Source organism: Algihabitans albus, assembly GCF_003572205.1.
GTDB lineage: Bacteria > Pseudomonadota > Alphaproteobacteria > Kiloniellales > DSM-21159 > Algihabitans > Algihabitans albus.
Genome location: NZ_QXNY01000002.1, coordinates 1,025,645 through 1,083,058, shown reverse-complemented (window position 1 = coordinate 1,083,058; position 57,414 = coordinate 1,025,645). Strand labels below are relative to the sequence as shown.

Annotated in this window: 50 protein-coding genes and 1 riboswitch (2 of these 51 only partly in view); of the genes, 32 read left to right on the top strand and 18 right to left on the bottom strand. The window is 66.0% G+C overall.

What is annotated here, in order from left to right:
- From DBZ32_RS06655 to DBZ32_RS06645, 3 genes are all read right to left on the bottom strand, one after another.
- Window positions 1–2,332, bottom strand: the 5' portion of a protein-coding gene (locus DBZ32_RS06655; RefSeq protein WP_162906604.1) for a TonB-dependent siderophore receptor. The gene continues 35 nt to the left of window position 1, outside the view; 2,332 of the gene's 2,367 nt are visible here — the first part of the coding sequence; the start codon lies at window positions 2,330–2,332; the stop codon falls past the left edge of the window.
- A 236-nt stretch (window positions 2,333–2,568) separates the two neighbouring features.
- The gene (locus tag DBZ32_RS06650) at window positions 2,569–3,423 is read right to left on the bottom strand and encodes a FecR family protein (RefSeq protein WP_119166269.1); all 855 of its coding nucleotides are present in this window, start codon (window positions 3,421–3,423) and stop codon (window positions 2,569–2,571) included.
- 77 nt (window positions 3,424–3,500) lie between these two features.
- A complete protein-coding gene (locus DBZ32_RS06645) occupies window positions 3,501–4,052 on the bottom strand; it encodes an RNA polymerase sigma factor (RefSeq protein WP_162906603.1) in 552 nt (183 codons plus the stop codon).
- Between the two features lie 234 nt (window positions 4,053–4,286).
- On the opposite strand from DBZ32_RS06645, the gene DBZ32_RS06640 reads away from it, so the two are divergent.
- Window positions 4,287–4,703 (top strand): YbaN family protein, encoded by a 417-nt coding sequence (locus tag DBZ32_RS06640; RefSeq protein ID WP_235830070.1) that lies wholly within the window; start codon window positions 4,287–4,289, stop codon window positions 4,701–4,703.
- A 194-nt stretch (window positions 4,704–4,897) separates the two neighbouring features.
- Here the strand turns inward: DBZ32_RS06640 and DBZ32_RS06635 are convergent, their stop codons facing one another.
- From DBZ32_RS06635 to DBZ32_RS06615, 5 genes are all read right to left on the bottom strand, one after another.
- A complete protein-coding gene (locus DBZ32_RS06635; RefSeq protein ID WP_162906602.1) occupies window positions 4,898–7,219 on the bottom strand; it encodes a TonB-dependent siderophore receptor in 2,322 nt (773 codons plus the stop codon).
- 243 nt (window positions 7,220–7,462) lie between these two features.
- On the bottom strand, window positions 7,463–8,488 hold the full coding sequence (locus tag DBZ32_RS06630) for a FecR family protein (RefSeq protein ID WP_162906601.1): 1,026 nt from the start codon (window positions 8,486–8,488) through the stop codon (window positions 7,463–7,465).
- 43 nt (window positions 8,489–8,531) lie between these two features.
- Entirely contained in the window at window positions 8,532–9,125 is a 594-nt protein-coding gene (locus tag DBZ32_RS06625; RefSeq protein ID WP_162906600.1) for an RNA polymerase sigma factor, read from the bottom strand.
- A gap of 118 nt (window positions 9,126–9,243) precedes the next feature.
- Window positions 9,244–10,950 (bottom strand): PepSY-associated TM helix domain-containing protein, encoded by a 1,707-nt coding sequence (locus DBZ32_RS06620; protein WP_119166264.1) that lies wholly within the window; start codon window positions 10,948–10,950, stop codon window positions 9,244–9,246.
- A 141-nt stretch (window positions 10,951–11,091) separates the two neighbouring features.
- Complete coding sequence (locus tag DBZ32_RS06615) at window positions 11,092–11,958, bottom strand: LysR substrate-binding domain-containing protein (protein ID WP_119166263.1); 867 nt, start codon at window positions 11,956–11,958, stop codon at window positions 11,092–11,094.
- A 184-nt stretch (window positions 11,959–12,142) separates the two neighbouring features.
- On the opposite strand from DBZ32_RS06615, the gene DBZ32_RS06610 reads away from it, so the two are divergent.
- From DBZ32_RS06610 to DBZ32_RS06585, 6 genes are all read left to right on the top strand, one after another.
- A complete protein-coding gene (locus DBZ32_RS06610) occupies window positions 12,143–13,096 on the top strand; it encodes a tripartite tricarboxylate transporter substrate binding protein (protein WP_208539118.1) in 954 nt (317 codons plus the stop codon).
- Between the two features lie 107 nt (window positions 13,097–13,203).
- Window positions 13,204–13,653: a tripartite tricarboxylate transporter TctB family protein gene (locus DBZ32_RS06605; RefSeq protein WP_119166261.1), complete on the top strand. Its 450-nt coding sequence runs from the start codon at window positions 13,204–13,206 to the stop codon at window positions 13,651–13,653.
- Between the two features lie 25 nt (window positions 13,654–13,678).
- A complete protein-coding gene (locus DBZ32_RS06600; RefSeq protein ID WP_119166260.1) occupies window positions 13,679–15,217 on the top strand; it encodes a tripartite tricarboxylate transporter permease in 1,539 nt (512 codons plus the stop codon).
- A gap of 42 nt (window positions 15,218–15,259) precedes the next feature.
- Window positions 15,260–15,850, top strand: coding sequence for a cysteine dioxygenase family protein (locus DBZ32_RS06595; RefSeq protein WP_119166259.1), 591 nt, complete (start codon window positions 15,260–15,262; stop codon window positions 15,848–15,850).
- An 11-nt stretch (window positions 15,851–15,861) separates the two neighbouring features.
- A complete protein-coding gene (locus tag DBZ32_RS06590) occupies window positions 15,862–17,445 on the top strand; it encodes a rhodanese-like domain-containing protein (RefSeq protein ID WP_119166258.1) in 1,584 nt (527 codons plus the stop codon).
- Window positions 17,446–17,448: 3 nt separating this feature from the next.
- On the top strand, window positions 17,449–18,597 hold the full coding sequence (locus tag DBZ32_RS06585) for a trans-sulfuration enzyme family protein (protein ID WP_119166257.1): 1,149 nt from the start codon (window positions 17,449–17,451) through the stop codon (window positions 18,595–18,597).
- A gap of 7 nt (window positions 18,598–18,604) precedes the next feature.
- On the opposite strand, the gene DBZ32_RS06580 is transcribed toward DBZ32_RS06585, so the two are convergent.
- The 6 genes from DBZ32_RS06580 to gcvA form a co-directional block, all read right to left on the bottom strand.
- Window positions 18,605–19,807: an O-antigen ligase family protein gene (locus DBZ32_RS06580; RefSeq protein ID WP_119166256.1), complete on the bottom strand. Its 1,203-nt coding sequence runs from the start codon at window positions 19,805–19,807 to the stop codon at window positions 18,605–18,607.
- Between the two features lie 136 nt (window positions 19,808–19,943).
- Window positions 19,944–20,675, bottom strand: a complete 732-nt coding sequence (locus tag DBZ32_RS06575; RefSeq protein ID WP_119166255.1) for an alanyl-tRNA editing protein — start codon at window positions 20,673–20,675, stop codon at window positions 19,944–19,946.
- Window positions 20,676–20,707: 32 nt separating this feature from the next.
- Window positions 20,708–21,595: an AraC family transcriptional regulator gene (locus tag DBZ32_RS06570; protein WP_162906599.1), complete on the bottom strand. Its 888-nt coding sequence runs from the start codon at window positions 21,593–21,595 to the stop codon at window positions 20,708–20,710.
- Between the two features lie 69 nt (window positions 21,596–21,664).
- Window positions 21,665–22,465 carry an SDR family NAD(P)-dependent oxidoreductase gene (locus DBZ32_RS06565; RefSeq protein WP_119166394.1) on the bottom strand — a complete coding sequence of 267 codons (801 nt, stop codon included), beginning with the start codon at window positions 22,463–22,465 and terminating at the stop codon, window positions 21,665–21,667.
- Between the two features lie 84 nt (window positions 22,466–22,549).
- Entirely contained in the window at window positions 22,550–23,758 is a 1,209-nt protein-coding gene (locus DBZ32_RS06560; protein ID WP_119166253.1) for a winged helix-turn-helix domain-containing protein, read from the bottom strand.
- A 10-nt stretch (window positions 23,759–23,768) separates the two neighbouring features.
- Window positions 23,769–24,704 carry a transcriptional regulator GcvA gene (gene gcvA, locus DBZ32_RS06555; RefSeq protein WP_119166252.1) on the bottom strand — a complete coding sequence of 312 codons (936 nt, stop codon included), beginning with the start codon at window positions 24,702–24,704 and terminating at the stop codon, window positions 23,769–23,771.
- A gap of 246 nt (window positions 24,705–24,950) precedes the next feature.
- On the opposite strand from gcvA, the gene DBZ32_RS06550 reads away from it, so the two are divergent.
- Window positions 24,951–25,328, top strand: a complete 378-nt coding sequence (locus DBZ32_RS06550; RefSeq protein ID WP_235830069.1) for a DUF1127 domain-containing protein — start codon at window positions 24,951–24,953, stop codon at window positions 25,326–25,328.
- Between the two features lie 83 nt (window positions 25,329–25,411).
- Here the strand turns inward: DBZ32_RS06550 and DBZ32_RS22025 are convergent, their stop codons facing one another.
- Window positions 25,412–25,549, bottom strand: a complete 138-nt coding sequence (locus DBZ32_RS22025) for a hypothetical protein (protein WP_162906598.1) — start codon at window positions 25,547–25,549, stop codon at window positions 25,412–25,414.
- A 325-nt stretch (window positions 25,550–25,874) separates the two neighbouring features.
- On the opposite strand from DBZ32_RS22025, the gene DBZ32_RS06545 reads away from it, so the two are divergent.
- The 10 genes from DBZ32_RS06545 (at window position 25,875) to DBZ32_RS06500 (ending at window position 39,177) form a co-directional block, all read left to right on the top strand.
- On the top strand, window positions 25,875–26,480 hold the full coding sequence (locus DBZ32_RS06545) for a GbsR/MarR family transcriptional regulator (protein WP_119166251.1): 606 nt from the start codon (window positions 25,875–25,877) through the stop codon (window positions 26,478–26,480).
- Between the two features lie 10 nt (window positions 26,481–26,490).
- Window positions 26,491–27,852 carry a cytochrome ubiquinol oxidase subunit I gene (locus DBZ32_RS06540; protein WP_235830068.1) on the top strand — a complete coding sequence of 454 codons (1,362 nt, stop codon included), beginning with the start codon at window positions 26,491–26,493 and terminating at the stop codon, window positions 27,850–27,852.
- A 5-nt stretch (window positions 27,853–27,857) separates the two neighbouring features.
- Window positions 27,858–28,871 carry a cytochrome d ubiquinol oxidase subunit II gene (locus DBZ32_RS06535; protein WP_235830067.1) on the top strand — a complete coding sequence of 338 codons (1,014 nt, stop codon included), beginning with the start codon at window positions 27,858–27,860 and terminating at the stop codon, window positions 28,869–28,871.
- Window positions 28,872–28,935: 64 nt separating this feature from the next.
- Window positions 28,936–29,111, top strand: a riboswitch (yybP-ykoY riboswitch).
- A 16-nt stretch (window positions 29,112–29,127) separates the two neighbouring features.
- Complete coding sequence (locus tag DBZ32_RS06530; protein ID WP_119166250.1) at window positions 29,128–29,403, top strand: TMEM165/GDT1 family protein; 276 nt, start codon at window positions 29,128–29,130, stop codon at window positions 29,401–29,403.
- A 242-nt stretch (window positions 29,404–29,645) separates the two neighbouring features.
- On the top strand, window positions 29,646–30,857 hold the full coding sequence (locus DBZ32_RS06525) for an efflux RND transporter periplasmic adaptor subunit (protein WP_208539117.1): 1,212 nt from the start codon (window positions 29,646–29,648) through the stop codon (window positions 30,855–30,857).
- 9 nt (window positions 30,858–30,866) lie between these two features.
- Complete coding sequence (locus DBZ32_RS06520) at window positions 30,867–34,067, top strand: efflux RND transporter permease subunit (RefSeq protein ID WP_119166248.1); 3,201 nt, start codon at window positions 30,867–30,869, stop codon at window positions 34,065–34,067.
- Between the two features lie 57 nt (window positions 34,068–34,124).
- A complete protein-coding gene (locus DBZ32_RS06515) occupies window positions 34,125–34,616 on the top strand; it encodes a YtoQ family protein (RefSeq protein ID WP_119166247.1) in 492 nt (163 codons plus the stop codon).
- A gap of 158 nt (window positions 34,617–34,774) precedes the next feature.
- Window positions 34,775–35,668 (top strand): MBL fold metallo-hydrolase, encoded by an 894-nt coding sequence (locus tag DBZ32_RS06510; protein ID WP_119166246.1) that lies wholly within the window; start codon window positions 34,775–34,777, stop codon window positions 35,666–35,668.
- Between the two features lie 30 nt (window positions 35,669–35,698).
- A complete protein-coding gene (locus DBZ32_RS06505; protein ID WP_119166245.1) occupies window positions 35,699–37,399 on the top strand; it encodes a bifunctional protein tyrosine phosphatase family protein/NAD(P)/FAD-dependent oxidoreductase in 1,701 nt (566 codons plus the stop codon).
- Window positions 37,400–37,407: 8 nt separating this feature from the next.
- A complete protein-coding gene (locus DBZ32_RS06500; RefSeq protein ID WP_235830066.1) occupies window positions 37,408–39,177 on the top strand; it encodes a SulP family inorganic anion transporter in 1,770 nt (589 codons plus the stop codon).
- A gap of 4 nt (window positions 39,178–39,181) precedes the next feature.
- Here the strand turns inward: DBZ32_RS06500 and DBZ32_RS06495 are convergent, their stop codons facing one another.
- Window positions 39,182–40,156, bottom strand: coding sequence for a LysR family transcriptional regulator (locus DBZ32_RS06495; protein WP_119166244.1), 975 nt, complete (start codon window positions 40,154–40,156; stop codon window positions 39,182–39,184).
- 142 nt (window positions 40,157–40,298) lie between these two features.
- Between DBZ32_RS06495 and DBZ32_RS06490 the strand changes: the two genes are divergently transcribed.
- The 12 genes from DBZ32_RS06490 (at window position 40,299) to DBZ32_RS22630 (ending at window position 51,775) form a co-directional block, all read left to right on the top strand.
- Entirely contained in the window at window positions 40,299–41,549 is a 1,251-nt protein-coding gene (locus DBZ32_RS06490) for a sarcosine oxidase subunit beta family protein (protein WP_119166243.1), read from the top strand.
- 16 nt (window positions 41,550–41,565) lie between these two features.
- Entirely contained in the window at window positions 41,566–41,844 is a 279-nt protein-coding gene (locus DBZ32_RS06485) for a sarcosine oxidase subunit delta (RefSeq protein WP_119166242.1), read from the top strand.
- Complete coding sequence (locus DBZ32_RS06480; RefSeq protein WP_119166241.1) at window positions 41,841–44,813, top strand: sarcosine oxidase subunit alpha family protein; 2,973 nt, start codon at window positions 41,841–41,843, stop codon at window positions 44,811–44,813. Before DBZ32_RS06485 ends, DBZ32_RS06480 begins: the two co-directional genes overlap by 4 nt.
- Window positions 44,806–45,429 (top strand): sarcosine oxidase subunit gamma, encoded by a 624-nt coding sequence (locus DBZ32_RS06475; protein WP_119166240.1) that lies wholly within the window; start codon window positions 44,806–44,808, stop codon window positions 45,427–45,429. Before DBZ32_RS06480 ends, DBZ32_RS06475 begins: the two co-directional genes overlap by 8 nt.
- A gap of 59 nt (window positions 45,430–45,488) precedes the next feature.
- Window positions 45,489–46,352 (top strand): dimethylarginine dimethylaminohydrolase family protein, encoded by an 864-nt coding sequence (locus DBZ32_RS06470; RefSeq protein WP_119166239.1) that lies wholly within the window; start codon window positions 45,489–45,491, stop codon window positions 46,350–46,352.
- A 118-nt stretch (window positions 46,353–46,470) separates the two neighbouring features.
- Window positions 46,471–47,574, top strand: a complete 1,104-nt coding sequence (locus DBZ32_RS06465) for an ABC transporter substrate-binding protein (protein ID WP_162906597.1) — start codon at window positions 46,471–46,473, stop codon at window positions 47,572–47,574.
- A gap of 58 nt (window positions 47,575–47,632) precedes the next feature.
- Window positions 47,633–48,676 (top strand): ABC transporter ATP-binding protein, encoded by a 1,044-nt coding sequence (locus DBZ32_RS06460; RefSeq protein WP_119166238.1) that lies wholly within the window; start codon window positions 47,633–47,635, stop codon window positions 48,674–48,676.
- Window positions 48,673–49,539: an ABC transporter permease gene (locus DBZ32_RS06455; protein WP_235830065.1), complete on the top strand. Its 867-nt coding sequence runs from the start codon at window positions 48,673–48,675 to the stop codon at window positions 49,537–49,539. The genes DBZ32_RS06460 and DBZ32_RS06455 overlap by 4 nt, the downstream gene beginning before the upstream one ends.
- Entirely contained in the window at window positions 49,536–50,339 is an 804-nt protein-coding gene (locus DBZ32_RS06450) for an ABC transporter permease (RefSeq protein ID WP_119166237.1), read from the top strand. Before DBZ32_RS06455 ends, DBZ32_RS06450 begins: the two co-directional genes overlap by 4 nt.
- Window positions 50,336–51,112, top strand: a complete 777-nt coding sequence (locus DBZ32_RS06445) for a carbon-nitrogen hydrolase family protein (protein WP_119166236.1) — start codon at window positions 50,336–50,338, stop codon at window positions 51,110–51,112. The genes DBZ32_RS06450 and DBZ32_RS06445 overlap by 4 nt, the downstream gene beginning before the upstream one ends.
- Before the next feature lie 43 nt (window positions 51,113–51,155).
- Window positions 51,156–51,581, top strand: a complete 426-nt coding sequence (locus DBZ32_RS06440) for a GFA family protein (RefSeq protein WP_119166235.1) — start codon at window positions 51,156–51,158, stop codon at window positions 51,579–51,581.
- A 68-nt stretch (window positions 51,582–51,649) separates the two neighbouring features.
- Complete coding sequence (locus tag DBZ32_RS22630; RefSeq protein ID WP_268877935.1) at window positions 51,650–51,775, top strand: hypothetical protein; 126 nt, start codon at window positions 51,650–51,652, stop codon at window positions 51,773–51,775.
- A gap of 72 nt (window positions 51,776–51,847) precedes the next feature.
- On the opposite strand, the gene DBZ32_RS06435 is transcribed toward DBZ32_RS22630, so the two are convergent.
- Window positions 51,848–54,085 (bottom strand): xanthine dehydrogenase family protein molybdopterin-binding subunit, encoded by a 2,238-nt coding sequence (locus DBZ32_RS06435; RefSeq protein WP_119166234.1) that lies wholly within the window; start codon window positions 54,083–54,085, stop codon window positions 51,848–51,850.
- A 1-nt stretch (window position 54,086) separates the two neighbouring features.
- Entirely contained in the window at window positions 54,087–54,539 is a 453-nt protein-coding gene (locus DBZ32_RS06430; RefSeq protein WP_119166387.1) for a (2Fe-2S)-binding protein, read from the bottom strand.
- A 164-nt stretch (window positions 54,540–54,703) separates the two neighbouring features.
- Here DBZ32_RS06430 and DBZ32_RS06425 point away from each other — a divergent pair, with 164 nt between their 5' ends.
- Together DBZ32_RS06425 and glpK are read left to right on the top strand one after the other, a co-directional pair.
- Window positions 54,704–55,492 (top strand): AraC family transcriptional regulator, encoded by a 789-nt coding sequence (locus DBZ32_RS06425; RefSeq protein WP_162906596.1) that lies wholly within the window; start codon window positions 54,704–54,706, stop codon window positions 55,490–55,492.
- 435 nt (window positions 55,493–55,927) lie between these two features.
- Window positions 55,928–57,414 carry the 5' portion of a glycerol kinase GlpK gene (gene glpK, locus DBZ32_RS06415; RefSeq protein ID WP_119166231.1) on the top strand. Its footprint extends 16 nt past the window's final position, so the window shows 1,487 of its 1,503 coding nt (coding positions 1–1,487); the start codon lies at window positions 55,928–55,930; its stop codon lies beyond the right edge, outside the window.

Here is a 57,414-nt window from a genome sequence, read left to right as displayed (position 1 = left end):
AGGGTTGGCCGGGGACGATGTTGCGCGCCGTCGAGCCGGAGACGTAGTACTCCTTATCGGTCAGATTTTGGATCTGAAGCCGGGTCTGAATGCTTTCGGTCAGGTCGTAGGAAGCCCCCAGGTCGACGCGCAGGAAGTCTGGCAAACTGGTGTCGTCCGCTGCCGTTGTGTCGGCGGGCTTTTCCCCCTCGTAGACGACCCCCCCGAAGAGCCTGAGGCCGTCCAGTGACCCCTCGGTGAAGCGGTAGGCGGCCTGCAGGGAGGCGGCGTGGCGCGGCACGTTCCTGATGCGCGTACCTCTTGGGAAGTTGGGGTTGTCGTTACTGTCGATGCGGGCATCGGTGTAGGCGTAACTTAGGCCGAGGCTGAAGTTCTCGGTGATCTCGCCGTTCAGGTTGAGCTCCACGCCTTCGCTGCGGACGCGGCCGAGGTTCACGTTGGAGAAGGGGTCGCCCGGATCGGCTTCCAGGACGTTTTCCTTGTCGGCGCGGAAGGCGGCCAGCGTGCCGCCCAGCTTGCCGTCAAGGGCCTCCAGCTTGATCCCGACCTCCAGGCTGCGTCCCTCCTCCGGGTCCACTCTCTCGCCGTTGGCGTCGGTCAACCCGCCGACCACCGGCGGGCGGTATGTCTGGGCGTAGGAAGCATAGAGACCGATCTGCTCGATCGGCTGATAGACGATTCCGGCTCTCGGCAGCAGGGCGTTGTCGTGCAGGTCTTCGTCCAGATCGCTGACCAAGAAGGTATCGTTTGCGGCTGTGGTGAAGGACTCCTCCGTTAGCCAGACGTTGTCCCACCGCAGACCGGCTAGCAGCTTCCATTGCTCGGTCAGATCGATCTGATCCTGGATGTAGACTCCGACGGACTTTGCGGTCAGGCGCTCATTGAAGCGGTTCTCGGTACCGGCCGAAAGCTCCGGGATGTCCACGGGGAAGTCCGGGTCGAAGATATCGAAGGCCGGGCTTCGAAGGCCGAAGGGAATCCTGCTGCGGTTCCTTTGGTAGGAGGCGTCGATGCCGAACAGAAGAGTGTGCCCGATCGAGCCTGTTCCGAACTCGGCGACCAGTTCCGGCTGCGCCGTCAGGAAAAGGTCGGATCCCTCGAAGCCCAGGCGCTGCGCCGTCGCCGGCATCACGGAAGCTACCTGAAAACCTTCGCCGTCCAGCGAGCCATAGCTTCCGTAGAGACCCATCCGGCCTGTAAGGGACGCGGTAAACTCACGGTCGAGGCGGAAGGTGCCTGACAGGAAGTGCTTGTCGAGCATCTCGTCCTGACCTTCGGCGACGTTCCAGTCCGGGGACAGCTCGGGTTCGCCGTCGATGAAGGGGACGCCCCGGTCGAAGACATCCCGACGGTATTGATAGATCAGTTCGACGTTGGCGACCGTCGCTTCGTCGATTTCGAAATCCACGACCGGGGAGACGAAGAAGAGCGTTTCGTCGATATCCTGTCGAAAGGTCTTTTCCCGCTCTGCGGCGGCGTTGAGGCGGTAGCGAAGACGCCCCTCCGAGTCGATCGGGCCGCCGGCATCGACGGTGGCACGGCCCTCGCGAAAGCGGTTGCCGTCGCCGAAGAAGCCGCTGCCGAAGCTCAGATCGGTTTGATAAAATGGTTCGGCCAGAGGCTGTTTGGTCACGATGTTGATCAAACCGCCGGGATCGGCACGTCCGAAGAGAGCGGCGGTTGGGCCGCGCAAGGCCTGCACGCGCTCGACGTTGGCGGTATCGAGTGTCGCCGGCCGGCCCGTGCGGTTGCCGTTGAAAAGGATGTTGTCCGTCTCGAAACCCCTCGCCAGGTAGGCGTCTCCGAAGACGCCGCCCGCGTTGATGTCGCGCTGAATCCCGGCCAGATAGTCGTAGGCATCGGCGATATCGGTCGCGCCGGCGTCGTCCAACGCCTGGCGCGTGACCGCCTGGGTCGACTGAGGTGTGTCGATGACCGGCGTGTCGGTCCGCGTCGCGCCGAAGGAGTCGGGAGCCGCGTAGCTGTCGGTCACGATGCCGCCAAGCACGGCATCGACGGTAATGGGTTGCAGCCGCAAAGGGCCGTTCTCCGGCCGCGCCGCCGTCCGTTCCAGGGTGACCGCGCCGGTCTCGCCGATGCGGTAGTCTAGGCCTGAGCCGGCTAGCAGCTGCCGCAGGGCCTCCTCGGCGCTCATGCGGCCGGACACGGGGGGCGCAGTGAGATCTCGGGTCAGATCGCTGTCGGCGAAGAACTGCAGGCCGCTTTGCCGGCTCAGGGCCCGTAGCGCGTCGCTCAAGGACTGCGATGGAAGGTCGATCTGAAGAACATCCGTTTGGCCGGATTGGGCCGATTGAATCGCTGAGGCCGTCATCCCGCTTCGCGTCTTGCCGTTCTCCTGGGCGGTCGCCTGCTCGGTCGCTGTAAAGCAAACCGCGATCGCGAGCGCTGCCTTGAACGAACACTCCGCCCCGCGCCGTAAAACCCACATGCCAATGCCCCCTGGGATCGAAAACACACCGCCAGTTGCGATCCCTTCGCAACCGCTCTAAAGGACATGACGGATGAAAAACGGAGAACCGTAACGCTGACGGCAATACCGGCGACGATTTAGCGGAGAACGACCAGCAGCGGCCAGGTGGCGAGCAAGTCCAGACCACTGGACTCGGCGACGATTTGCAGCGCTCCATCGATGTCGTCCAACGACAGAACGCCGTCGAAGCGTTTTCTCGCCGCGTCTTCTCTCAGGAGAAGGATGCGTCCCGGACGGTAGCGGTCGAGCGTCCTGACAACCTCGGTCAGCGGCGCGTTCTTGAAGTCCAGGACGCCGTTGCGCCATGCCAGCGTTCGCTCGGCGTCGATGGCCGCGCTGCTCAATGACCCGCCTGTCCCCGCAACCGAAGCCGCCTCGCCTGGGCCGATCAGGCTGCTTGCTCCACTGTCCGGCAGGGAGACCCGGACCTGCCCGGATTCGACCAGAGCCGACCACCCGAAACCCTCCGCCGCAACCGCGAAGACCGTTCCGACAGGTCGAACCTCCAAATCGCCGACCTCGACGACGAAGGCGCGCTCCACTCTGCCGGCGGTCTCGAAAAGTGCGACGCCGCCGTGCAGCCGAACGCGGCTTTCGGCGTCGGTCTGCGACCAGGATATCGCTGCACCGCTGTCGAGCTGGACGCGCGTTCCGTTCGGCAGCGTGATGCGTTCGATCTGACCGACCGAGGCGCTGTAGTCGGCCGTGACGCTGGGATCGAACGCGACCAACAGCAGGACTGCGGTCAGCAGGCCGAGGCTGCCGCCGCGAAGAATCCGGCGGCGGCGGCGGGACCGGCGTGCGATGGCATGCGCATCGAAGCCGGGCGGAAAGGCCTTGCCGCCCCGTAGCCGCTGCAGCTCGGGCTCCTGGAGGTCGGGCAGCGGCCGGGTCTTGTCGTGCGCATCTTCCGGCGGTCGCTGATCGGCCATGTTCAACCGTTGGTCCAACAGCGTTCCTCTGTCAAAGAATTAAGACGTTCGGTGGCGCCAAAACTGTATCGTGTCGTTTACCGCCCGCCGCGACCTCCGGCCTCCAGCTCGATCTTGCAGCGCTGCAGGGCCTTCGCCACGCGCTTTTCGACCGCGCTCTTGGACAGTCCGAACAGGGCCGCGACGCCCTCGTAGTTCTGCCCCTCGATGCGCAACAGATAGATCATGGCCCGGGTTTGCTCCGGCAGCTTGGCGAGCGCCTCGTCCAGCCGGCGCAGGTGATCCCGGTCGATCGTGGTTTGCAGTGCGTCCGGCGAAGGATCGCGGCTATGCAGCTCTTCGACGGGCGGCGGCGGGGCCTCCGCCCTGCGGTAGCGGTCGGCCCTTGCCGCATCGATCGCTACGTTGGCCGCGGCGCGGAAGATATAGGCGCGCGGGTCGTCGATGCCGGCCGCGCCGGCGTTCTGGGCCATCCTGACGAACAGGTCGTGCAGCAGATCGCGGGGCTGATCTCGCGCGCCGGCCTTGCGCCCGAAAAAGGCGAGAAGTTTGTTCTGGTTGGCCAGGAAGACGTTCAGCCACGCCGGCTCTTCGCCGTCCCGCGCCCTGGACCAGTCTCGGCTCCCCACCGCCGTCCCCCGACCTCGATTGCGATCCACCGGATATCGAAGCGCCGTACGATGGCCTTTTCGGATCCATATTGCAATTGGTTATCATTCTCAAAACAAGCGAGTACGCTGCTGCTGCTGCGAAATCCGAACGGATAGGCTGCTATTTCCCGGTTATGCGTTATTTATGCAGGGCAATGGCCAAGGACCTCCCACGCATCGATACCCCGAGTCCGAACGCGGCGGCGTCGTGAGGTGAAGCTGCGCTCCCGCCTTTCGCCGTTGCGTCTGTTCTGGCTCGCCGTGGGGGTCTCGGCGCTGGCTCTGGGCGGCCTCGGTGCCGCGCTGCCGCTCCTGCCGACCACGCCCTTCATGTTGCTCGCGGCTTTCGCTTTCGCCCGCTCGTCGGAGCGGTTGCACGACTGGTTGCTCGGGCATCGCGTCTTCGGTCCGCTGATTCGCGACTGGAGGGTATACGGCGCGATCGGCCGGCGCGCCAAGATCTTCGGCCTCCTCTCCATCGCCGCCGTGCTGGGCCTGTCGCTCACGATGAACACCCCGCCCTGGGTCCTGGCGGTCCAGGTGGTCGTGCTCGGGCTCTCCGCCACCTTCATCCTCTCCCGCCCTAGCCCGCCGACGAACACCGTCCGGGATGGTGGCTCCGAATCATAGCAGGCCGTTGAAAAAGGCCGCTACGCCTGAGCATGAAGATCCTTCGACCTGTTCAGAATTGAGTTAAGGCGTTGAAAGATAATATTTCAGCCTGAGCCTATCGACGGGTTTGGGCGGTGGACAGGCCTTCTCCAACCACCTTCTAGTGGTCGTTGCCCCTGTTCCGCGACGGAACGCCGAGCCGGTCGCGCCCCTCAAAACGTCACCCTGACACCAAGCGTCGCGTTGAAGGGCTGCCCGACGGTTACCCGGTCTTGCCCATTCGCGCTGGTGTAGTACTCCGTATCGGTAAGGTTCTGAAGTTGAAGCCGCGCCTGCAGGTTCTCGTTGAACTCATAGGAGGCGCCGAGATCGAGACGGACGTAGTCGGGAAGGTCCGGCGGCGAGCCTCCTTCGGTGCTCGTCGGCTTTTCGCCCTGGTAAACGGCACCTCCGAAGATCCGCAGACCGTCCAAGGGACCCTGCGTAAAGCGATAGGCGGCTTGCAGGGAGGCGGCATGGCGCGGGACGTTCCGCAGCCTGGTCCCGCTCGGCACGCCGCCTTCGTTGTCGGTGATCTCCGCATCGGTGAAGGCGTAGGTCACGCCGAGGCTGAAGTTGTCGAAGACCTCACCCGACAGATCGAACTCCACCCCCTGGCTGCGCACCTCGCCCAGGTTGGTCACGGCAAAGGGGTCGGCCGGATCCGTGTCGATGACGTTCTCCTTTTCCGTGCGAAACACCGCTAACGTCCCAGTCAGCCGCCCTTCGAGCGCGTCCAGTTTGACGCCGACTTCGAAGCTGCGCCCCGTCTCGGCGTCGACCTGATCGCCGTTCGCGTCCCGCAGGGTACTGGTGGGCGGCGGCGCCCGATAGCTTTCGGAGTAGGAGGCATAGAGGCCGACCTGCTTGACCGGCTGGTAAACGAGCCCGGCACGCGGCAGAAAGGCGCTGTCCTTGAAATCCTCGTCTCGCGCATCCGTCACCAGCGCACCAGCGTTGAAGGTGGTTTCGATGTCGCTCGACAGCCAGACGGAATCCCAGCGCGCGCCTAGCAGCAGCTTCCACTGCTCGCTGAGATCGATCTGGTTCTGAGCGTAGACGCCGATAGATCGCGCTGTGAAACTTGAGTCGAAGCGCTGATTGCCCGGTACGGACAAGTCGAAGTCCGGCAGGTCGACTGGAAAGTCCGGTGCGAAGGCATCGATGGGGGCTCCGGGTGCTCCACGAAAGAAAAGCAGGTCGCTTTCCCGATAGGACGCGTCCAGACCGAACAGCAGTGTATGGCCGATAGATCCCGTCGAAAGCTCTGCGACCAGCTCCGGTTGAGCCGTTAGGAACAGGTCCGAGCCGTCGTTGCTCACACGTGCGGCGGAGACTTGCGAGCCAATGACGCTGCTAGGTTCTAGCCCCTCGCTCGACAGGTCGCCGTAGCTGCCGTAGAGGCCCAGTCTGGCATTGACCGCATTCGAAAGTTCGCGGTCGACCCGAAGCGCTCCCGTCACGATATGGGATGTCTGGTCGTCGTCCTGGTCTTCGCCGAGAAAGAAGTCTCGCGGCAGGTCCAGATCGCCATCCACGAAGAAATTGCCGCGGTCGAAGACGTCTTGCCGGTATTGATAGGACAGTTCCAGGTTGGCGACGGTCTTGTCGTCGAATTCCAGGTCGACCACCGGGGAGGCGAAGAAGACCGTCTTGTCGCTGTCTTGCCGGAAGCTCCGTTCCTGTTCGGCAGCGGCGTTGAACCGGTAGCGGGCGCGGCCCTGTTCGTCGATCGGACCGCCGCTGTCCAGGGTTGCGCGGATGTCGCGGAAGCGGCTGCCTTCGCCTGCAACTCCAGTGCCGCCGCTCACCTCCGCCTGATAAAGCGGCTCGGACAGAGGCTGCTTCGTGACGATGTTGATGAGACCGCCGGGATCGGCGCGGCCGAACAGCGTCGCGGTAGGGCCGCGCAGCGCCTCGATCCGCTCCACGTTGACGGTATCGAGGGTCGAGGGCCGGCCGCTTCGATTGCCGTTGATAAGGATATCGTCGGCGACGAAGCCGCGGGCCAGGTAGGCGTCGCCGACCAAGCCGCCGATATTGTTGTCCCGCTGAATTCCGGCCAAGTAGTCGTAGGCGTCGGCGACTTCCGTCGTCCCGGCATCTTCCAATGCCTGGCGTGTTACCGCCTGGCTCGACTGCGGCGTCTCGATGATGGGCGTGTTCGTCCGTGTCGCGCTGAAGGAGTCGGGCGCGGCGTAGCTCTCCGTCAGGGTGCCGCCCAGCACGGCATCGACCGTGATGGGCTGCAGCTGCAGCGGTCCGTCGGTGCCCGCCTCCGGCTCCGCCCGGCTGACGATCACCGTGCCGCCCGTACCGATGCGTAGCGACAGACCGCTTCCGGAGAGAAGACGTCGAACCGCTTCCTCCGGAGCCATGACGCCGGACAGAGGCGGCGCGGTTCTGCCCGCGACCAGGGCGTCTTCGGTGATGATCGTGACGCCGGTCTGCTCGGCCAGCTCGACCAGCGACTGCCCCAGAGGTTGCGCTGGCAAGTCGATTGGAACCGGCTGATTTTCTTGGGCTGAGCCGGATGCGGCGAATGAACCGAGCAGCAGCAATGAAACCAATCCGCGCAGCGCTATGCGGCGGATCGACCTAAGGTAACGGATCTCCAAGAACTTTCCCCCCGTAACAAATATTAATGCGTCGCAATCGCATCTAAATGAACGACGCTTGAGGTGAGGGAATCGTCACCGACCATCGGCATTTTTGTCTCGGTTTTGGACTCTGGGTATCTAGTTCGCCACGTCCGGAGGCCTGCTGCCGATCATGATCAGGGGACCTGGCGCGCGCCAGACGACGATGGGCAGGGCCTCGCCGAGCGCGGCGAGCATGCCATCGATATCCGCCGCGTCGAAGACCGCCGTGATTTCGAGCTGCGCCGCCGTCCGGTCGCGTAGAAGGATCCAGTCGTCGTGGTAGCGATTGGCGTCGGCGACGACGTCGGACAGCGCTGCGCCGTTGTAGACGAGGCGGCTGCGGCGCCAGGCGCCGACCGTTGCGGGCTGGATCGCGGTGATCCCGTCGAGTACGCCCTGGCGGTCGGCGGAGATCTGCTGACCGGCCGACAGCCGTGTCGACACGGTTTGGTCGTTCGGAGCCGTGGCGCGGAACTCCACCGTCCCCTCCGCGACGGCCACGCCCAGTCGCTCGGGCCTGCGGCGAACGTCGAAGGCCGTGCCGAGCGCTTCGATGTAGGCGCCGTCCGACTCGACGATGAAGGGCCGGGCCGAGTCCTTCGCCACCTCGAAGAAGGCGTCGCCGGAATGCAGCCGGATGTTCCGTGCCGTCTCACCCAGCTCGACCGAAATGCGGGTTCGGGCGCCGAGCGTGACGCTGCTGCCGTCGGCTAACGCGATCTCGCGCGTTTCGGCGACCTGCGTTTCGAAATGTTTCGAGTCGGGCGACAGCAAGGCCGTGGGATCGGTCAGCAGCATGACGAGGAGCAAGGTCGCGAGCACGGCCGAGCCGGCGGCGAAGCGCAGGGGCCAACGCCGCCAGTCGGCGCTTCGCCAGGCGATGAAGCGCTCGCGCGGCAGGGGCCGCAGGCTGCGCGAGGGCAGGGCGGTTCTTTCGATCCCGGCGACCTCGCGCCATAAGCGTGCCGCACGGTCGTAAGCCGACCGATGCCGAGGGTCGGCCGCAAGCCAGGCATCGAACGCTTGCCTCTCCGCGGGCGTCATGTCTCCGGCTTCGATCCGGGCTTGCCAGTCGTGCGCGGCGATCCGGATTGCGTCTGTCGTCTCGTCGTTGGAAGCCACTGGCCCGTATCTCAAAAGATGCGCGTATTTCGAAAGATAGCTGTCACTGTTCGGCCAAGATCGCATCGAGATCGATCATGGCGCGGGCGACGTGCTTTTTCACGGCCGTCTGCGAAAGACTCGTGCGCCGTGCGATTTCGGCGAAGCTGAGCCCTTCGATCCGGTTCAACACCAGCATTCGGCGGCGCTTCGCCGGCATTGCGTCCAAGGCCGCCGCGATCACCGCGATCTGTTGCTTCGCCACCAGAACACGTTCGGGCGTGACCTCCTCGTCCCGCGATCCGAGCGGAAGCCCGTCGATCTCCTGCGGTCGGCGGTCTCGAACGGCCTGCGACCGCTTTTCCGACAAGGCGATGTTTTGCGCGACGCGCCAGAGAAAGGCCTTCGGATTCTCGATGGAGCGAAAGTCTTCATGCGCCGCGACCCGGGCAAAGGCGAGTTGCGCGATGTCCTCGGGCTCCGGCGGTCCCTGACCGAACGAGGCCGCGAGATACCGACAGAGGTCGCGCCAGTGATCTCGGTGCAGGCTGGCCAGAGCGGTCGTTCGAAAAGCTTGGCCGGGCGCGGAACTCGACCTGGCGGCCGTCCGTTCGCCGGCATCCCCGTCCGGACGATGCTTGATCGTCAGCTCATCCATTCTCGACGATGCCACCAAGCGCCGTTGAACAAACCGGCGTTCCAAGAGAAACGACCCGGCCCGGGCGTCGCAGTCGATTGCGGCGCCGCAGAGGAGTCTTGCCGAACGACCGCATCGGTTAACCCTGCGGCGAAGCCCTTTCCGGATCGCGCACGAGCGGCCAGTAGGCGCGGTGCCTTTGGCTGTCCCAGCCTTCGATCTCGATCCAAAGGCGGACGCCCTCGAGCGCCTCCGGCAAATGGACATGGCCGTGGGCGTTGCCGTCTCCGCCTTCGACGATCTCGCTGTCGAGGTCCTGGCCGCCGGCGTCCGTCAGCCCGACGCGGATGAAGCGGGCATCGCGGAAGCGGCCGTCGGCGATCTGCGTGTAGACGTCCATGTCGGCGCCGGGACGCACCGGCGGCAGGTCGGCCTCCAACAGGCCGGCCAACCCGATGGCGGAGACCTCGAAAGGCCCGGCCGCCCGCGCCTCGAAGTGCCGGCCGCGGTCGCCGATACCCTCGGCGCCGAGGGACAGGACCAGGATGCCGCCGGCGACGATGCCGCCCAGGAACAGGACATTGACGTACTTCAAGGCGCCCATGGGGCCGCCCCAGGGCTTCACCCAGTTCCAGAGTCGCCGCAGGCCGGTGGCGAGCCGGGTGCCGCTCAGCAGAGTGCCGGCGGCACGGCGCGTGCGCTTGAGATAGATGATCAGGCCGGAGATGGTCAGGAAGCTGATTAGGGCGCCGCCCAGGAACCAGAGCAGCTTGACGGCCAGATCGCCCGCGCCGCCCTTGGCCCAGGTGCCGTAATGCAGCGGGTGCATGGCGGCGTCGACGCGCTGGCTGGCCGTCCAGTCCTCGGACAGGCGCGCGCCCATGATCTCGGCCGTGTAGGGATTGACGTAAACCGTGTTCGCGCCGCCGTTGACCAGGATCTCGCCGCGGTCGCCGACGACGGTGAAGGGCTTGTCAGCGATGGTCGGCGGCAGAAGTGTCGTCACCCTCATGTCGGGGTAGGCGGCCTGCACGGCGGCGACGATCTCCGCGCCGGAGCGCGGCTCCGGCGTCTCGGGGCCGAGGGCCTCGAGCTCGGCGGTCGTGAGGCTCGGCGGCGCCGGCCGATCCGCCACGATGTCGGGTGCGCCGCCCGCGCTGACCAGCGGATCCTCGTAGAACCACCAGGTGCCGGTCAGACCGATAATCATCAGGAACCAGAGCGACCAAAGGGCTGTCAGGCGATGAAGATCGCCCAGCCAGGTGCGCGCGTCGCGGTGGAAGCGGGGGCGGCGCAGGAAGCCGCGCCAGAACTTTTTGTAGGTGATCAGGCCGGTGACGATGGAGATCAGCAGCAGGACGCCGAAGAAGTTGACGAAGTAGCGGCCGATCACCGGCAGGAAGAGGTTGGTGTGCAGGATGTTGATGAACTGCCCGATCGTCACGAAGGGGGTCTCGCCGATCACCGCGCCGTCGAACTGGTCGAGCCAGACCAGGCGAAAGCCCTCTTCCGGCGAGGTGACGAGGGCGGAGGCGGCCCTGTGCTCGGTCATGGCGCCCGTCCGAACGCTGGTCACGCCGACATCGGGATAGGCAACCCGCAGGTTGTCGTAGAGTAGACCGGGATTGACCCGCTCCTCGCCGGGGGAGACGCGCATCTCCGAATGGATCAGCCAGTCGATCTCGGCGTAGAGCACGGTGATCGTGCCGCTCACCATCACCACCGCCAGCAGGATGGTCAGCCAGAGCCCCGAAGCCGAGTGCACCAGGAAGGCGATGTTCGACGCCGTGCGCTTACGCCTGGGTCGGGCGCTGGTCGTCATGCTGCCGAGGGACTCAACGGTCATCCGAGGGACTCAACGGTCATCGCGGCTCTCCGGAGGGCTGCCTGAATACTGTGATATTGAGAGTCATTCGCACTTAGTGATTTGCTTTTATAGACATCTCCTTGCGATGACAACGCCTTGTCCGGCCTTGAACCAAGATCGTTAGGATGCGGCGCCAACCGTATCGGCGGTTCGGATCGACTCGTAGAGGGCACAGGCGGCCGGCGAGGTCGTCGTGGGAGAGCGATAGACGTAGTAGTTGACGTCCGGAAGCGGCGGCAGCCCTTCAGCTTCGCCGAGGATACGGGTTTTCGCGAAGAACGAACTTTCCGTCCGAACCGTTACGCCGAGGCCCGCCGCGACGCAGAGGCGAACGCCCGCCAGATCGGGGGAGGTGAAGCGCTCGACCGACGAAATGCCGCTCAGATCCAACGCGGCCAAGGCGATCCGGCGGAACATGCTGGGCTCGTCCGCCAGGATCAGCGGCAGCGGCATCTTCGGATCGTGCCGGTAGCTGGCGCCCGCGATCCAGAGCGACGGCAGCGTCGCGATCAGGGCGCCTTCGTAGTTGTCCGCGCGGCGTGTCGAGAGCGTCACGTCCAGGCGTCCTTCCCCCAGCATCGACATCAGGGCCGGGCTGCGGCCGACATGGATCGTCACCCGGACGTGTGGCCAATCCTGCACGAAGCGGGACAGGATCCCCGGCAGCAGTTCCTCGGCAACCTCCTGCGGCGCGCCGATGGTGACGACCCCGGTCTCCGTGGCCCGATCCGTCGCCGTCAGGGCGTGGTTGACGAGCGAAACGATCTCGCGCCCATAGGTCACCAAGGTACGGCCGGCGGAGGTCAGCTCCCGGCGTCGCCCGACGGTTCGGAACAGGGGTTTTCCGACTCTCTCCTCCAGCTTCTGCATCTGCTGGGTGATGGCCGATTGCGTCCGTCCCACCCGCGCCGCGGCCGCCTCGAAGCTGTTTTCCTCGGCAATGGCGATCAGAGCCTTGAGGTGACTCACCTGCACATCGTGAGGCATGCCGAGGGTTCCATCTTGCGGTTGAAGAGGCTGTCAAAGCATCATTGTTGCTAATGTATAGACAATTTCTTCTAATTATTTCTAATGAAATGGGCGTGCTAGCGTTTTCGCGTGCCCCGTTCCCAGGGCAGGCCCTCGAACCCTCGGGCAAAGACGCAAGAAACAATCAACAGGAGGCAGATCCGTGAAGAAACTAACGGCGCTACTCGCAACAAGCTTGATGGTCGGCATGATGGGATCCGCTTCGGCCGCGGACTTTCCGGAAAAGGACATCGATCTCATCGTACCCTTCGCGCCCGGCGGCGGCGTCGACACCACGTCGCGCATCATCGTCGAGACCGCGAATACCCTGCTCGAGGGCACGGAGTTCAACGTGGTCAACCGCGCGGGCGGCGGCGGCGTGGTGGGGCAGACGGTTGCCTCGCAAGCGGCTCCGGACGGCTACACGGTCCTCGCCATGACCAGCTCGGTGGTCACGAACCCGAAGCTGAAGGGGGCCTCCTACTCCGTCGAGGACTTCCTGCCCGTCGGGCTCTACAACCTCGACCCCAGCGTCATCGTCGTGCCGGCCGACTCGCCCTTCGAGACGGCCCAGCAGTTCATCGCGGCGGCGGAAGAGGCGCCGCTCAACATCGTTATCGCCGGCATCGGCACCTCGCACCATATGGGCGGCCTGGCCATCCAGCAGGTGACCGACGCGCAGTTCAACTACGTCCCCACCAAGGGTTTCGGGCAGCAGTTGCAGGCCGTGCTTGGCGGACATGCCGACGGCGCCCTTTGGCCGCTCGGCGAGGCTTCGAGCCAAGCCAAGACCGGCGGCGTGCGTCTGCTGGCGATCGCGTCCGACGCCCGCGACGAGGGCTTTCCCGATGTACCCACCTATCAGGAAGCGGGCATCGACATCAGAATCTGGGCCACCTTCCGGGGGTGGTCCGTGCCGAAGGGCACGCCCGACGATGTCGTGGCCAAGCTGTCGGACCTGCTCCGGACGGTCAACGACACGCCGGCCTACCGGGAGAAGATGTCCGGTGCCGGTTTCAAGCCGGTCTTCCGGGATGCCGACGGTTTTCAGCAGATCGTCGACGACTATGCGGCCCTGACCTCGAGCATCATCGAGCAAAGCGGTCTGGGTCAGTAGGGATCGGCCGTTCGGCCTTCCATCCGTCGCCTGGTTCCGGGATCCTTGCCAACGCCTGCGCTCCCGGGGCCGCGCGGACGGCTCCCGTCGGCTGAAAGCCTCCTGATATGTCAAACCGCATCAGACTCCAAAACGACCTTTGGATCGGGGCGCTGCTCTGCGGCTTCGGCCTCTGGGCGGCGTGGGAAGCCCAAGGCTTCGATGCCCGCTCCGGTACCTATCCGACGATCCTGGGCGGGCTTCTGGCGGCATCGGGAGCCTGCGTCGCCGTCATGGGTCTGCTGAAGAGCAAGCGAGACCTGCCGATGGCCGGCGCGCTGCGGGCCGCCCTTCCGGCGGCTGCGGTGATTGCCGCCTGGGCCGCGGCGCTCGGCTTCGGCCTCGGGTTTCTGCTGCCGACTCTCCTGATGCAGATCGCCTTGCTTTGGCTCGGTGGCGTCCGGGGCGCGCTGCGCATCCCGATCTATGCTCTGCTGATCACCGGCGTTGCCTACGGGCTGTTCGGGCTCGCGCTCGACGTACCGCTGCCGCAGTCCCGCATTCCCGGACTGCTGTAGGGCCTGCCGGAACGGAGATGCCGACATGGACTTGATCGCCCTCGGGTTCTCCACCCTCTTCGTGCCGAGCGTCGTTCTGACCTTGGCGATCGGTGTCTTCGCGGGTCTCATTGTCGGCTCGATTCCCGGCATCAACGACAACATCGCTTTTGCGGTCTTCATTCCCTTCTCCTTCGCCATGCCGCCGGAGCAAGCCCTGGCGCTGATGGTCGGGGTCTACTGCGCCGCCGCGGCGGGCGGGGCCATTCCCGCCATCATGATCAAGGTGCCCGGCACGGCCTCCGCTCTTCTGACGGCGGTCGACGGCAACGCGATGGCGCGTCAGGGCGGGGCGGGAAGGGCGCTGTCCATCGCAATCACCTCCTCCGTGATCGGTGGAATCGCCAGCTCGCTGGTCCTGCTGGTCTTCGCCCCCGCCCTGGCGATGGCGGCCTTGCGCTTCGGCTACGTGGAGAACTTCGCCCTGGTCGTCCTCGGCATGTCGAGCGTGGTCGGCTTGCTCGCCGCCAACGTCGTGAAGGGCATCATCTCGGCGTTGATCGGACTTCTCGTCGCCACTGTGGGATTCAGCCTGGTGACCGGCTTCCCGCGCTATACCTTCGACAACGTCAACCTGATCGAGGGGATTCCCTTCGTGCCCCTGCTGGTCGGGCTGTTCGGGGTCGCGGCCATGTTCGAACTGCTGGTTGACATCTGGCAAGAAAGGCGCAGTGGAAAGGCCGTCAGCAGCCTGCCGCCGATCGGCTCGCTCCGTCTCGGGCGCGGTCTCGCGAAGCGGCTGGCGCCCGTCTGGTCCGTCAGTGCCACGATCGGAAACCTGATCGGCGTGCTGCCCGGTGCCGGCATGCTGATGGCGATCTTCCTGTCCTACGATCAAGCGGCACGCCGTTTCGCCAGGCGCTTTGCCGGCAAGCCCGGCGAGAAGGCCTGGGGCGAGGGCGCTCCGGAAGGGATCGCGGCGCCGGAGGCGGCCAACAGCGCCGTCACGGCCAGTTCCATGGTCCCCTTGCTTTCTCTGGGGATCCCCGGCAACTCGACCTCCGCCCTGTTCATCGGGGCTTTGGCGATCCACGGCATGGTGCCGGGGCCTCTGCTTTTCACCCAGCACGGCGACATCGCCTGGATGATCATTGTCGCCTTTCTGATCGCGAACCTGCTGCTCTGGCCCGCCGCTTTCCTCGTCATCAGAGGGGTTTCGCGCTGGATCTTCGCGATACCCAAGGAAGCCATGGTCGGTGTCATCGCCCTGCTCTGCCTGCTCGGCGCCTATGCCGACGGGGCCAACAGTTTCAACATCTGGGTCGCACTTTCGGCCGGCGTGGTCGCCTTCTCCATGCGTCTCGCAGACATTCCGCTCGGTCCGGCAATTCTGGGACTCGTGCTGGGGCCGCAGTTGGAAAGCTCTCTTTCCAACGCGCTCTCGATCTCGGGCGGCGACTGGCTGGTTTTCGTCGATCCCGTGAACCATCCCATCAGTGCCGCCATGATCCTTGCGTCCCTGGTTTTCTGGCTGCTGGCCGTACGCGGCTGGTGGCGTCGCAGTAAGGAGAACTCCGCTGCTTGAAGACTCACCCTCATTCGAACAGTTGAAGCGAGAGACCTTGTCATGAGCAATGAGATCGATGCCCGCCGAACGCTGACCGAAGACCTGCTCGCGAAAACGCGCGCCACCCTGAACCAGGGAGCTCTGACCCGCGAAAAACTGAGCGTCATCAAGGAGGACCTGCATGCGCTGTCGCAGAAGACCGAGTTATGGCGCGAGGCCGATTACCCGGCTCCGAACGAGGGTGAACAGCAGAACCGCTTTCTCATCGCTCAGGAGTCGGGCGAGGGTTTGTCGCTTTATCTGAACGTCATGCGGCCGGGCAAGAAGATCCCGCCGCACAATCATACGACCTGGGCCTGCATCGCCGCCGTCGAAGGTGCCGAGCACAACACGATCTACGACCGTCTCGACGATGGCTCCGTCGAAGGCGAGGCGCAGTTGCGCTCCCGCGAAATGATCGAGCTGAAGCCGGGACATGCACTCGCCCTGATGCCCGACGACATTCACAGCGTCGAGATCAAGGGCGAGAGACCCATCCGTCATCTGCACTTCTACGGGCGTCCGCTGGAAACGCTGACGGAGCGGGTCACCTTCGATGTCGAGGCTGGCACCTGCAGGATCATGGATATCGGCGTAAAGACCAAAGCCTGAGGCAAGCAATAATGAAATATGTTTCGGCGGAGACCGTGAAATCCAAGCTCACGGACGGCGACGAAATCGCCTTTATCGATGTGCGCGAGCATGGGCAGTACGGGGAAGGCCACCCCTTCTTCTCGGTGAACCTTCCTTACAGCCTGTTCGAGACTCGCGTCGAAGCGCTGCTGCCCAGCCGCTCGGTGCGCTGCGTCCTCTTCGACGATGGTGACGGTATTGCGGAGAAGGCGGCGGCTCTGCTCGAGGCCGGGGGCTACGGCTCCGTGCAAGTCCTGGAGGGCGGTGTGGCCTCCTGGGCCGCGGCCGGCTTCACTCTCTTCAAGGGGGTCAACGTGCCCTCCAAGAGTTTCGGCGAACTGGTCGAGCATGAGTTGGGAACGGTCTCGATCTCGGCCGAGGATCTCAAGGCTCTGCTGGATCGGGGAGACCCGGTGGTGGTCCTCGACGGGCGGTCGCCCGAGGAGTTTCGAAAGATGTCCCTGCCGGGCGCGCGCTCCTGCCCAAATGCGGAACTGGCTTACCGGCTATCGAGCCTCGTTCCCGATCCGCGGACGCCGGTCGTGATCAATTGCGCCGGCCGGACGCGCTCGATCATCGGCGCGCAGACGCTTCAGGAGTGCGGCGTCGCCAATCCGGTCTTCGCGCTGCGCAACGGGACCCAGGGCTGGCGCCTCGCCGGTTTCGAGCTGAATCACGGACTGGCGCCGCAGGCATTGCCCGCGCTGAGCGCCGCCGAACTGGCCGAAACCCGTCGACGGGGAGATGAGATGATTCGCGGTTTCGGCCTGGCGACGGTCGATGCGGAAACCCTGCGGGCTTGGCGGGCCGAGGAGCAAGCGACCACCTACCTGTTCGACGTGCGCACGCAGGAAGAATATGAGCGGGCGCATTTTCCCGGCGCGCGCCTCGCGCCGGGCGGCCAACTCGTGCAGGCGACCGACGAGAAAGTCGCCGTTCGCGGTGCCCGTATCGTGCTGAGCGACGACACCCGCTTGCGCGCGGCCACCACCGCACTTTGGCTGAGCGGTATGGGCCACCGGGTCTGGATCCTGGAGGAGGACGCTTCCAACGGGACCGCCACGGGGCCCGAAAGCGGGAACGAGGGCGCGGCGAACACGATCGCGCTTGCCGATCTGAAATCGGCGGTCGCTTCGGGTGCGGTTCTTCTCGATGCCTCGTCCGGTCTCGACTATAGAGACGCGCATGTCGAAGGCGCTTTGTGGGTGACGCGCGCCCGGCTGAATCGCCTCGACCTGCCGAAGGACGGCTCCATCGTCGTGACCGGCCGGTCACGGGCTTTGATCGCCGGCGTGATCAAGGATCTCAGGGCCATGGGTTACGCAAGACTGGACGCCGTGCAGGGCACGCCGTCATCCTGGCAGGCGGCGGGTCTGACGCTGGTCGAAACGGCTGATGTCCCGAGTCAGGAGGACTGTATCGACCATCTCTTCTTCGTCCACGACCGCCATGACGGCAACTTCGAGGCCTCGCGCCGTTACCTGGAATGGGAACTCGGTCTGTTGGATCAACTCGACTTGCAGGAACGCTCGGTTCTCACTCCTAAACGCGCGAAGCGCGTGGAAACGGTCTGACGCGTGCGCCGCGAAACCAAGCTCGTCCGCTATGGCCGCCCGGCGTTGCCGGGCCCGGCCAATCCGCCGGTCGTGCGCGCCTCCACGATCCTGCACGACACGGTCGAAAGCTACGTCGATACCAAGGCCAGGCGGGAAGAGGACGACGGTGTTCTCTCCTACGGGCGCCGGGGCACGACCACCGCCCACGCGCTGATGGCGGCGGTAGCGGACCTGGAGGGAGGTGAGGCGGCTTATCTTTTCCCGACCGGCGTGGCGGCGCTCGCCTCCAGTCTTTCGGCTTTCGCCGGAGCGGGCGATCACCTTCTGGTGGTCGACACGGTCTTTCATGTGACGCGGAAGCTGTGCGAGACGGTGCTGCGCCGCAATGGCGTTTCGGTGGACTACTTTCCGTGGGATGCGACGGATCTTGGCCCCTGGATACGGCCTGAGACGAAGGCCGTCGTGGTCGAGTCGCCCGGGTCTCAGACCTTCGAAGTGATGGATTTGTCGAGCCTGACGCGCTGGACGCGCGACCGGGGCCTGACCGTCATCGCCGACAACACCTACGGGTCCGGCTGGCTCTACCGTCCGCTGGAGCTCGGCTGCGATGTATCGATCGTCGCCGGGACCAAGTATCTGGGCGGTCATGCCGATGTGATGATGGGCGCGGCGGCGGCGCGCGGTGCGGCGGCGGCCACCTTGCGTGCGGCCGTGATCGCGACCGGACAGACGTTGGCCCCCGACGAAGCCTACGCCACGCTGCGCGGCATGCGGACCTTGAATCTGCGGTTGGAACGGCATCAAGAGAACGCTGCGGCGCTGGCCGAGTGGTTCGCTGGCCGGCCCGAGGTCTCCGCTGTTTTGCATCCCGGACTGCCGTCTCATCCCGGCGCGGAGATCTGGGCGCGAGATGCCGAGGGCTGCAACGGGCTCTTCTCCGTCGTCTTCAAAGACGGATTCCCGTTGGAGCCCTTTCTGGACCGGCTGGAACACTTCGCCATCGGTGCCTCATGGGGCGGCTTCGAGAGTGTCGTCCTGCCCATCTCACCCCTGCACGACCGCGTTCATGCCTACGACCTTCCGGCGGGACCGGCCGCGCGCTTCCACGCCGGCCTGGAGCACGTCGAAGACCTGATCGAGGATCTCGCGCGGAGCTTTGGCGACGGGTAGCGGCAGGTTAGCGGCGGCTCCGTTGCACCGTCTCGCGGCCCAGCAGCAGGGCGAGGGGGATCCAGAAGAGCAGCCACTCCGGGTCCAGTTCCTTGAAGAGGGCGTGAAACTCGAAGAGCCCCCCGATCAGGCCCAGTGCGAACATCGCGGTGAGCGCGCGGGCGGCCGGGTCGCCCGCCGCACGCAGGCCGGCGATGAGGGTCAGTGCGACGATAACCGCGAGCAGAAGACCGCCGATCACACCGCCGTAGAGCAGCGCGCCGATGTAGAGCGAGTGGGTCGCCTTGTAGCCCGCGAGTTCCGGCTCGTAGAGGGCGCCGTAGCCGAACCAGGGCCGGGCCGCGATCTGCTCCAGCGCCGCGCTCCAGATCGCGAACCTTTGGTTGTCGGCCATGCCGATCCTATGGAACTCGTCGAGCGCCCCCGTGGCAATCACGGCGGCGAGAATGGCCAAGGCGGTGGCCAGGACCGCCAGAGTCCGCCAGCGCCGCTCGAGCAGCAGCAACAGGCCGAGACCCCCGAAGAGCGCGACCAGCGGACCTCGGCTCTCGGTGGCGATCACGGTCGCGAACAAGACGGCGATCAGGACCGGGGCGGCGGCCCACCCCCCCAGACGGCGCAGCTCGCCGCGCAGGGCCAGGGCAGCCAGCAGGGCAGCGGCGGCCACGAAGCCGAGCAAGACCGGGTTCTTCACCTGACCCAGGCCGCCCAAGCGCGAGCCGTCCACGATCAGATCGTCGATGCCCTGTTGGTACAAGATGAGATAGATGCTGCAGATGGCGCCGCAGATCAGAACAAAGAGGACCAGGACCCGCTCGATCCCGTAGGGCGCGTCCGCTTCGGCCTTGGCGACCTGAAGGCCCATCGCCAGGAGAACCACCAGCGTGACTGCTGCGAGAACCGCTTCGCCGATCTCCTTCGCTTCCAGTACGGGACTCCAGATGGCGGACAGCAGGCCGTAGGCGATGAAGGCGCCGCTGGCGAGAAACAGCGGGCGCGGCAGCAACAGACGGATCGACTGACGCAGGATCGTGAGGCGCAGAAGAACGACGATCCCCAGCGCGTAGAGGATCCAGCGATGCATGGCGGTCGAAAGAATCGGGAAGCCGGCGAGCAAGACCAGAAGCGCGATCAGCTCGGCGCGGTCCGAAAGGGCCAAGCGTGCACGCCCGAGGAAGGCGCGCGCAGTTCGGCGGGGCGAGTCGGTCACAAGCGTTTGGGTCCTTGTCCGTGCCAGCAGTCGGAAGGTGTTTCAGTACCTTCGATCCTGCGTCGGACACCAGAAGGAAACGCGCGGCCTCGAATCTTGCGAAGCGAGAACCGGCCGCGACGACGGAGCCGGATAGTTACGCACTCTCCGCGTCGTCGGGCAGCAGGGCAATGCGAATGCGGCGGTTCTTGCGGCCCTTGTTGTCGATCTTGACGATCCGCACCGGGGCCGAGTGTCCGGTCGAGCTCAGGTGGGTCCCGCCGCAGGCCTGGCGGTCGAGGCCGGCGATCTCGATCACCCGGAGGCTGCCGTCCGGATCGACAGGCGGGTCCACGGACAGGGAGCGCAGCAACCCCACTTCCCGACGCGCCCGATCGGCTGGGATGCGCTCGCTGCGGATCGGCAAATCCTGACGGATGATGGCGTTGATCTCCGGTTCCAGGGCGCGCAGGGCGGCGGAGTCGGCGCCGGGTATGTCGAAGTCCACCCGCGCAGTGCCGTCCGCATTCATTTGGGCGCCGGTCACCAGGGCGCCGTCGAACTGCCGGAAGACCAGTGCGTTGACGATATGCAGGTCACTGTGCAACTGCGCCTGCTTGCTGCGGAACTCGGGGTCGACCAGAGCCTCGACCCGGCGCGGCAAGGGCACGGCCTTGACCAGGTCCAGCCAGAGGCGGCCGGCCCGCTCCTGGAATCCGGCGATGGCAACTTCCCCATCGGACCAGCGCAGTCGGCCGAGGTCTGCGAGCTGTCCGCCGCCGCCGGGATAGAAAGGACTCTCGGCAAGCAGGATTTTGGTCCCGCGCTGTTCGATCACTTCGGTTTCGAGTGCGAGGACCGTCGGATTGTCCTGACAGAAGTAGCGCATCGATTTGGCTCCCGGACTTTGGCAGACCGAGGTTAGACGCCGCCCGACAGGGGGTCTTGGCGGGAATTGCCCTGTTTGCCGTTGCCCTGTTCGGCCAGGGCGAATTGACCCGGAGTCACCCCGAAGGCGCGTTTGAAATGTCGGGTGAGGGCGCTCTGATCGTAGAAGCCGGCTTCTACGGCGGCTTGCGACGGCGCGGCGCCTTGGCGCATCAGTCGGGCCGCGGCTTCCAGGCGGAACTGCTGCAGGCGGGCATAGGGTGTCATCCCGAGCCGGCGCTTGAAGCGGCGGATGAGCTGGAAGGGCGTCAGCCCGACCTCCCGAGCAAGGGATTTCAACAGCAAGGGTTCGCCGAAGCGGGCTCGCATCAGCTCCAGCGCAAGACCCAGGCGATGGTCGTCCAAGGCCTCCTCCGGGTCGGCGCGACCGGGCTGGCCGTGGGTCCGGAACAGGGCGCCGAAGCTCCGCTCCAGCAACTCGTCCGCCAGCAGAGGGTCGCAGCGGTCGAGCCGGCGATGCAGCGCGAGGAAGGCACTGACCAGACCGGGGTCGTCGATGGCGTTTTGGCAGAAGCCGACGTCGGGCTCGAGACCGGCGTCGGCGCAGAGTTCGGTCAGCGCCTCTTCGCCCAGATAGAAGGCCCTGTACCGCCAACCCGCGCTTTGGTTCAGGTGACCGGCGTGGGGTTCCTGGGGATTGAAGACCAGCAGCCGGCCGGGGCGGGCGATCTGATGCGATCCGCGACTGTAGAAGGCCGAGCCGCCGGCCTCGGTCGCGGCGATCACGAAGGCGTCGTGACTGTGCGTCGGGTAGCTGTGGTCGGTCAGGGCCGCTTGCATCAGGCGCAATCTCGGGAGCCGGCGGCTGCGCCAGTAGAGGGTTCGATTGCCTGCGGTCGCTGGATCCAAGGCTGGGCTCAAGGCACTGTCCGACGGTGGCCGCTTTCGGTCCGATGCCAGGTTAGCATTACCCACTTGTCAGGGTGAAGCTCAGGCTGCCAGGAAGCCGCCGTCGACGCAGATGTTCTGGCCGACGACGAAGGAGGCTGCCTCCGATGCCAACCAGAGCAGGACGTCGGCCACTTCCTCCGGCTGACCCATGCGCTTGATCGGCAAGCCCTGCGCCACGGTTTCCGGGTCCGCCAGGCCGGCGCCGAGCATCATCGGCGTGACGATCCGTCCGGGCGAGATCGCGTTGATGCGGACGCCCTGGGCCGCATACTCCATGGCCGCCGCGCGGGTCAGCGAAATAGCCGCTGCCTTGGACGCGCTGTAGAGCGCGAAGCCGGGGTTGGGATTGCGTACGCCGCTGACCGAGGCGTTGTTGACGATCACGCCGGTTCCGCTGCTCGTATCTCTCGGCAGCATGATCGCCAGCTCGGCCTTCATGGCTTGAAAGAGGGCGCGCAGGTTGACCGCGAAGACGCGCTCGAAGACCTCGTCCGGCTGTTCCGCGAGCGGTTTGCGCGGTTCCTGGTAGCCGGCGTTGTTGAAGGCGACGTCCAGGCCGCCGAGCCGGCTGGCGGCTTCGCCGACCAAGGCTTCGGCCGCGCCCGACTCGGAGAGGTCGCAGGGCAGGAAGTGGCTTTCGCCGCCGTGGCGATTGGTCTCCGCCAATACCTCCAGCCCACGCTCGCGATGACGGCCGGCGATGACCAGGGAGGCACCGGTCGCTGCAAAGGCCAGCGCCGCTGCTCGGCCGATCCCCGAGGTGCCGCCGGTGATGAGGACGCGCTTGCCTCTGAAGCGATTCGGCCCCGCAAAGTTCTTCCGGTCGTCGCGGTCCGACACCAAACCGTCATCCCTAAAGGTGAACTCGAAAACCAGTTAAGGCGTTGGCTGGCCGGTCTGTCTTGGCGAAAATTGCGGAACCGATCAGGCCGGTGGACGTTGCCAGCCGTCTTCGAAGCGGACCTCGGCGCAGCCGGCGAAGCGGCAAAGCCGATCCAGCTCCGCCTCCAGTTTCCTGATCCGGGGCCCGGTGAGACGCAGGCGCCGCTCCGGCCAGACGGCGGAGACCACCAGGGCGTCGGCCTCGCGATCCGCCTTCATGTCGATCCGGCCGACCAAGCGGTCTCCCTCCAGCAGCGGGAAGACGTAGTAGCCGAAGCGCCGCTGCGCGGCCGGTACGAAAACTTCGATCCGGAAGGAAAAGCCGAACAGCCGTTCGGTTCGCTGCCGGTCGCGCAACAGCGGGTCGAAGGGGCTGAGCACGCGCAGACGGCCGGGCGGTGGCGGTGCCTCCGCCAAGCGCTCTTCGATATCCGCCCAGGCATAGGCCTGGCGCGAGCGTTTACCGTCGGCATCTGCGATCTCGACCAGACGTAGCCGCTGGCCCTGGGCTCTGCACCAAGCAGTGGCCTCGGCCGGGGTGATGCCGTCCCAGAAGCGGGCCAGTTCGCCCGCTGCGGCAAAACCCAGCCGGTCGAGGGCGCTGCGGCAGGCCCAGTCGATCAGGCCCGCCTGGTCTGGTATCGCGCTTGGGTCGCGCTGGGCCGCCGGGATAACCTTTTCGACCAGATCGTAGACTTTCTGAAAGCCCTCGCGCCGCGTCACCGCCAGCCGCCCCGTGCGCCAGAGGTACTCCAGCGCGGTCTTGGAGGGGGCCCAGTCCCACCACCCCTGGCCATTGCCGTGATCCTCCTCGCGCAGGTGGGCGGCACGCACCGGACCGTGGCAGTCCACATGCTCCAGCACCTCGTCCAGCTTGCGCAGGAAGCTCTCGCCATGCCAGCGTTGCCAGCGCCGGGCGAACTGCACGGCCTCGCGTTCGAAACGCCTTTGCCAGACCGGGTAGAAATCGGTGGGAATCACCGCCGCGTCGTGGGTCCAGTTCTCGAACAGGCTGCGCTCGCGCTCCAGCAGGCGGCTCAACTGCGCGGGCCGGTAGCCGCTGCGCCGCGTGAAGAGAATCATGTGATGGGCGCGTTCGACCGTGCGGATGCTGTCGACCTGGACGAAGCCCAGCTTCCGCACCAGCGCCAGAAGCGCCGGACCGCTCAGCCGCCCGCCCGTCGAGTCGGAGAGGCCGTGACGTTCGAGAAAGAGCCGGCGGGCTGCGCGGTTCGAAAGCTGCAGGGTCATGTTGCCTGGATCAGCCCATCGACTCGCCGCAGCGGAAGCGCCGCGCTTCCTCCAGGATCCAGTCGCTGAAGAGTTCGATCTTCCGGCTGCGTGGCCGGTTGAGCGGGTAGACGAGGTAGTAGCTGAACTCTCTGGTCATGAAGTCCTGATCGCAGAAGAGCCGCACCAGGCGGCCCGAGGCGATCTCCGCGTCTACCACGGACTCGTCGATCAGCGCGATCCCCTGGCCGGCCAAGGCGGCCTCCGCCAGCAAGGCGTAGGAGTTGAACTTAGGGCCTCGGTTGGGATCGATGCCCCCCAGGCCGGCGGCCTTCACCCACATGCTCCAGGCCGGCGAGGCCTCGTTCGGCAGGAAGAGGGCCGAGTAGTGCAGCAGCGTATGATGCCGTAGGTCGCAGGGATCGCGGAGCGGCGGGTCCGCAGTCACCAAACCCGGCGCGCAGACCGGCACCACGGAGACCGTGAAGAGTTTCTCGACGTGGAGTCCCTCGTAAGTGCCGCGCCCGAACCGCACGCCGGCATCGACGTCTTCGACATCGAAGTTCACCAGATGATCTGCGCCGGCGACCCTTACCTCTATCTCCGGATGCGCCTCTTGGAAGCCAACCAGACGCGGCACCAGCCATTTGGCGCCGAAGGACGGCGCCACGCTGATCGTCAGGACGCCGTCATCCGCCTCCGACTCGAGCTGTCGGCAGGCGTGGGTGAGATACTCGAACCCTCTCTGGAGATCGGGTAGCGCGAGCTGCGCCGCTTCGGTCAGGACGAGTTGGCGGGTCAGGCGGCGGAACAGCTTCTGCCCGATCATGTCTTCCAGCGCCTTGACCTGATGGCTGATCGCGGCCGGCGTCACATGCAGTTCCTCGGCGGCGGCCTTGAAGCTCATGTTGCGCGCCGAGGCTTCGAAGGCCCGCAGACCGTTGAGGGGAAGAAGACGTCGGGCCATGGCGGGGCTGTCGCTGAAAGCTGTTCGCGGATGGGTGAGGTTTTCTATCGCGGCGGTGAAAGGATACTCGTTTGTCGCCTGCGTTCAAAGCTAGCAAGTTATCGTGGAGAGATCCAAGCAGGATCATAGAAAAATATCATTCGAATCTTGCCGCGAACCGAATACTGACCGGCAAGTATTATAATGGAGGCAGCAGTGCTTTTCCAAATGGTGTGGCTTATCTCCGATCCCAAGGCGAATCAGAGATTGAAAACCGCGAGCCAAGCAGGCTCGGCAACGGCCTGGCAGGCCGTTGGCACGCTGGGCCGGGCCGTCGGCAAGGGCCTCAGGGCCTGGTCCGAGGCTGGCGCGCGCCGCCGCGCCCGGTCCGGCGCGGTGCGGGAACTACAACTGATGAGCGACCGTGCACTTGCGGATATCGGTATCGACAGAAGCGAGATTCATCGTGTCGCCGGCGATCTGGTCGAGGTGCAACCGGAAGACAAGGCGGCTCGGCCGCACCCTGAGGTGACTTGGGCACCGCCGGCCTGGCTCTCGCGCGGGACGGCGCTGGCGGTTGAGCGCGCTCTGCGCGAAGAGCGTTTGGTCTCCAAACAAAAGAACTCGGCGGCTTGCTGCGGGTGAGTCTCTGCGAGTTGGAGCGCCATCGTTTTGCCTGGGAGCGGTTCCGACGTCGTCGGGCTTCGGCGTGGGCACAGACTCTCTCCTTACGCGGTGTGCTGATCGGCAAAGTCTGTGATCTGGCCCAATAGGTCGGTGCCAAAGGCGTGGTTGAAGCCGGTAAACTCCTTGGTGTCGGTGGCAACGAAGGGCACGTCGAATAGCTGTTCGCTTACGAACGACAAGAACGGAGCCTTGAGGACTCCCAGTCTGCTTCACCCGCCGCACTCACGGCAAAATCATCGCTTCGTCATCGATAACACTTTGTATCCACTGCGCTATCAGTCCTCACCCTCCCAAGAAAACGCAGTCCATATAGGATATCCGGCCGGAGGAAAGGTGCTGTTGCCGGCGTCGGGCACGGCGGCGTCTGGCAGTGGCGTCGCACAGGTTCCGGTGACTGCGGCAGGGAGCCGCAGTTTGGACGCATTCCAAGCCTTGTCGTTTCCACACTTACGGCTACATTGATTTCAGAAATTTCTGAAATTCAAGAAAGCGCCGGCTTTTCCCATGAATCTTCCCCCCTTGATCCAGACCTTCGTTCTGCATTTCGGCGAAATGGGCAGTCGCTGGGGGATCAACCGCACGGTCGGCCAGATCTATGCGCTGCTGTTTCTTTCCGCTGAACCTCTCTGTGCCGACCAGATCGTCGAGAAGCTTGGTTTTTCCCGCTCCAACGTCTCGATCGGCCTCAAGGAGTTGCAGGCCTGGAACCTTGTGCGGCTGAAGCACCTGCCGGACGACCGCCGCGACTACTTCACGACCCCGGAAGACCTTTGGCAGATCGTCCGCACGCTGGTCGAGGAACGCAAGAAGCGCGAGATCGACCCGACGCTCTCGCTACTGCGCGAGACGTTGCTCGCCGAGCCTGTCTCCCCGGAAGAGCGGCATGCGCAGGCGCGCATGCGCGAGATGCACGAGCTGATCGAACTTCTGACCCGCTGGTACGGCGATGTGCAGCGCCTGGAGACCGAGCGGCTGGTGCAGCTGCTCAGCCTCGGCGCGCGGGTGCAGAAGATCCTGGAAATGAAAGACCGCTTGTCCCTCCTGCCGGGACGCAAGGGGCAGCCTGTGCAGAGGGAAAAGCCGGACGACCGGCAAAGCGGTAAAGGTTAGGAGCCTGTCGATGGACCTGGATCCCGTGATCCTGGCGCGCATACAGTTCGCCGCCAACATCTCCTTTCACATCCTCTTTCCCACTATCACCATCGCGTTGGGATGGGTGCTGCTGGGGTTCAAGCTCGCCTACCAGCGCAGCAAGGACGAGAAGTGGATGGAGGCCTATCGCTTCTGGGTGAAGGTCTTCGCGCTGTCCTTCGCCATGGGAGTCGTCTCCGGCATCACCATGTCGTTCCAGTTCGGCACCAATTGGCCGGGTTTCATGGAGACGGTCGGCAACATCGCCGGGCCGCTGCTGGCCTACGAGGTGATCACCGCCTTCTTCCTGGAAGCGGTCTTCATCGGGATCATGCTGTTCGGCTCCCGGCGCGTGCCCAATTGGCTGCACACGCTGGCGACCTTCCTGGTCGCCTTCGGCACCACCATGTCGGCCTTCTGGATTCTGGCGCTGAACTCCTGGATGCACACGCCCGCCGGTTTCGAGCTGCGCGACGGCGTGGTCCACGCGTCCGACTGGATGGCGATAATCTTCAATCCCTCCTTGCCCTATCGCCTGACCCACATGCTGCTGGCGTCGGGTCTCACGGTTGCCTTCCTGATCACCGGCCTCTCGGCCTTCCGCTGGCTGCTGGGCGACCGCTCGGCCGGTCTGCGCGCGGTGCTGCGCACCGGTCTGGTCATGGCCGCGGTCCTGATCCCCGTGCAGATTTTCGTCGGCGACCTGCATGGCCTCAACACGCTCGAGCATCAGCCGCAGAAGGTGGCGGCCATGGAAGGCAATTGGGAAACCCAGTCGCGCGTCCCTCTGCTGCTCTTCGCGATCCCCGACGAGGAGGCTCGGGAGAACCGCTTCGAGATCGGTATCCCTTACGGTGCGAGTCTCATTCTGAAGCACGACACCGACGGCGTGGTGCCGGGTCTGAACGATTTCGTCGGCGAACACCCGCCGGTCGCACCCGTGTTCTTCGCCTTCCGCGTGATGGTCGGGATCGGCCTTTTGATGCTCGCTTTCTCCTGGTGCGGCGTCTGGCTGACACGCGGGGGCCGGCAGCCGCATCCCTGGCTGGCGCGCGGTCTGGTCGCGATGACCTTCTCCGGCTGGGTCGCGACGCTGTCCGGCTGGTACGTGACTGAGATCGGACGACAGCCCTGGCTGGTCACCGGCGTGCTGCGGACGGCCGACGCCATCTCCACGGTTCCGGCTCCGATCATCGCCGGATCGCTGACTCTCTATCTTGCGATCTACGGTCTGCTCCTGACCGCCTATATCGGCGTTCTGCTGCATCTGTCCCGCAAGGTGGCCAGGGGCGAAGGTCTCGGCCCGTCCGCCGATCCCGCCGGTCGTCTCACGACCGTCGCGGCGGAGTGAGCGCGATGCTGACTCTCTTCGGCGATCCCACCGTCTGGCTGCCGGTCGTTTTCGCGGTACTGATGGGTCTCTCGATCCTCATCTACGTCGTCCTGGACGGCTACGACCTGGGGGTCGGTCTGCTCTGTGCCAGGGCGACAGCGGAAGAGAAGGATCGGATGATCGCCTCGATCGGACCTTTCTGGGACGCCAACGAGACCTGGCTGGTCCTGGCTGTCGGGCTGTTGCTCGTCGCCTTCCCGATCGCCCACGGGCAGATCCTCTCCACGCTCTACATCCCGGTGGTGATCATGCTGGTCGGACTCATTCTGCGCGGCGTGTCCTTCGAGTTCCGAGCCAAGGTGCAGGTCGAACGCCAGTATCTGTGGAACCGCAGCTTCTTCGCTGGATCGCTGATGACAGCCCTGGCGCAGGGCTACATGCTGGGCCTCTATGTCATGGGGCTGGAACAGACGGTCGGCACCGTGATCTTTGCCTGCTTGACGGCCGTCTGCCTGGCGGCCGGTTATGCCTTCATCGGCGCCTGCTGGCTGATCTGGAGGACGGAAGGCGCGCTGCAGCGGAAGGCGGTGGTCTGGGCGCAGCGCCTGCTGTTGCTGGTCGTGCTCGGCATCCTGGCGGTGTCGCTGGCGTCGCCGCTGGTCAGTCCGCGGATCTTCGGCCGGTGGTTCGTCGTGCCGGAAGTCCTGCTGCTGGCGCCCTTGCCCTTGCTGTCCATCGCCATCGTCACCGGTCTCAGGCTGGGCCTGCGCCATCTTCCGGCCCGCGGCGACGCCTTCAGCTGGGCCCCCTTCGCGGCGGCGCTGGGTTTGTTCGTTCTGGCCTTTGCCGGTCTCGCCTATTCTTTCTATCCCTATGTGGTGCCGGAGCGTCTGACGATCTACGATGCGGCGAGTGCGCCGGAAAGCCTGTTGATCATTCTGATCGGGACGCTCTTCGTGCTACCTGTGATCGTCGCCTATACCGCGCTGTCCTACTGGATTTTCCGCGGCAAGGCACGCGACCTTACCTACGATTAGATCTCGTCCAGCGTGCGCGCCTCTTGCGTCGCGGTTTGCGTTATGCGATCTACGAATCGCTCCGTAGGGGAGTAGCCGCCCCAGCGACAGGGGATGCGCGTCAACAGACTCGGCAGAGGTCTTCGGACCGACGCCGTGGCGCGTATGGCCGATACCGGTTTGGCGAGACCTATGGCGAAGGCGCATCGGCCACCAGGGGAGCCGAGGTGCGCGCTTCGCTATTGGTGTCGCAACCGGCTCCCCACAGAGATGCCACATGAGCAGCTTCCTGTTGGTCTTCGCTACGGTCTTTCTCGCTGAACTGGGGGACAAGACCCAAGTGGCGACGCTTCTCTTTTCGTCTGATCGGCGTCACCCGCCTCTCGTTGTTTTCGCGTCGGCCAGCGCTGCGCTGATCCTCTCGACCGCCGTTGCCGTCCTGCTCGGCAGCCTTGCGGAACGCCATCTGGCGATTCTCCCCTTGAAGCTGGTTGCCGGTCTGGGCTTCATCGCGATCGGTATCCTTCTTCTGGTTGAATACGGTAAGCAATGAAATCGATTAATCGTACTCAAACAAGAGCGGTCAGTTCTGTGACGTTTCGGATGAGGTGTTGGAAAACGACTGACAAAACGAAACGGTTTTAGGCTAGTCTATTTCTCGTGATAGCTGTTGCTCGACCCGACCGCCTGTGATGGATCTCACTGTGCAGTTGCGCCCTGGGCGGTAAAGGGCATTGCCAGACACCGGCGAGCCCGGTGCTCTGCGCGTTATCCGACTGACTGGGAAACGAGAATATGACCTGCACGATGTGGGCTGGACGCTTTCGTGGTTTAAATGGAGCGCCGGGCGGGCGAAAGGTCCGGGTCTGGCCGGCAGTCGCCCTGACGGCGGCCCTTCTGGCGCTCGTCGGCTGCGACGAGGAGCAGGCCGAGGCGAATGCACCGAGCGCGCCGCCGCCGCCGCAGGTCAGCGTCTCGCAGCCTCTGGTGAAGCAAGTCGTCGAGGACGACGAATTCGTCGGGCGCTTCGAAGCCGTCAGCGAGGTCGAGGTTCGTGCCCGCGTGGGCGGGTATCTCGAGAGCATCCTGTTCGACGATGGTCAGATCGTGCAGCAGGGCGACCTTCTCTTCACCATCGATTCGCGTCCCTTCGAGACGGCGCTGGGGCAGGCCCAGGCGGAACTCGACAGCGCTCAGGCCGAACTGACCTTCACGCGGTCGGATCTGGCCCGCGCCGAACAGCTTGTCACGCGCGGCAACATCTCTCGCCAGGCCGTCGACGAACGGCGCGAGGGCTTCCTTGGGGCACAGGCCAGGGTCGCCGCGGCGGAGGCGGCGCTGGAGCGCGCGCGCCTCGATCTCGACTACACCCAGATCCAGGCGCCGTTGAGCGGGCGCATCGACCGCAACTACATCTCCGAAGGTAATCTGGTCGAGGAAAACGATACGATCCTGACGTCCATCGTCAGTACGGACCCGATCTACTTCTACTTCGATATCGACGAGCGCTCCTTCCTCGCCTATGCCCGCGACGCCCGCGAGCGCGGCGTCAATCTGCAGGAAGGCGGCGGCGGTTTGGAGGTGACGGTTCGCCTGTCCGATGCGCGCGAAGCGCCCGTGGTGGGCCGAATGAACTTCTCCGAGAACCGGGTCGACCCCGACAGCGGCACCATGCGCGTGCGCGCCATCATTCCCAATCCGGACCTGATTCTGCAGCCCGGCCTCTTCGGCGTGGTCTCCGTGCCGGGGTCGCTGCCTTACGAGGGCATCCTGCTGCCGGACGAGGCCATCGCCAGCGATCAGAACCGCCGAATCGTCTATGTCGTCGGGGAAGAGGACGTGGTCACTCCGCGCGAGGTGCGGCCCGGGCCGCGCATCGACGGATACCGCGTGATCCGCGAAGGTCTGACCGGGCAGGAAACGATCGTCGTCAACGGGTTGATCCGGGTGCGGCCCGGCGTAACGATCTCTCCGCAACCGATCGAGTTGCCGCCGGTGGCTGAGTAGGCCGGCCCGATGAACTTCGCCCACTTCTTCGTCGACCGGCCGATCTTCGCCACGGTTCTGTCCATTGTCACGGTGGTGACGGGCCTGATCGCCTTCTTCGCGCTGCCAATCTCCCAGTATCCGGAGATCGCGCCGCCGACTGTGGTGGTGAGCGCCTCCTATCCCGGCGCCAACGCCGAGACGGTGGCCGAGACCGTGGCGACGCCGCTGGAGCAGGAGATCAACGGTGTCGAGGGCATGATCTACATGTCCTCCTACTCCACCAGCGATGGGCAGGTGCAGGTCACCGTCACCTTCGCGCTGGGAACCGACCTGGATCAGGCGCAGGTTCTGGTGCAGAATCGTGTCGCCGTCGCCGAGCCGCGTCTGCCGGAGGAGGTGCGCCGCCAGGGCGTGACCACCCGCAAATCGTCCCCCGACATCATGATGGTCGTGCATATGCTCTCGCCGGACGAGAGCTACGACCAGCTCTATGTCTCCAACTATGCGCGCACCCGTGTCCGCGACGAAATCGTCCGGCTGACAGGGGTCGGCGATGTTCGGCTGTTCGGCGAGCGCGAGTTCTCGATCCGCGTCTGGCTCGACCCTGACAAGCTGTCGGCCTACAGCCTGACCGCCGCAGACGTCATCGAGGCGCTGCAGGAACAGAACGTCCAGGTGACCGGAGGTGCCATCGGGGCGCCACCTTCGCCCGACGGCACGCCCTTCCAGGTGACCGTCTCCACCCAGGGGCGCTTCTCCGACCCGCGCGACTTTCGCCGGATCATCGTCAACGCGACCGATGACGGGCGCATTGTGCGCGTGTGGGACGTGGCCCGGGTCGAGCTCGGCGCGCGCGACTACGTCACCAACAGCTACCTGAACGGCAAACCGGCGGTGGCGCTGGGCATCTTCCAGCGGCCCGGTACCAATGCCCTGGAGACCGCCGATCAGATCCGCGCCATCATGGAGCGGGTCTCGGGCGACTTCCCGCCCGGACTCGACTACGAGATCGTCTACAACCCGACCGAGTTCATCTCCGAGTCCATCGACGCCGTCTACTCGACCTTGTTCGAGGCCTTGCTGCTGGTCGTGCTGGTGATCCTGGTCTTCCTGCAGTCCTGGCGCACCGCCCTGATTCCGGTCGCCGCCATCCCGGTGTCGCTGATCGGAACCTTCCTGGCGATGGGCGCCATGGGCTTCTCGATCAACATGCTGACGCTGTTCGGCTTGGTCCTGGCCATCGGCATCGTGGTCGACGATGCGATCCTCGTGGTGGAGAACGTGGAGCGGAACATCCGCGACGGATTGTCCCCGCGCGAGGCCGCCCACCGCACGATGGACGAGGTCGGGACGGCGATCATCGCAACCTCGCTGGTGCTGCTGGCGGTCTTCGTGCCGGTCGCCTTCATTCCGGGAATCAGCGGCCAGTTCTATCAGCAGTTCGCCGTGACCATTACGGTCTCCACGGTCATCTCCACCTTCAACTCCCTGACGCTCTCGCCGGCGCTGGCCGCGCTGCTGCTGAGGCCGCACGATGCGCCGCGCCCGAAGTTCTTCTTGGCGCGTGGCCTGCTCTGGGCGGGCGATCGCTTCAATCGCGGCTTCGACCGTTTTAGCGGCGGCTATGCCGGCGGTGTCCGGACGCTGGTTGGCCGCAAGGCTATGCGACTGCTGATGCTGCTGGTTTTCGCCGGTCTGCTGTTCGGCACCGTCCAGTCGGTCAACAGCGTTCCGCGCGGTTTCATTCCCCAGCAGGACCAGGGCTACGCCATCGTCGTGGTGCAGCTGCCCGACGCCGCCTCGCTGAACCGGACCGACGAGGTGCTGCTGCGGGCGACCGATGTCGTGAGGGAGGTGCCGGGCGTGCTCAACGCCATCGGTTTCGCCGGCTTCTCTGGTGCCACCTTCACTAACGCGACCAATGCGGGCGTGATCTTCGCGACCTTCCAGCCCTTCGAGGAGCGCCTGGCCAACGGCCAGCCGGCCGGAGCGATCGTGGGCCAGCTTTTCGGCGCCCTGCAGCAGATCGAGGAGGCCTTCATCATCGCCATCCCACCGCCGCCGGTGCAGGGCATCGGCACCGCGGGCGGCTTCAAGATCCAGCTTCAGGAGCTCAACACGGCGGACATGCGCCGCGTCCTGGAGGCGGCCTATCAACTGGTCGGATTGGCGAACCAGGATCCGCGCCTGCAGCAGGTCTTCACCACCTTCAGTGCCTCCAGTCCGCAGATCTTCCTCAATATCGACCGGGTGCGCGCGCAGATGCTGAACGTGCCGATCGACAGCATCTTTCAGACGCTCTCAATGAATCTCGGGACGACCTACGTCAACGACTTCAACGCCTTCGGCCGGGTCTATCAGGTGCGCGCCCAGGCTGACACGCCTCACCGTCTCGATATCGCCGATATCGAGCAGCTCAAGGTCCGCTCAGTGAACGGCGCTCTGGTGCCGCTGGGCACGCTGGCCGACGTCGAACTGCGCTCGGGCCCGGACCTGGTGCAGCGCTACAATCTCTACACCTCCGTTCCGGTGCAGGGGGCCGCGGCGCCCGGGGTCTCGTCCGGCGATGCGCTGGATGCGATGGAAGAGCTGGCCGCTCAGGTCTTGCCCGGCGGCATGAGCTTCGAGTGGACGGAACTGGCGTTCCAGGAGCGGCAGACCGGCAATACGGCCGTCTTCATCTTCCTGCTCTCCGTGCTCTTCGTCTTTCTGGTCCTGGCCGCGCAATACGAGAGCTGGGTGTTGCCGCTGGCGATCATCCTGATCGTGCCGATGTCCGTGCTCTCGGCGATGATCGGCGTGATGACGCGCGGTATGGACAACAACATCCTGACCCAGGTGGGGTTGGTGGTGCTGGTCGCCCTGGCGGCGAAGAACGCCATCCTGATCGTCGAGTTCGCGCGTCAGGCTCAGGCCGAGGGCGCCTCGGCCGTTGATGCGGCCGTCGAGTCCTGCCGCCTGCGCCTGCGCCCGATCCTGATGACGGCCTTCGCCTTCATCCTGGGCGTCGTACCGATGATGATCGCGACCGGTCCGGGTGCCGAGATGCGCCAAGCCCTCGGCACGGCGGTCTTCTCCGGAATGCTCGGCGTCACCTTCTTCGGACTCTTCCTGACGCCGGTCTTCTACGTGGTGCTGCGCCTGATTTTCCCCGACCGCAGTCACGAGCCGAAGACGCAAGCCGCACCGCAGGGCGCCACGCCGCAGGCCGCGCCGGGGGATGACTAATCGCATGGCAGACCCCACCTCTGGCGTCTGAACGACATGACTTAGGGAAGACAGCGCATGAGTGGACGGACTTGGAAGATCTATCTCTCGGGTGAGATTCACAGCGACTGGCGCGAGCAGATCGCCGAGGGCGTCGCTCGTGCCAAGCTGCCGGTGGAGCTGACGGCGCCGGTGACGGTGCATGAGGACTCCGACGACTGCGGCGTTGTCATTTTCGGGGCCGAGGAGAACAAGGTCTGGCACGACCGCAAGGGCGCGCAGCTCAATGCGATCCGTACCGGCAGGCTGATCGCCGAGGCCGACGTCGTGGTCGTGCGTTTCGGCGAAAAGTACAAGCAGTGGAACGCCGCTTTCGATGCCGGCTATGCGGCGGCGCTCGGCAAGCCCATCGTCACCCTGCATCCGCCGGAGCACGATCATGCCCTGAAAGAGGTGGATGCGGCCGCCAACGCCGTGGCGCGCGCGCCGGAGCAGGTGGTGCAGGCCCTGGCTTACGTCATTCGGGGCGAGTTGCCGCAGTCGTCGGGACGGAAAGCTGCGGCGGAATAACGCTGTTTGCCGAATCTAAACATTATCACATTCGAATATATTGATATGGCTCAAATCACCGCTTAGCTGATTGGCGTAGAGGTTGCCTCTGCGGCTTTTCTCTCCTCGAGCAGCCGCGGGGAAACGTCCGATCAGCGAAAACCGGCGGAGACTGGGCTATGGAACTTACCTATCCGGTCGACACCTCGGTCAAACCCGAGGTCACGACCTTCTTCGAAGCGGCAACCAACACCTTCAGCTATCTGGTCAGGGATCCCGGCTCCAAGGCCTGCGCCATTCTGGACTCCGTGCTGGATTTCGATCCGGCCTCCGGACGCACGGCCACCGTCTCGGCCGACGAGATCGCCGACGCGGTCGAGCGCCAGGGCCTCGAGGTGACCTGGCTGATCGAGACGCATGTGCATGCCGACCACCTTTCGGCCGCGCCCTACTTGAAGAGCCGGCTCGGCGGCAGGATCGGCATCGGCGAGAAGATCGTCCAGGTGCAGGAGATCTTCGGCAAGGTCTTCAACGCCGGCAGCGATTTCCGGCATGACGGCAGCCAGTTCGACCGCCTGTTCCTGGATGGCGACACTTACGAGATCGGCGGCATGACCGCATTCGCCATGCATACGCCAGGGCATACTCCGGCCTGCATGGTGCATGTGATCGGCGATGCGGCCTTCGTCGGCGACACGCTCTTCATGCCGGATTCCGGCACGGCGCGCTGCGACTTTCCCGGCGGCGACGCCCGGACGCTGTTCCGCTCGATCAAGCGGGTCCTCGCCTTACCGCCGCAGACGCGTCTCTTCATGTGCCACGACTACGGCGCCAACGGCGGCCGCGAGGTCGCCAACGAGACCACGGTAGCGGAAGAGCGAGCCAAGAACATCCACGTCCACGACGGCGTGACGGAGGCGGACTTCGTGGAAATGCGCAGCGCCCGTGATGCGACCTTGGGCATGCCGCGGCTGATCCTCCCCTCGATCCAGGTGAACATGCGCGCCGGCGCGCTGCCGCCGCCCGAGGACAACGGGACCCGCTACCTGAAGATCCCGCTCGACGCGCTGTAGGCCCGCCGTTTTTCCGAAGGGAGCTCTGTCATGGAGCCGAAGATCGTCTCTTCGCGCCTGTCCGTGTCCGGCCAGATTGCCCCGTCCGACGTGGCGGGGCTGGCGACCGCCGGCTACCGCGCGATCCTCTGCAACCGGCCCGACGGCGAAGGCGCCGATCAGGCGACTTTCGAAGAGATCGCGGCCGAAGCCAAGAAAGCGAGGCTCGAGGCCCGCTACCTGCCGGTCGTCAGCGGCAAGGTCACCGACGAAGACGCCGCCGCCTTCGGTCGGGCCTTGGACGAGCTTCCGGGCCCGGTCTTCGCCTACTGCCGCAGCGGTACCCGCTCGGTCACGCTTTGGTCGCTGTCCCAGGCCGACGGGCTGGAGCTGACCGAAATCCTGCAGCGGGCCAAGTCGGCGGGCTACGACATGTCCGGTGTGGTGCGCCGGATCGCCAACGGCGGCAAGACGCCGGTCGACCGTGGCGACGCCAGCTACGACGTGGTGATCGTCGGCGGCGGGGCCGCCGGCATCTCGGTGGCCTCCAGCCTGCTGCAGCGCCGCCACGACCTAGAGGTGGCGATCATCGACCCGGCCGATATCCACTACTACCAGCCCGGTTGGACCCTGGTCGGCGGCGGCGTCTTCCGGCCCGGCGAGACGGTGCGCACCATGGCCTCGGTCATCCCCAAGGGGGTGCACTGGCTGAAGGCGGCGGTCGCGGCTTTCGAACCGCAAGAGGACGCGGTGATCCTGGACGGCTGCCGGGTGGTGAAGTACGGGCGTCTGGTGGTTTGCCCTGGCCTGAAGCTGGATTGGGACAGCATCGACGGACTGGTCGAGACCCTGGGCAAGAACGGCGTGACCTCCAACTACCGCTACGACCTCGCGCCCTACACCTGGGAGCTGGTGCGGCAGCTTCGCTCGGGGACCGCGCTCTTCACGCAACCCCCGATGCCGATCAAGTGCGCCGGCGCGCCGCAGAAGGCGCTCTATCTCTCGGCGGACCACTGGCGGCGGTCCGGCCGGCTGAAGGACATGGACATCGGTTTCTACAACGCCGGTGCGGTGCTGTTTGGCGTCAAGGAGTACGTGCCGCCGCTGATGAGCTACGTCGAGCGCTATGGCGCCCAGCTGAACTTCAAGCACAATCTGACCGCCGTGGACGGAGCTGCCAGGAAAGCCTGGTTCACCAGGACAGACGACGACGGCAACAGCGAGACGGTCGAACGCGACTTCGATCTGTTGCACGTCTGTCCGCCGCAGACGGCGCCGGACTTCGTTCGGGTCAGTCCGCTGGCCGACGCGGCCGGCTGGCTCGACGTCGATCAGTCGACCCTGCGGCACAAGACCTTCGGGAAGGTCTACGGTCTGGGCGATGTGACCAACGCGCCCAACGCCAAGACCGCCGCGGCGGCCCGCAAGCAGGCACCGGTCGTGGCTCAGAACCTGCTCTACGACATGGGCGAGACAGGCTATCAATCCCACTATGACGGCTACGGTTCCTGCCCCCTGACCGTCGAGCGCGGCAAGATCGTGCTGGCCGAATTCGGCTATGGCGGCAAGCTGCTGCCCAGCTTCCCCACATGGTTGATCGACAGCCGCAAGCCCAGCCGCCTGGCCTGGTTGCTGAAGGAACGCATCCTGCCGCCGGTCTACTGGCAGGGGATGCTGAAGGGCCGCGAGTGGATGGTGAAGCCGGAGCGTCTGCCGGAAGTGCCGATTCCCTCGGAACAATCGGGACGCTAGGCGCCGCCGTGAGCAAAGGCGTTTTTCTGGCGCGTGTCGGCCGCTGGCTGCCGATCCTGCAGTGGGGGCGAAGCTACGGTCGGGACGCAGCCCTGAACGACCTGGTGGCGGCGATCATCGTCACCATCATGCTGATCCCGCAGTCGCTGGCCTACGCACTGCTGGCCGGGCTGCCGCCGGAGGTCGGGCTCTACGCCTCCATCCTGCCGCTGATCGCCTATGCAGTCTTCGGTACCAGCCGAGCCTTGGCGGTCGGACCGGTCGCGGTGGTGTCGCTGATGACGGCGGCGGCGGTCGGTCAGGTGGCGGCTCAAGGCACGGCCGACTACCTGACCGCAGCTATCGTGTTGGCGCTGTTGTCGGGTCTCTTCCTCATCGCCATGGGCCTGTTCCGACTGGGCTTCCTGGCCAACTTTCTCAGCCACCCGGTGATCTCCGGTTTCATCACGGCCTCCGGTCTGATCATCGCCACCAGCCAGGTGAAACACCTTCTCGGGATCGCGGGCGGCGGTCATACGCTGGTCGATCTGCTGGTGGGCCTGGCGCGCGGGATCGGCGAGACCAATCTGCCGACCCTGTTGATCGGGGGCGGGGCCTTGGCCTTTCTCTTTTGGGTGCGCAGCTCCCTGAAACCACTGCTGCTGCGCTTCGGTCTCCACCGGCGTCTCGCCGAGGTGATCGCGAAGGCCGGGCCGGTCCTGGCCGTGGCGGCGACCGTTGCCCTGACGGCGGGCCTGGATCTTCAGCAGGCCGGCGTCGCCATTGTCGGCCAGGTACCCCAGGGCCTGCCGCCCTTCGCGGTGCCGCTCTTCGATCTGCAGCTTTGGCAGTCCCTGTTGATGCCGGCGGTGCTGATCTCCATCGTCGGCTTCGTGGAGTCCGTCTCCGTGGCGCAGACCCTTGCGGCCAAGCGGCGCCAGCGGATCGATCCCGATCAGGAGCTGATTGGGCTGGGCGCCTCGAACGTCGCCTCCTCCCTGTCCGGCGGCTACCCGGTCACCGGCGGTTTCGCACGCTCGGTGGTCAACTTCGATGCCGGCGCCGCGACGCCGGCGGCCGGCGCCTTCACCGCCGTCGGGATCGCCCTGGCGACCGTCTTCCTGACGCCGCTTCTCTTCTACCTGCCCAAGGCGACCTTGGCCGCGACCATCATCGTCGCGGTGCTCTCGCTGGTCGACTTGGGTGCGTTGAAGCGAACCTGGATCTATTCCAAGGCCGACTTCGCCGCCATGGCGGCGACGATTCTGCTCACGCTGGTCTACGGAGTGGAGGCGGGTATCGTCGTCGGGGTCGGTCTGTCGGTTGCCCTCTACCTTTTCAAGACCAGCCGGCCGCACGTCGCCGTGGTCGGGCAGGTGCCTGGGACCGAGCATTTCCGCAACGTGTTGCGCCACAAGGTGATCACCAGCGAGACCGTGGCAACCCTGCGGGTCGACGAGAGTCTCTATTTCGCCAACGCCCGCTATCTGGAGGACAAGGTCTACGACCTGGTGGCCGCCCAGCCGCAGCTCGAGCACTTCATCTTGATGTGCCCGGCGGTCAACGAGATCGATGCCAGCGCCCTTGAGAGCCTGGAGGCGATCAACCATCGTCTCAAGGATGCCGGCGTCACCTTTCATCTGTCCGAGGTCAAGGGGCCGGTGATGGACCGCCTGCAGCGGTCGCCTTTCCTGGAGGAGCTGACCGGCCAGGTCTTCCTCAGCCAGTACGAGGCCTTTCGTACACTTGCCAGCGACTCGACGGCCGAACCCGATGCTGCCTCTCAGGCCGCGAAGTAGGCAGCTAGCGGCCGTCCGTCTCCGGTGGCCTGGTCTCGGGCGGCACCGTCAGGCATTGGGCCAGCAGTGGGTCCAGTCGTGTCGCACGTGGCAAGGCTTCGTCGCGCAGGATGCGGCGGCAGGTGGCCGCCAGCGTTTCGGCCTCCAGGTCGCAGCGGCCGGGCCGCGCGATTAGCAGGAAGGCCTTGGTCAGGCGTGGGCCGGGCAGGGGGGCGAGGCGGATCCTGGGCAGCCAAGTCTGGCCCTGCAGCACGCAAAGCGGTGTCGTGATGGCGAAGCCGCGGGCCGCCGCGACCATCGCCAGGGTCGGCTCGGCGTCGTCGAACTCCATGCGCCTTGGCGGCGTCAGGCGCAGGCGGGCGAGATGGCGCTCGACCTGTTGCCCGATCGCCGAGCGCGCGGAGTAGCGGATCAGATCGACCTCGGCGCAGAGACGCTCCAGCCGATCCAGCGGTCCGGCATAGCTTTGCGGGACGGCCAGCAGATAGGTTTCGCGGCAGATCTCCTCCTGCAGCAACGGCAGTCCGCGCGGTCGGACGGGTTCGGAGATGACGGCGAGATCGAGCGCGCGCTCCAGGAAGGACTCGACGATTTCGTGGCTGAGACCAGCCTGAAGCGACCAGACCTGGGCGAGCCCGTCCAGCGTCGGCACGATGCCGGGGCCGACGGCTGCGCAGATCGAGTCCACCAGCCCGAGCTGAAGGCGCGAGAGACCCTGACCGGAGGCGCGCCCGACCAAGGCGCGCAAGCGCTCGGCATCGGCCAGCAGCGTCCGGCTCTCGCCATAGAGCGTTTCGCCGGCTGCCGTTGGGCGCACCGGTTTGCGGCTCCGGTCGAGCAGCTCCGTGACCAGGTTGGCCTCCAGGGCCTTCACGGCTTGCGAAACGGCGGACTGGCTGATCCCGAGCCGGGCGGCTGCCCGGCTCATGGAGCCAGCCTCGATCACGGTGGCGAAGAGCTTCAGGCTGTTCAGATCCATCCGATAAATATAAGTGATATCAAACTTAATCTGCAATTTATCTTCAGTTAAAAAGTGCAGCGAGAGCTTGCTCTATCAAGAGATCGCAGGATCGAGGAGTCGGATCCGAGATCGCGGAACGTGAGCAGGAGACCGCCGGCCCTTGCGCTACGGGTGGCATTCCATCGTCAAACAGGCCTTCGGAGGGCTGGCCTGCGTTGCGCCGGCCTGGCGCGAGCCTGAGCCGAAGCCCGCCTACGACGTGGTGATCGTCGGCGGTGGCGGTCATGGCCTCGCCACGGCCTATTACCTGGCCAAGGAGCACGGCGTTGCCAACGTCGCGGTGCTGGAGAAGGGCTACCTCGGCTCCGGCAGTGTCGGGCGCAACACCACCATCGTGCGCTCCAACTACCTGCTCGACGGCAATGTCCAGTTCTACGAGAAGTCGATGCAGCTCTGGGAAGGGCTGGAGCAGGATTTCAACTTCAACGCCATGGTCAGCCAGCGCGGGGTCCTGAACCTCTATCACTCGGACGCGCAGCGCGACGCCTATGCCCGGCGCGGTACGGCCATGCGGCTGCACGGGATCGACGCGGAGCTGCTGAACCGCGAAGGGGTGAGGGCCCTAGTGCCCTTCCTCGACTTCGACAACGCCCGCTTCCCGATCCACGGCGGCCTGCTGCAGCGGCGCGGCGGTACGGTGCGTCACGACGCCGTCGCCTGGGGCTACGCGCGCGGCGCCGACAGCCGTGGCGTCGACCTGTTGCAGAACTGCGAGGTCACCGGCATCTCGGTCGAGAGCGGCCGCGTCACGGGGGTCGAGACCTCGCGCGGCCGGATCGCCTGTACCAAGCTGGGGCTGGCGACGGCCGGCAATTCCTCGCGTACGGCGGCCATGGCGGGGCTCAAGCTGCCGATCGAAAGCCATGTGCTGCAGGCCTTCGTCAGCGAGGCGATCAAGCCCTACCTCGATCAGGTCGTCACCTATGGCGCCGGCCATTTCTACGTCAGCCAGTCCGACAAGGGCGGGCTGGTTTTCGGCGGCGACATCGACGGCTACAACTCCTATGCCCAGCGCGGCAACCTGCCCATCGTCGAGCATGTCATCGAGGCCGGCGTCGCCATGCTGCCCGGTGTCTCGCGGCTGCGTCTGCTGCGGTCCTGGGGCGGTATCATGGACATGTCCATGGACGGCAGTCCGATCATCGACAAGACGCCCGTCGAGGGCCTCTATCTGAACTGCGGCTGGTGCTATGGCGGCTTCAAGGCGACGCCCGCCTCGGGGTGGTGCTTCGCCCACACGATTGCCCGGGACGCGCCGCACGCGCTGAACGCCAAGTTCCGCCTGGACCGCTTTCGCGGCGGCCGGGTGATCGACGAACGCGGCGGCGGTGCCCGCCCGAACCTGCATTGAGGGAGAGAGGAAAGCGATGCTGATTTCCTGCCCCTTCTGCGGGTCCCGCGCGAGCGAGGAGTTCACGGTCCTCGGCGATGCGACGCCGCGGCGGCCCGAGACTCCCGAGGCCGATCCCGAAGCCTGGTACGACTACATCTATCTGCGGAACAACCCGCGCGGCCGGCATCGCGAGTTCTGGCAGCACGTCGGGGGCTGCCGCGCCTGGCTGGTGGTGGAGCGGGACACGGCGACCCACGAGATTCACACGGTCGAATTGGCACGCGACGTCGCGCGTAAGAGGGACGGATCGTGAGCGGCTACCGCCTGGAGAGCGGCGGGCGGATCGACCGCGGCCGGCGTCTCGGCTTCACCTTCGACGGCGAGGCTTTCGATGGTCACCCCGGCGATACGCTGGCGAGCGCGCTGACGGCGAAGGGGGTGCGGCTGTTCGGCCGCAGCTTCAAGTACCACCGTCCGCGCGGCCTGCTGACCGACGGGCCGGCCGAGCCCAATGCGCTGGTGGAGCTGCGCGGCGGTGCCCGGCGCGAGCCCAACAGCCGGGCCACCACGGTCGAGCTCTACGACGGCCTGGAGGCGACGAGCCAGAACGCTTGGCCGTCCCGCCGCTTCGATATCGGCGCGCTCAACCAGCTTCTCTCGCCCTTCCTGCCCGCCGGCTTCTACTACAAGACCTTCATGTGGCCGGCCGCCTTCTGGGAACGGGTCTACGAACCGCTGATCCGCCGCGCCGCCGGCCTCGGCCGCGCCAGCCACGCGCCCGATCCCGACACCTACGAGAAGGGCCATCTGCACTGCGACCTGCTGGTGATCGGTGCCGGACCTTCCGGCCTGATCGCGGCCTTGGCCGCCGCCCGCGCCGGTCTGCGCGTGATCCTGGCCGACGATCAGCCTGAGGCGGGCGGGCGTCTGCTCAGCCGTTCGGCGCCCTTCGGCGAGCAGGAGGCATTGGCCTGGCGCGACGACGTTCTGGCGGAGCTGGAGGCCGCGCCGAAGGTACGGCTGTTGCCGCGAACCACGGTGTTCGGCTGGTACGACGGCAACGGCTTCGGCGCGTTGGAGCGGGTCGCCGATCATCTGCCGGTTCCGCCCGCCCATCTGCCACGGCTGATCTATTGGCGGATCCAGGCCGGACGAGCGCTGCTCTGTGCGGGGGCCGAGGAACGACCCCTGGTCTTCGGCGGCAACGACCGCCCCGGCGTGCAGCTCGCTTCCGCTGGCCAGGCGTTGGCCGCACGCTACGGTGTCGCGCCGGGTCGTAAGGTCGCGCTCTTCGTCAATGGCGATAGCGGCTACCAGGTCGCCCGCGACCTTCAGGCCGCCGGTGTGGCCTTGGCCGGTCTGGTCGATGCGCGGCCCAAGGTGCCGGCCGATCACGGTCTCGAATGCCAGGTGTGGCGGCAGTCGGTGGTGGCCGACACCAAAGGCGGCCACCCGTTCGGCGACCTCGCGCTCCAGGGTATCGATCTTGTCGAGCGGGCGCACGGGCGGCGGGTTACGCTGGAGTGCGATACGCTGTTGATGTCGGGCGGCTGGAATCCCACGTTGCATCTCACCTGCCATCGTGGCGCCAAGCCGGTTTGGGACGAGGAGCTTGCGGCCTTCCGGCCGGCAGATATCGGCGCCGACTTGCGTGTCGCCGGTGCCGCCTCCGGTCATATGACGACCGCGGCCTGCTTCCAGTCCGCTTTGGCGGCGGTGGCCTCGGTCTGCCAAGATCTGGACCGCGCGATGCCTCAGGTCGCGGCGCCCTCCTGTCCGGAAGAACCCTGTGCGGTGACGCCGCTCTGGTGGGTCGGGGAGTCTAAGGGCAAGGCCTTCGTCGATTTCCAGAACGACGTCACCACCAGGGACATTCCCCTGGCCGTGGCCGAGGGCTACCGCTCGGTCGAGCTGATGAAGCGCTATACGACGCTGGGCATGGCGACCGACCAGGGCAAGCTGTCCAACGTCAACGGCCTGGCGATCCTGGCTGAGGTCACGGGACGGCCGATCCCCGAGGTGGGGACCACGACCTATCGCCCGGCCTATGTGCCGATCCCGCTGGGCGCGCTGGCGGGACCGCACGTCGGGCCGGACTACAGGCCGGTCCGCCGCTCGCCATTGCATCGTTGGATGTTGCGCCAGGGTGCCGAGATGATCGAAGCCGGCGCCTGGATGCGCCCCTCCCACTATCCGCGCGGCGCGGAGGACTGGTTCGCCGCCATGTGCCGCGAAGTGCGCGCCGTGCGCAGCCGCGTCGGCCTCTGCGATGTCTCTACCTTGGGCAAGATCGATGTCCAGGGCGCGGACGCGGCCGAATTCCTCAATCGCGTCTACTGCAACGGCTGGAAGACCCTGCCGGTCGGCAAGGCGCGCTATGGCCTGATGCTGCGGGAGGACGGTTTCGTCTTCGACGACGGCACCACCAGCCGTCTGGGCGAGCAGCACTACCTCATGACCACGACCACCGCCAATGCCGGTCCGGTCATGGCGCACCTGGAGTTCTGCTTGCAGGCGCTCTGGCCGGATCTCGACGTACAGGTCGCCTCTGTCACCGACCAATGGGGCCAGGTGGCGCTGGCCGGCCCGCAGTCGCGGAAAGTATTACAGCGCATGCTCGACGGCCTCGACGTCTCCAATGAGGCCTTTCCTTTCCTGGCGGCGGCCGAGACCACGGTGCTGGGCGGTCTGCCGGCGCGTCTCTTCCGCATCTCCTTTTCCGGCGAGCTGGCCTATGAGATCGCGGTGCCGGCGGATTACGGCGAGGAACTGGCGGATGCCCTGCTGCGCTATGGCGCCGATTTCGGCATCCAACCCTACGGCGGCGAGGCACTCTCCACTCTGCGCATTGAGAAGGGCCACCCGGCTGGTGGCGAGCTGGACGGCCGCACCACTGCGCAGGACTTGGGACTGGGCAAGATGCTGTCGGGCAAGAAGGACTACATCGGCCGCGCCATGAGCCGGCGCGAAGCTTTCGAGGACCCCGAGCGGCCGGTTCTGGTCGGCCTCAAGCCGGTGAGCCGAGGCGCCAAGCTGCGCGCCGGCGCCCACCTGCTGACGCCGGGCGAGAGGCCCTCGGTCGAGACCGACCAGGGCTTCCTCGCTTCCGTCGCCTATTCGCCGATCCTGGAGTCCTGGATCGGTCTGGCCTTTCTCAAGCGCGGGCGGGAGCGGCTGGGCGAGGAGGTGACGATCTACGATCCGCTGCGCGAGGGACTCTATCGCGGTGAGGTCTGCGATCCCGTCTTCGTCGATCCCGATCACGAGCGTCTCCATGCCTGAGGTCCGCGCCGCGCGCCGTCTCGGCTCCCTGGCCGGCATCGCCCTGCCGACCCGGGTTGAGGTCGAGGGGGAGGTGGAAGTGACGCTCGCCGTGTCGCTGGCTCCCTCGATCGTGACAGTCGAAGCCCGGCCCGGTGCAGGCGCGGAGATGGCGCGGCGGATCGCCGAGCGCTTCGGGAGCATGCCGGAACCGGCTCGCTGGATCGGACCCGCGCCGTTGGTTCTGCACAGTGCTCCCGACAGTCTGTTGGTTCTGGCTGAACACCGTCCGGAAGGAGAGTTGGCCGACGAGCTGCGGGCCTTGCTGGGCGAGACCGCATCTCCTGTCGACAACAGTCATGGCCGTGCGCTGATTCGCTTGGCCGGACTCAAGGCGCGCGATCTTCTGGCCTTCGGCACGGCGCTCGATCTGGCGCCGGAGCGCTTCCCCGTCGGAGCCGGAGCCGCCACGCTGCTCGGCCACATCGCCGTCACCCTGCTCCTGCGTGATGACGCGCCGGAGACCGGGCCGGTCTTCGAGATCGTCGTGGCACGCGGTTTCGCCGAGAGTCTCTGGGAGTGGCTGATCGGACGCGCTGGCCGCTTCGGCTACGAGGTGACCGCGCCCGACGGTTAGGGCAGGATCCGGTTTCTCGAATCGAAGCAACTGGCGAATAGAAACAGCGGGAGCGGGCGATGCAGCAGACGTGGCGTTTGGAGTCGGAGACGGGGCGGCTGCGCGAGGTCCTGCTCTGTCGGCCCGATCACTACGCCTGGCAGCCGACCAACAGCATCGCGCAGAAGACTCTGGCCGAGGGGACGCGGTCGCCGACCCAGGCGGATCTGGTGGCGCAGTACGACGGCTTGGTACGGGCGCTGGAGGCGGCCGGTGTCGTCTGCCGCTACAGCAAGCCCGAGGCGCATCTGCCCTATCAGGTCTATACCCGGGACTCCTCGCAGATGACGCCGTGGGGTCCGGTGATCACCCAGCTCTACCGGCCGCAACGGCGCGGCGAGTATGCCAGCGTCATCGACTTCTACGGTCAGGCGGAAGGTGTCTGGCGCTACTCGACCCGAGGCACTCTGGAGGGCGGGGACATCCACATCATCCGTCCCGGCCTGCTGCTGGTCGGCTACTCGGGCGAGCGGACCGACGCGGCGGGCGCGCGGCAGTTCGCCGACTGGTTCGCGGCCGAGGGCTGGGAGGTGCGGCTCCAGCCTTTCCCGGAGCACTTCCTGCATCTGGACGTGCTCTTCTCCATGGTGACGCCCTCGCTGGCCCTGGCTTGCCGAGAGGTGCTGGACGGCGGGTTGCTGGATTGGCTGGAAGCCAGGCAGATCCGGCTGATCCCGGTCGGCTACAAGGACGCCATGACCATGGCCTGCAACGTGCTGGCGCTGGGCGACGACAGGGTCATCTCGGCGGCCCATGCCACGGCCGCCAACGCGGCGATGAGGGCGGAGGGCATCGAGGTGATCGAGTTGCCGCTCGACCTCTTCACCCGGGGCGGCGGTGGCGTCCACTGCATGACCATGCCGCTGCTGCGCGATCCGCTATAGGGATCGGGTCTGAAAGCTCAATTTATATGCAGTGCAACATCTTGAGCCGGCGAAGGTTTATCCGTAACGTCTGCCCTAAGAGCGCTCGACGCTCACAACGAACAGGGAAAGCGATTTCATGACGAAGAAGACGAAACTGCCGGGCAGCCGCGTCAGCCGCCGCACGGTCTTGGGCGGCCTTGGCGCCGCCGCCGGTGTCGCGGCGGTCGGCATGCCGGCCATTCGGGCCCGCGCGGCCGAGCCGCTGAAGGTCGGCGTCTACGGCGGCTACTTCCAGGACTCCTTCGACCAGTTCATCTTCCCGGACTTCACCGCCGCGACCGGTATCGAGGTGGAGTCCGTGGCCGAGCCGACCGGCGAAGCCTGGCTGGTTCAGCTCGAACAGGCGGCGCGGGCCGGCCGGGCGCCGGCCGACGTGAACATGATGGCGCAGACGCCGATGCTGAAGGGCCAGTCGACCGAGCTCTGGATGCCGCTCGACGCGTCCAAGCTGCCGCATATGGAAAACCTGCTCGAGCAGTTCGTCCATACCTATCCGGACGGGCGCATCGACGGCATCGGTGCGGTGGCCTGGTACATCACGCTGGTGAGCAACAGCGACGTCTTCGCCGAGGCGCCGACCTCTTGGGCGGACATGTGGGCCGAGGACAAGGAGGACACGCTGGGCCTGCTGGCCCTGGCGACCAACTCCTTCCTGCTGGAGATCACCGCCGAGACGCACTTCGGCGGCCAGGATATCCTCGGCAGCGACGAGGGGATTCTGGAAGTGCTCGCCAAGCTGGCCGAGCTGAAGCCGAACGTGAAGCTCTGGTACCGCGACGAAGGGCAGTTCCAGCAGGCGCTGCAGACCGGCGAAATCCCGATGGGCCAGTACTATCACGACGTGGCCGGCCTCGCGGCGGCGGAAGGCTTCCCCGTGCGCTCGACCTTCCCGAAGGAGGGCGGCGTGAACGACTCCGGGAGCTGGGCCGTCACTCGCGCCTCGACCATGGCCGAGGAGGCGCATGTCTTCATCGATTACATGTGCCAGCCCGAGATCCAGGCGTCGCTGTCCCGCAACGTCGGCACGGCTCCCACCGTGAAGCGCGACCTGCTCGATTTGACCGAGGAAGAATTCTCGGCGGTGGCCAGCGACATTGCGCCGATCATCCCGAACTACCGGATGTACGTGGAGCGCGGCGACTGGCTGGAGCAGCAGTGGATCGAGACGATCACCAGCTGATGACGGCGATCCGCAGAAGGGGCGGCCGACCGTACGGCCGCCCCGCCCGCTAGCCCCCATGGCGGAACTTCGCCTGGAGTCCGTCGTCAAGCGCTTCGGAGCGATGACGGCCGTCGATCACATCGACCTGACGGTACCCGAGGGCTGTTTCGTTTGCCTGCTGGGTCCCTCCGGCTGCGGGAAGACCACTCTGCTGCGCATGATCGCGGGGTTGGAGGCGCCCAGCGACGGGCGTCTGCATCTCGACGGGGAGGACATCACCGACCTGCCGGTCCACAAGCGCGACTTCGGCATGGTCTTCCAATCGCTGGCGCTCTTCCCGCATCTCAGCGTGGCCGAGAACGTCGCCTATGCACTGGCGGTCCGGGGCAGCGACAAGGCCGCGCAACGCGCGCGCGTCGCCGAGTTGCTGGAGCTGATCCAGCTTCCGGACATCGCGGCGCGCCAGGTCGCGCAGCTTTCCGGCGGTCAGCGTCAGCGCGTGGCCATCGCACGGGCGCTCGCCGTCGATCCGCGCCTGTTTCTGCTGGATGAGCCCCTGAGTGCTCTCGATGCCAAGCTGCGCGAGGCTTTGCAGGTCGAACTTCGGCTGCTTCAGCGGCGGCTCGGCATCACCACCATCCTGGTCACCCACGACCAGCGCGAGGCCATGACCATGGCCGACACCATCGTGGTGATGGAGCAGGGACGAGTGCAGCAGGCCGGCAGTCCGCTGGAGATCTACCGTAACCCCGCCAACGCCTTCGTCGCCGACTTCATCGGAACCTCCAATCTGCTCGAGGGCCGCGCCCGCGGCGGCGGACGGATCGAGCTGCCCGGCGGCGAAGTCGCCGTGTCGGGCGGTCCCGAGAGCGGCGCCGTCACCGCCTCCATCCGGCCGGAGGATCTGCGTCTGGGCGCCGCCGATGCGGCCGGCGCCAACCGCCTGCCGGGCGAAGTGATCTTCGTGCGCGATGTCGGACAGACGGTGGAAACCCACATCGACTGCGCCGGCCAGCGCCTGGTCGCTGTCGACATACCTGAGGGCGATCCGCTCTTCGCCAGCGGCGACCGGGTCACGGTCGAGCTGCCGGCCGAGGCCATCGTGGTCTTCGCCGCGTGAGTTCGACGCGACCAGGGGCGATCCCTCGCACGCTGGGCGACCACGCGCCGGTGCTCTATCCGGCGCTGATGCTGCTGATTTTCTTCGTGGTGCCCTTCGGCATCATGGTGACGATCAGCTTTTTTCAGCGGGTACCGGGCGGCTTCTACGAACCCAGTCTCACCTTCGACAACTACGCGCGCTTTCTCTCGGCCTTCTTCGGCAACGTGCTGGTGTTTTCGCTGGGTCTCTCGGCGCTGGCGGCGGCGATCTGCGTCGGCCTGGGCTTTCCCTTCACCTACCTGCTGACCCGGCTGGAGCGGCGGCGGCAGATCGTCTGGCTGGTGTTCCTGTTGTCGGTCCTCAGCCTCTCCGAGGTGATCGTCGGTTTCGCCTGGTCGACCCTGCTCAGCCGCTCGGCCGGCCTCTCGAACCTCCTGGTCGCCGTCGGACTGCTGGAGCAGCCGGAAAGCTGGTCGCCCGGTTTTGCCGCTTTGCTGGTCGGCATGTGCTACCTGGCTTTCCCTTACACAGTGCTGCTGCTCTATCCGACACTGGTCCGTTTGGACCGCGAACTGGTGGAGGCGGCCATGACCATGGGGGCCTCGCCGCTGCGGGCCTTCTTCACGGTCGTCGTCGGCGCGTCGCGCAACGCCATCCTCTCGAGCCTGATCCTCGCTTTCGTCTTCACGCTGGGAATCTATCTGCTGCCGCAACTGCTCGGTCGGCCGCAGCACTGGACCATCTCGGTGATGATCACCGATCAGACGATTTTTCAGTCGAACCTGCCTTTCGGCGCGGCCATGGCGATCTTCCTGATGCTGGTCAGTCTCGCACTGGTCGGTCTGACCTTGCTGCTGGGGCGCAGGAAGGTGGCCGCATGATCGGGGTCTGGGGCATTCGTCTCTTCATGGGCGCGATCGGACTGGTGCTGGTCGCGCCTCTGGTGGTGATCGCCGGCGTCGCCCTGAACGAGGGCCGCGTGCTCTACTTCCCGCCGCGCGGCTTCAGCCTGCAGTGGTTCGCCGAAATCCTGAGGGACGATGGCTGGTCGAACGCACTTCTGAACTCCCTGTCCATCGCCCTGCTCTCCGCGACGCTCGCGGTCTCCATCGCCCTGCCTTTGGCCTACTTTCTCTGGCGCTGGCGGGTGCGCTATGCGGCGGCGCTCTACACCCTCGGCACCGCGCCCTTTGTGCTGCCCCCGGTGATCTCGGCGCTCGGTTTCCTGGCTTTCTGGGCGACAGTCGGGCTCTACGGCGACTTCGTGACCGTGGTGATCAGCCATGCGATCTTCTTCGTTACCCTGCCGATGGTCACCATCAGTCTCGGCTTTCAGTCGATCGACCTCAGGCTGGTGGAGGCGGCGGCCACCATGGGCGCCACGCCCGGACAGATCTTCCGCAGCGTCATCTTCCCGCTGGTCCGCCCTTACATCGTCAGCGGTTTCGCCTTCGCCTTCGTGCTGAGTCTCAACGAGTATATCGTCGCCTACATGGTCGCCGGCTTTACGGTCGAGACCTTGCCGATCAAGATCTTCAACTCCCTGCGTTACGGCTATACTCCGGTGATGGCGGCAGTCGCCGTGGTCTTCGTCGCCGTTGCGCTTCTCGTCTTCGGCTTGATCGCGCGCTTCGGCAATCTGCCCCGGTTGCTTGGCGCCTTGCAGGGGCGTGAGACATGAAGATCGCGCTCCTCCAGACCGCCGGTGCCGGATCGGTGAGCGGCAACCTGGATCTGCTGGAGGCCAAGGCCGCCGAGGCGGCGGGGCAGGGTGCCCGGCTGCTGATCGCGCCGGAGCTGTTCCTGACCGGCTACAACATTGGCGCGCGTACCCGGGAGCTAGCGGAACGGGCCGGCGGTCCCGCCGCCAGCCGTGCCGCAGAGATCGCGGCCCGGCAGGGCCTGGCGCTGCTCTTCGGCTTTCCGGAAGCGCAGGGAGACGAGGTCTATAACGCCGTCCTCTTCGTCGACCGCGACGCGGCCCGAGCGGTTTACCGCAAGGCACACCTCTTCGGACCGGGCGAGCGGACGCACTTCGCGCGCGGACCCGGCCGGCCGCCGCTGATCGAACTGGACGGCCTGAAGGTCGGGTTGCTGATCTGTTACGACGTCGAGTTTCCAGAGGCGGTCCGCGCTCTGGCGGTCGAAGGAGCCGAGCTGATCGCGGTGCCGACCGCCCTGATGGCGCCCTACAGCATCGTCGCCGATACGGTGGTTCCGGCGCGGGCCTACGAGAACGGCGTCTTCCTCGCCTACGTCAATCGGGTCGGGACCGAAGGCGACCTGACCTACGTCGGCCGTTCGGCACTGGTTGGACCGGACGGTGCCGAGCTTTGCCGGGCCGACGCCGAGAGCGAGACCTTGATGACCGTCGAGATCGACAGGCAGTCGATCGCCCGGCTCCGGGAGATCAATCCTTATCTCGCGGATCTGCGCCGAGACCTTTATCCTTAGACACTCGTGGTTCGCCACGAGAGGACATCAGAGGGAGGAGCAAATGTCGGACGCAACGGAACGCCGGGGGCAGTGTCTCTGCGGTGCGGTCAAGATCACGGCCAAGAGCGCGAGCAGCAGCGCGGGCGCCTGTCACTGCTCGATGTGCCGGCGTTGGAGCGGCGGGCCGCTGCTGGCCGTCGACTGCGGGACTGACATCGCGATCGAGGGGGAAGATCAGGTGAAGGTCTTCGATTCCTCGGCCTGGGCGGAGCGTGGCTTCTGCGGCAGCTGCGGAACCCATCTTTTCTACCGGCTGAAAGAGAACGGGCAGTTCATCGTCCCCGCGGGCCTCTTCGAGAACGAAGAGGGTCTCGTCTTCGATCATCAGGTCTTCATCGATGAAAAGCCGGCCTTCTACGATTTTTCCAACGAGACGGAAAACATGACTGGTGCCGAGATCGCGGCCAAGTATGGCGTCTCCATCTAGACCGGGTTGAAGACAGGCGACCTCGCTCCGCGAGGCCGGCTGTTCCCAGCTTCCCGAGAGAGGAAGAGATGGGCATTCCCCCAGCTCTGTTTATCTGCCTGTTCTTCGCCGGCCTGGGCATCTTCCTGATCGGCGTCGGCTTTGTCTGGTGGGTCTCGCTGCAAGCCCGCGCCATGAAACGTTCGGAAAGTTAGCAAGGCTCGGCCCGCCATGACGGCGGCGAACCTTGCCGGCATCTCTGTAGCGCGCCTGGGCGACCTTCCGGACTAGCTGGCCAAGGCCTCCAGCACCCGGTCCGGCGTGAAGGGCAGGTGGCGCAGCCGCTTGCCGGTCAGGGCGTGGAAGGCATTGGCCACCGCTGCGGAGGTCATGGGCGTACCGACTTCGCCCATGCCGGTCGGCGGGCCGTCGCTGACCTGGAACTGTACTTCGATCTCCGGCACTTCGTTGGCGCGCAGGATTTCGTAGTCGTAGAAATTGTTCTGTTCGACCTCGCCGTTGCGGATGGTGATCCGCTCCCTCAGGGCGCTGCCGAGGCCGTAGATGATTCCGCCCTCGACCTGCGCCTGGGCGTTGTCGGGGGAAATCACCAGGCCGCCGTCCACGGCCGACCAGAAGCGGTGCACCGCGATCCGTCCGCTGTCGCGGTCGAGCGATATCTCCGCGATGCCGGCGGCCATGGTATCGCCGTAGCCGGCAAAGGACAGGCCGAGCGCGCGGTCTCCGACGGCGCCGGTTTGCGGTCTATCGCTCCAACCGGCCATCTCGGCGACCCGTTCCAGCAGGCGGCGTCCGCGCGGATTGTCCCGCAGCAGGTCCAGGCGGAAGGCCAGCGGATCTCTGCCGGCGGCCTCCGCCAGTTCATCCATGAAGGCCTCCGCCGCGAAGCTCGTGTAGCTGGCGCCGATGGCCCGCCAGGGCGCCAGCCGCGCGCGGCGTTCGGTGATGACGTGTTCGGCCAGAAAGTCGGGGATGCCGTAGAACTTACTCTCGGCACCGCGCATGGAGATGATGTCGCTGGGGTCGACCTGTTCCCAGCGCAGGGGGTTGAAGTAGGCGATCACCGAGGGCGTGGCGACCCGATGATGCCACCCGGCGAGCTGACCGTCGGCGGTCAGGCCCGCCCGCAGCTTCTGAGCGGCGGCCGGCCGGAACCAGCCGAACTTGATATCGTCCTCGCGCGTCCAGACCGTCTTCACGGGGCGGCCTAGGGCCTTGGAGACGAGCAGGGCGTCGCGCAGGTATTCCTGGGTCAGCGCGGTGCGCCGTCCGAAGCTGCCGCCCATGGTCATCATGTGCAGACGGATCCGGTCGGGCGTAGTCTCCAGCACGTCCGTGATGGTGCGGACGGTCCAGCTTTGCGTCTGGCTGCCGGCCCAGACCTCCGCGCCCTTGCCGTCGGCGTCGACCGCGGCGACCGCGGCCATCGGCTCCATCTGCGCGTGGTAGGCGTAGTCCGACAGGTAGTCGGCCTCCAGAACGCGCTCGGCCCCGGCGAGCGCCGTTGCCGCGTCCCCTTCGCTGCGCCAGGGCGCGCTCTTGTGATCCGGGTCGGCGGCGGCGTCGACATAGCTCGCCAGGTCGACCTCGCTATCGAAGGCGCGGGCGGGAGAGTCCGCGCTCCAGACGACCTGCAGCCGCTCTCTTCCGGCCAGCGCGGCCTCCAGGCTGTCCGCTGCCACGGCAACCCCGTCCGGCAGCGCCACGGTCTGCAAGACGCCGGCCACGCTCAGTGTTTCGGTTTCGTCGATCTCCCGCGGCGTCTCGCCCTCCACCGGACTGCGCAGCACTGTGGCGTAGATCATGCCGGGAACCCGCACGTCGATGGCGTAGACTTCCGTTCCCCGGCTCTTGGCCGGGACGTCGCGGCGCGGCACGCTCTGGCCGATCAGTCGGTAGGCACTGCGGGGTTTCAGGTCGCTTTCGGCGATCTCCGGAATGGCGAGCGCAACGGGAGGCAGCGCCGCGATCTCGCCGTAGCTCATGCGGCGGCCTGTCTCCGGATGGGCGACGACGCCGGGTTCGGTGACCAGAGAGTCGCGCGGGACCGACCAGTGATCCGCCGCGATCTGCAGGAGCAGTTGCCGGGCCTGCGCTCCGGCCTTGCGCAGGGGGTCGAAGTAGCCGGAAACGCCGGTACTGCCCGCCGTATAGAGCACGCCGCCGAATAGCGGATTGCCGAAGGCGCGGTCGTCCCGGTCCAACTGCTCGACTCGCACCTGGTCCCAATCGGCATCCAGTTCTTCTGCCAGGATGACGGGGAGGGCGGTCGAGCTGCCTTGGCCCATTTCGGTCGAGGGAAAGACGATGGTGATGCTGTCGTCGGCGGCGATTCGGACCCAGATGTTGGGCTCCAGATCGTCCATTGCCGCGCTGTCGGTTGCGGACCAGGCGACCTGCGTCAGACCGCTGCTGCCGACCGCGAAGCTCAGGGCGGCGGCACCGCCCAAGAAGCTGCGGCGGGACAGGCGTGGGATGGGTGACTCCGAAGTCAGGCGGATCATCTCACGCCTCCCTGGCGGCGCGCTGCACGGCCCGGACGATCCGGTTGTAGGTGCCGCAGCGGCAGAGGTTCATGCTCATGGCCTCGCGGATCTCGCCTTCATCGGCGTCGGGCGACTCGTTCAACAGGGCGGCGGCGCGCATGATCTGTCCGGACTGGCAGTAGCCGCACTGGGGCACCTGCTCGGCCACCCAGGCACGCTGCAGCGGGTGGTCGCCATCCGCGGACAGACCTTCGATCGTGGTGACTTCGCGGCCCGCGACATCCCCGACCTGGGTCAGGCAGGAAAAGGCCGGCTGACCGTCGAGGTGCACCGTACAGGTGCCGCACATCCCGGCGCCGCAGCCGAACTTGGTGCCGGTCAGTCCCAGATGCTCGCGTAGCACCCAGAGCAGCGCGGTCTCCGGCGGCGCCCCGCTCTCGACAGCCTCTCCATTCACGGTGAACTGCGTCATTCCGCTCTCCTGCATTCCAGGGTGTTTCTCACCGTGGTTCGGGAACCGCGTCCCCGCTCTTTCGCATGGGCTTCATCGAGCCGGTGTTTGCTTAGATGTTTGATCTGGGGCTTGGAGCCCCATCTATCTTCCGAGACTCGGTCAAACTTTTCGGAAGATCGGTCATGTCAGGCCTGGAGCGTCATCCCGCCGACAGTGCGGCAAATCCCGTCGTTGGCGAAGTCTGGAATCACCCGGGCCCCCGCCGCGTGGCGCGCCACAGCCACGGACGCGGACAGCTCATTTATCCCGAGCGTGGCTGCGTATCGGTGGAAACCGACGAGGCGCTCTTCGTGGTGCCGCCGCACCGCGCCGTCTGGGTGCCTCCCGGCACGCCGCACGGGGCCTGGTATCCGCGCGAAGTGGCCTTCCGCGGAATCTTCATCGCACCGGCTCTCTGCGCCGACCTACCGCCGCGCTGCACCGTCGTTCAGGTCGATCCGCTGACCCGCGAACTCATTCGCACGGCGGCGCAGATGCCTTGGGACTATGCGGCGGCGGGGCCGGAGGCCCGTATGGTACGGGTCCTGCTCGACCGCCTGATTGCCTTGCCGGCCAGCCCTTTGCTTCTGCCGGAGGGCAAGGATGAGAGGGTTCGCCGCGTCATGCGGATGCTGCGGGCCAATCCGGCCGACGAGCGCTCTTTGGGCGGCTGGGCGCAGGTCGCGCATGTCAGCGAACGCACGCTGGCCCGCCGCTTTCTGGCCGATACCGGAATGTCCTTCACCGCCTGGCGCCAACAGCTTCGCGTCGTCCTGGCCCTCGAGCGTCTGGCGGCCGGCGATCCGGTCACCACCGTCGCGCTCGACCTGGGCTACCGGACGCCGGGTAGTTTCACGACCATGTTCAAGAAGGCGCTGGGCGTTCCCCCGAGTGCCTATTTCGACCGCTCCGGGATTGTCGCGAGACGCTGAAGCCGCAGACCGAAAGAACGGCCCCCTCACGCCGGTGAGAGGGCCGTCATTGCTTTCGGAGGCCGAGACTTTGGCGGTTCAGGAGTCCCAGCCTTCAACCTTTTCGCTGTTGTCCGCCATCCACCGGCGCGCGGCATCGCGGCGCCAGTGGATGGCTGGGCGTCTCGTGCGGCCTTTCCAAAGAACGCTATCGTCGGATTTCGGATACTTCTTCGTCACCCGTCCGGGCCGACAAAGGGAGAAACCGATCGCCGCGTTTCTGGACTGGCTGAGGCGGGAGCGAAAGGCGGTGACCTTCAGTCCCGATTGAACCAGCGGCTGGCGGTTGCGAGTCGGCGCCGTCCGCGTTAGGTCGAAAGACGTAAAAACGGATTGCACGGTCCTTGCTGTTCAAGCTGCGAGGCCGAACGCGCACCATCACTAGGGAGGCAGGTCTTGAGTCGCGAAGCCCCTGTCCTGGCCATCGACCAGGGCACCACCTCGACGCGCGCCATCGTCTTTGCCGCGGATACCTCGATCCTGGGCCAGGCGCAGCAGGAATTTCCGCAGTACTTTCCCCATGCCGGCTGGGTCGAGCACGACGCCGAGGAGATCTGGGAGACCACGCTCGCCACGGTGCGCGGCGCGCTGGAGGCCGCCGGGCTGGAAGCTGGTCAACTGCCCGCGCTCGGCATCACCAACCAGCGCGAAACCGTGGTGGTCTGGGATCGGCGCGACGGCAAGCCGATCCACAAGGCGATCGTTTGGCAGGACCGGCGTACCGCCGGTCTCTGCCACGACCTGAAGGAGGCGGGGCACGAAGCCCGCGTGACGGCCAGTACGGGCCTGCTGCTCGATCCCTACTTCTCGGCCACCAAGGTTGCGTGGCTGCTGGAGGAGGTCGAGGGCGCGCGGGAGGCGGCGGAGGCCGGGCATCTCGCCTTCGGCACCATCGACAGCTTTCTGATCTGGCGTTTGACCGGCGGCCGGCTGCATCTGACCGATGCAACCAATGCGGCGCGCACGCTGCTGTTCGACATCCACCGCCAGGTTTGGGACGCCGAGTTGCTAGAGCTTCTGCGCATTCCCGCCGCCATGATGCCCGAGGTCAAGGACTGCGCCGACGATTTCGGCACCTGCGATCCGGCCCTGTTCGGCGCGCCGATTCCGATCCGTGGCGTCGCCGGGGACCAGCAGGCGGCCACGGTCGGCCAGGCCTGTTTCGAGACCGGCATGATGAAGTCGACCTACGGCACAGGCTGCTTCGCGCTGATCAATACCGGCGCGCGGCCGGTGGCTTCCGGCCACCGCTTGCTGACCACCGTGGCCTATCGTCTCGACGGCCAGACCACCTATGCGCTCGAGGGCTCGATCTTCGTGGCCGGCGCCGCCGTGCAGTGGCTGCGCGACGGCCTCGGCATCATCGAGCGGGCGGCGGACAGCACTGCACTGGCCGAGACCGCGGATCCCGAACAACAGGTGATCCTGGTACCGGCCTTCGTCGGGCTCGGGGCACCCCATTGGGATGCCGAGGCCCGCGGTGCGATTTTCGGACTGACCCGCGGGTCCGGGCCGAAGGAGTTGGCCTTGGCGGCGCTGGAGGCCGTTGCCTTTCAGACCCGCGACCTGATCGAGGCGATCCGCGCCGACGGCGCACTCGATCAGGATCTGGTGCTGCGGGTGGACGGCGGCATGAGTGCCAGCGACTGGACCCTTCAGCGCCTGGCCGACATTCTAGGGGCTCCCGTCGACCGGCCGACGGTGTTGGAGACGACTGCGCTGGGGGCCGCCTGGTTGGCCGGTCACGCCGCCGGGGTCTGGCCCGACCGAACCGAGTTCGCCTCCGGCTGGAAGCTGGATCGCCGTTTCGAACCGCAGATGCCGGCAGACCTGCGCGAACGGCGATTGGCGCTCTGGCACGACGCCGTGCGTCGTACTTTGAC

What these genes read in the sequence shown, in the direction of transcription:
- DBZ32_RS06530 (WP_119166250.1), top strand. Translation starts at nt 29,128, where the DNA reads ATGAGCAGCTTCCTGTTGGTCTTCGCTACGGTCTTTCTCGCTGAACTG.
- DBZ32_RS06560 (WP_119166253.1), bottom strand. Translation starts at nt 23,758, where the DNA reads ATGACCCTGCAGCTTTCGAACCGCGCAGCCCGCCGGCTCTTTCTCGAA.
- DBZ32_RS06465 (WP_162906597.1), top strand. Translation starts at nt 46,471, where the DNA reads ATGACGAAGAAGACGAAACTGCCGGGCAGCCGCGTCAGCCGCCGCACG.
- DBZ32_RS06540 (WP_235830068.1), top strand. Translation starts at nt 26,491, where the DNA reads ATGGACCTGGATCCCGTGATCCTGGCGCGCATACAGTTCGCCGCCAAC.
- DBZ32_RS06520 (WP_119166248.1), top strand. Translation starts at nt 30,867, where the DNA reads ATGAACTTCGCCCACTTCTTCGTCGACCGGCCGATCTTCGCCACGGTT.
- DBZ32_RS06440 (WP_119166235.1), top strand. Translation starts at nt 51,156, where the DNA reads ATGTCGGACGCAACGGAACGCCGGGGGCAGTGTCTCTGCGGTGCGGTC.
- DBZ32_RS06475 (WP_119166240.1), top strand. Translation starts at nt 44,806, where the DNA reads ATGCCTGAGGTCCGCGCCGCGCGCCGTCTCGGCTCCCTGGCCGGCATC.
- DBZ32_RS06515 (WP_119166247.1), top strand. Translation starts at nt 34,125, where the DNA reads ATGAGTGGACGGACTTGGAAGATCTATCTCTCGGGTGAGATTCACAGC.
- DBZ32_RS06485 (WP_119166242.1), top strand. Translation starts at nt 41,566, where the DNA reads ATGCTGATTTCCTGCCCCTTCTGCGGGTCCCGCGCGAGCGAGGAGTTC.
- DBZ32_RS06450 (WP_119166237.1), top strand. Translation starts at nt 49,536, where the DNA reads ATGATCGGGGTCTGGGGCATTCGTCTCTTCATGGGCGCGATCGGACTG.
- DBZ32_RS22630 (WP_268877935.1), top strand. Translation starts at nt 51,650, where the DNA reads ATGGGCATTCCCCCAGCTCTGTTTATCTGCCTGTTCTTCGCCGGCCTG.
- DBZ32_RS06620 (WP_119166264.1), bottom strand. Translation starts at nt 10,950, where the DNA reads ATGACCGTTGAGTCCCTCGGCAGCATGACGACCAGCGCCCGACCCAGG.
- DBZ32_RS06460 (WP_119166238.1), top strand. Translation starts at nt 47,633, where the DNA reads ATGGCGGAACTTCGCCTGGAGTCCGTCGTCAAGCGCTTCGGAGCGATG.
- DBZ32_RS06605 (WP_119166261.1), top strand. Translation starts at nt 13,204, where the DNA reads ATGTCAAACCGCATCAGACTCCAAAACGACCTTTGGATCGGGGCGCTG.
- DBZ32_RS06495 (WP_119166244.1), bottom strand. Translation starts at nt 40,156, where the DNA reads ATGGATCTGAACAGCCTGAAGCTCTTCGCCACCGTGATCGAGGCTGGC.
- DBZ32_RS06615 (WP_119166263.1), bottom strand. Translation starts at nt 11,958, where the DNA reads ATGCCTCACGATGTGCAGGTGAGTCACCTCAAGGCTCTGATCGCCATT.
- DBZ32_RS06575 (WP_119166255.1), bottom strand. Translation starts at nt 20,675, where the DNA reads ATGCGCTACTTCTGTCAGGACAATCCGACGGTCCTCGCACTCGAAACC.
- DBZ32_RS06435 (WP_119166234.1), bottom strand. Translation starts at nt 54,085, where the DNA reads ATGATCCGCCTGACTTCGGAGTCACCCATCCCACGCCTGTCCCGCCGC.
- DBZ32_RS06625 (WP_162906600.1), bottom strand. Translation starts at nt 9,125, where the DNA reads ATGGATGAGCTGACGATCAAGCATCGTCCGGACGGGGATGCCGGCGAA.
- DBZ32_RS06510 (WP_119166246.1), top strand. Translation starts at nt 34,775, where the DNA reads ATGGAACTTACCTATCCGGTCGACACCTCGGTCAAACCCGAGGTCACG.
- DBZ32_RS06445 (WP_119166236.1), top strand. Translation starts at nt 50,336, where the DNA reads ATGAAGATCGCGCTCCTCCAGACCGCCGGTGCCGGATCGGTGAGCGGC.
- DBZ32_RS06425 (WP_162906596.1), top strand. Translation starts at nt 54,704, where the DNA reads ATGTCAGGCCTGGAGCGTCATCCCGCCGACAGTGCGGCAAATCCCGTC.
- DBZ32_RS06505 (WP_119166245.1), top strand. Translation starts at nt 35,699, where the DNA reads ATGGAGCCGAAGATCGTCTCTTCGCGCCTGTCCGTGTCCGGCCAGATT.
- gcvA (WP_119166252.1), bottom strand. Translation starts at nt 24,704, where the DNA reads ATGGCCCGACGTCTTCTTCCCCTCAACGGTCTGCGGGCCTTCGAAGCC.
- DBZ32_RS06470 (WP_119166239.1), top strand. Translation starts at nt 45,489, where the DNA reads ATGCAGCAGACGTGGCGTTTGGAGTCGGAGACGGGGCGGCTGCGCGAG.
- DBZ32_RS06590 (WP_119166258.1), top strand. Translation starts at nt 15,862, where the DNA reads ATGAAATATGTTTCGGCGGAGACCGTGAAATCCAAGCTCACGGACGGC.
- DBZ32_RS06650 (WP_119166269.1), bottom strand. Translation starts at nt 3,423, where the DNA reads ATGGCCGATCAGCGACCGCCGGAAGATGCGCACGACAAGACCCGGCCG.
- DBZ32_RS06545 (WP_119166251.1), top strand. Translation starts at nt 25,875, where the DNA reads ATGAATCTTCCCCCCTTGATCCAGACCTTCGTTCTGCATTTCGGCGAA.
- DBZ32_RS06595 (WP_119166259.1), top strand. Translation starts at nt 15,260, where the DNA reads ATGAGCAATGAGATCGATGCCCGCCGAACGCTGACCGAAGACCTGCTC.
- DBZ32_RS06535 (WP_235830067.1), top strand. Translation starts at nt 27,858, where the DNA reads ATGCTGACTCTCTTCGGCGATCCCACCGTCTGGCTGCCGGTCGTTTTC.
- DBZ32_RS06600 (WP_119166260.1), top strand. Translation starts at nt 13,679, where the DNA reads ATGGACTTGATCGCCCTCGGGTTCTCCACCCTCTTCGTGCCGAGCGTC.
- DBZ32_RS06525 (WP_208539117.1), top strand. Translation starts at nt 29,646, where the DNA reads ATGACCTGCACGATGTGGGCTGGACGCTTTCGTGGTTTAAATGGAGCG.
- DBZ32_RS06430 (WP_119166387.1), bottom strand. Translation starts at nt 54,539, where the DNA reads ATGACGCAGTTCACCGTGAATGGAGAGGCTGTCGAGAGCGGGGCGCCG.